This is a genomic window from Phenylobacterium sp. FG114, assembly GCF_057809855.1.
Genome location: NZ_JBMDKU010000006.1, coordinates 222,013 through 276,227, shown reverse-complemented (window position 1 = coordinate 276,227; position 54,215 = coordinate 222,013). Strand labels below are relative to the sequence as shown.

Genomic DNA, 54,215 nt, shown 5'->3' with positions numbered 1-54,215 from the left:
CGCGCTCTTCTCCGATATCGCGTGCCCTGCGGCCGTGCGCAAGGCGGCAGGACGGCGGCATGATCGCCGCCGTCCCTTTGCAGTGACCTAGACGAACAGGAAGTCGCCGCTGTTGAGGCTGGCGAGCGCCGTGTTCTGAAGGGTGATGGTGTTCGACGCGTCCAGGGTGATGACGACGTCGGAGCCCGACTGGGCCGCGTGGCTCTGGACCGCAGCGAAGTTGGCGAAGACAGAGGCGTCGAGCTGAATGACGTCGTTGGGCTGGAAGTCGGTGACCACATCCTTGCCGAACGCGCCGGCGAAGACGAAGCGATCGGCCCCGTCGCCGCCGGTCAGGGTGTCGTTCCCCGCCCCGCCGTTCAGGGTGTCGGCGCCCAGCAGGCCCGAGAGCTTGTCCGCCCCGCCCTGGCCGTTGATCGTGTCCTCCAGCGCCGTGCCGTTCAGGGTGTCGCCACCCGCGGTCCCGTTGCGGACCGGCGCGTCGACCACGCCCTTCACCGTCACAGCCACCGTGCCGGTCGAGACCCCGCCGTGGCTGTCCTGCACCTGGTAGGTGATCGTATCCACCGCGCTGTTCGGCTGCTTCAGCGCGTCGATCGCATCGCTGTTGGCGGCGTAGACCACCTTGCCGTTCACGATGTTGACCTGGCCGCCCAGAACGCCGCCCGTCACCGAGATCAGGGTCTTGGTGTCGCCGAGGTTCTTATCGGTGTCGTTGGCCAGCACGTCGATGTTGACGCTGGCGTTCTCGTTGACCGCGGCGGCGTCGGCGGCCGCCGTCGGGTCGAAGTTGACGAAGAACCGCGCCACCGAGCCGTCGTGATCCGACGTCTGGTTGGCCACGGCCTGGTTCGAGTTGATGTGGACGATGTCGAACTGGGCCCCTGCATAGATCTCGTCCGACGCGAGCATGTGGTCGATCTGCTGGTTGTTGCCGTCGAAATTGTAGGAATAGCGCTCGGTGGGGCTCAGCAGGTTGGTGAGGTTGGTGAGCGCGCCGCCGCTTTCGAGCTGGGTCACCGACGTCTCGAACTGGAAGGCGTTGAAGTCGCCCATCACCACGACGCGGGCGCCGGGGTCCCCGGCGACCAGGTTCTCCACATAGGTCTTGATGTGCAGCGTCTGCTCGATGCGGCGGGCGTCGCCCTCGTTCGTGGCGGGCTGGTGCTGTCCGAACATCGCCTCGCTGCCGAGCCGCGAGGTGTTGTGGACGTCGATCAGGGTGATCTGCTCGCCGTCGAACTCGAAGACACCGACCAGCGGCTTGCGGCTGTTGGCGTAGGTGTCGCCGTTGGCTGGCGTGGCGTCGGTGATCTGGCTGATCGAGACGAAGTCCACGCGGTCGGTGTTGTAGAGGTAGCCCTGCCGGATGTTGCCGTTGCTCTCGCCGCCGCTGACGTTGTTCGCGGTCGGCGCGACCTCGACGTAGGCGTAGTTCGGGCCGCCCGCCGCCTTGATGGCCGCGATCAGCTTGTCGGCGGTGGGATGGCCGGAATAGTTCGTGCCATTGCCAGGGCCGTCGGCGTCCTGCACCTCCTCCAGGCCCACGATGTCCGGCGCGCCCAGGTTGCCGACGATATTGGCGGCCAGGGCGTCGAACTTCGCCTGGGCGTCAAGCGGGTCCAGGTTCTCGACGTTCAGGGCGCCGACGGTCAGATGCTCGGCGTCGCCGCGCAGCGTGGTGCTTTCCTTCGGAAGCACGACCGGGCCGCTGCCGGTCGAGCCCATGGCGGTGGGCAGGACCTCATAGTCGCCGCCGAAGTAGTGCAGGATCCCGGTGACGTCGCCCAGGTGGTCGCCCTGCACCGCGTTGGGGGTGACGCCGCCCACGAGGCCCGAGTCGTAGAAGAGCTGGATGCGCTCCGGGTTGGGGTCGTCCGGGCCGATGGTGATGCCGCCGCCCGCGTTCATGCCGGTGGCGTTGGCGCCCAGGTCGCCCACCACCCAGGTGCTGCCGCTGGCCGTCGCGCCGACCGCCTGGGCGTTCGGGATCGTGACCCGCATGCCTTCCAGGCTCTCGTAGAAGTCGATGGCGTCCTGGTTCGGGTCGAAGACCGCGAAGTTGTCGTTGTCGATGACTTCGGTCGGGACCAGCCGGCCACCCGTGCCGATGATCGTCGCGGCGGGCAGCGCGTGGCCGTCGGAGATCAGGCTGACGGTCGGGCTATCGATCTCGGTGATCGTCAGGTTGTTGGCGTTCGAGCCCTTGAACTCGTTGACGTCGCCCTCCACGCGGACGAGCTGCCCGACGCTGACGGTCGGAACGGCGCCCGTGAAGACGAAGATGGCGTCGGAAGTGGCGTCATTGCCGTCGCCGGTGGGATCCTGGATCCAGAAGCCGCGCGAGCCCGTGGTGTCGATCGCCGTGACGATCCCCTCGGTGACCACGTGCTGACCGTTGAACGGCGAGGTGTGGCTGGCGCCCTGGAGCTGGTAGATCTTCAGGATCGACACGTCGTCGTTGGTGATCGTGCCCGTCGCTACGCCCGAGCCCTGGATCGTGGCCGTCCCGGTGGTGTTCTGGACGTTCGAGAGCGTGACGTCGAACGTCTCGTTCGGCTCGGTTTCGGTGTCCCCCTTGATCGTGACCGAGATGGTCTGGGTATTGGATCCGCCCGGCGTGAAATGGACCGTGCCGCTCGTCGCGACGTAATCGCTGCCGGCAGTGGCCGAGCCGTTGGAGGTGGCGAAGTCGACCGTGAAGTCGCTGGTCGTGTCGCCGCCCCGGGTGACCTCGAAGGTCATGATCTTGTCGCCGGCATCGCCCTCGACGATGGAGACGTCGCCGATCGACACCGCCGAACCCGATTGCGGCTGGCTGGTCACCGAGATGTTGTCGACCCCGATCCACTCGTCGTTGCTGGGCGCGTTCGTGGTCATGAACCGCAGCTGGACCTGAGACTGGCCATTCAGCTCGGCCGGCAGGTCGATCGACAGGTGCGTCGTCAGCGTGTTGGTCGCGTCGGTGGCGTCGGCGATGTAGCCGCCGGGCAGGTTCGTCCAGGCGCCCGAGCCGCCGACCCGGTACTGGATGTTGAACTGCTGGTTGGTGTTGTCGGTGGTCTCGAGGTCGCGGACGTCGAGGTCCAGGTGCAGGTTCTGGCGACCGGTGGCGTCCAGGTAAAGGACGATGTTGGGCGCGTCGGCGGTGCCGGAGCCGGTCAGGGCGATGGTCGGGTTGGCGATGGCGAACTCGGTGACGCCGCCGGTGGTGAAGGTGTTGGGATTGGCCTGGTTCGCGTTGACGTCCAGGGTGATCGTGCCGTCGCCGGTCAGGGTGCGCGGATCCACGCCCGCCGCGCTCGTGATGTCGTCCCCGCGGAAGCCTTGGATGCTGGGCACGCCGGTCCAGACGTCATTCGTGGTGATCAGCCCCGCGTTGGACCAGTCCTGGAAGAAGTCGCCGCTTCCCAGGTTGAAATACGTGTCGCTCATCTAAGCCCCCAAAAACCAACACCAATCGGCCCCTCCCCAGAGGCCGGCCGACCATCCCATCGCCGTTAACCGGACCTTGCAAGCACCGGAGCCGATTCACCCACAGCCTGGATGGTTTTCGAGCGGTGGCGCCTGCACGGGCCGTCGCGATGCCCGGGATATTGGCGATGGCATAGCCGGGACCCGTGACAGGGCTGCGACGGTCTGCTCAATCTGCCGGCGGCGCCGGGCGGCGGCGCGGGTCTAGTTCGGGGATGGCGTGATGCGGCGTACGGCGATGGTCCTGGCGATGGCGGCGGCGGTGGGGACCCCCGCGGCGGCGGCCCCCAAGGCGATGGCGAAGGACGCGAAGGTCTGGGCCGCCGCCGAGAAGGCGCGGCCCGACCAGCTCAAGCTGCTGGAGCAGGTGGTCAACATCGACTCGGGCACGGGCGACGTCGAGGGCGGACGGAAGGTGGCCGACGTCCTGGTCCCGCGGCTCGAAGCGCTGGGCATGACCGTCGAGAAGGTCGCCGCCGAGGCGCCCAACCTGCCCGAGAACCTGGTGGCGACGCTCAAGGGTTCCGGCAAAGCCCGCATCTTGATGATCGGGCATCTCGACACGGTGTTCGGGCCGGGCACGGTGGCCAAGTGGCCGTACGCCGTGAAGGACGACCGGGTGACCGGACCCGGCGTGGGCGACGAGAAGGGCGGCGTGGTCGGCGGCATCTATGCGCTGCAGATCCTGCGCGACCTGGGCTTCAAGGACTTCAAGCAGATCGTCTTCCTGATCGAGACGTCCGAGGAACGCGGCTCGCCGGGAACCCAGAAGCTGATCGCCCGCCTGCTCGCCGATGCGGACGTGGAGTTGAACCTCGAACCCGGCGACGCGCCGGACGTGATCACGGTCTGGCGCAAGGGTTCGACCGTGCTGGAGATCGCCGTGAAGGGCCGCGCCGCGCACGCCGGCGTGGCGCCGCAGGAGGGCCGCAACGCCGCCGAGGAGCTGATCAACCAGCTCAAGACCACGCACCAGTTCCCGAAGTCCGGCGACGGCACGACGCTCAACCTGACGGTCATCGAAGGCGGTACGCGCAACAACATCATTCCCGAGGACGCCAGGGCGACATTGAGCCTGCGGGTGCGGGAGAAGGCCGAGGTCGACCGCGTCATCGGCGCGCTGGAGACCAGCGCCAAGTCGCCCACCATTCCGGACACCAAGGTCACCGTCAGCCGCCAGACCTCGTTCCCGCCGCTGCCGAACAATCCGGCCACCGACGCCCTGGCCGACCGGGCCGAGGCGATCTACGCCGGCCTCGGCCTGAAGCTGGGCCGGGGCGGCAACGGCGGGGCCTCGGAATCGGCGCTGGCGAACGAAGCCGGCGTGCCGGCGCTTGACGGTCTGGGCCCTGTGGGCGGCGACTTCCATTCCGACAAGGAGTGGATCGACCTCAAGAGCGTGACGCCGCGGCTCTACCTGCTGACCAAGCTGATCATGGACCTGGGCAAGAACCCGCCGCCGCGCATCAAGTAGTCAGGCCGCGATCCCGGCGATCCAGTCGCGCAGCACCGTCAGCACCTGTTCGGGCGGGGCGTAGCCGCGGGTGACCACGCCGTAGACGCCCTGGGCGTTCGGGCCGCCTATGAGCGTGGGGAACCCCTTCACGCCGGCGTTCTGGGAGGTGGCGTAGTCGCGCCAAGTCTCCTGCTTGGCGTCCTCCGAGCTCCAGGCGTCGAGGAAGGCCTGCCGGTCCAGGCCGAATTCCTCTGCCAGGTCGGCCAGCACCTCGCCCGATGTGACGTCGCGGTTCTCGGCGTAGAAGGCGCGCTGCGCGGCGGCGAGGTAGCGGGCGGCCAGGTCTTCGCCCTCGCGGCGGACCACGACCACGGCGCGGGCGGCAGGGTCGGTGTCGTAGACGAAACCCTCGCGTTCGAGCACCGCCGGGTCGAACGGCAGGCCCGACGCCTCGTGCACGTGGGTCCAATGACCGGCGATGCTCTTCTTGGCTTCACCGGTCATCGGCTCTTCCGTGCCCGGGCGCAGGCCGCCCATGATGACCCGGATCGGCAGCGCGTCGCCGTAGGCGCGTCGGACCTGCTCGATCACCGGCGAGAAGCCGTAGCACCACGAGCACATGGGATCGGCGAAGTAGATCAGGTGCGGCCCGTCCATGGCGGCCTCCTCTGCACGGAGCATCGCAGCAGAACGGGACCGGGTCACGCGCGCTCTTCACCTGACGCCCCGACGGCGCCAACCTCACCGGCATGGCGCACGACCACCACGACCACGAGCATGACCACGGGCAGGAGCCGCCCCCCGACATCGCCCTCCGGGTGAAGGCCCTGGAGTCGCTGCTGGTCGAGAAGGGGCTCGTCGATCCCGCGGCGCTGGACGCCATCGTCGACCACTACGAGCACAAGGTCGGCCCACGGAACGGCGCGCGGGTGGTGGCCAAGGCCTGGACGGACCCCGCCTACCGCGCCCGCCTCATGCGGGACGCCACCGCGGCCATCGCCGAGCTCGACTTCACCGGCCGACAGGGCGAGCACATGGTCGCCGTGGAGAACGGCCCCGACGTGCACAACGTCGTCGTGTGCACCCTCTGCTCCTGCTACCCGTGGCCGGTCCTGGGCCTGCCGCCGGTCTGGTACAAGTCGCCGCCCTATCGCTCGCGCGTCGTGATCGACCCCCGGGGCGTTCTGGCCGAGTTCGGCACCGAGTTGCCGGCCGACACCGAGGTTCGGGTCTGGGATTCCACCGCCGAGGTCCGCTACCTGGTGATCCCCGAGCGGCCCGCGGGCACGGAAGGGCTGAGCGAGGCCGAACTGGCGGCGCTCGTCACCCGTGACGGCATGATCGGGACGGCGCGGCTGTGAACGGGGTTCACGACATGGGCGGAATGCACGGCATGGGACCGGTCGCGCCCGAGGCGGACGAGCCGGTCTTCCACCACGCCTGGGAGGGCCGCGTGCACGCGATGAACCTCGCCTCGCCGACGCGGGGCAACATCGACGCCGGTCGCCACCGGATCGAGCTGCTGCCGGCGGCCGACTACCTGCGCATGAGCTACTACGAGAAGTGGCTGACGCGGGTGGAGCAGCTGCTGGTGGCCGGCGGCTTCGTCACGCCGGAGGAGCTGGCGACGGGCCGGGCCGATCCCGCGGCGCCGACATCGAAGCCGGTGCGGCCGGTCGATACTGTGCACGCCGCGTTGACCGCGCCCTATTCCTATGTCCGCGACGGGGGTCCTCCCGCCTTCGCGGTCGGAGACCGGGTGCGGGCGCGCAACCTCCATCCCATCGGGCACACCCGCCTGCCCCGCTATGTCCGCAACCACGTGGGCCTGATCGAGCGTGACCACGGCGCGCATGTGTTTCCCGACTCGCACGCCCATGGCCTGGGCGAGGATCCGCGGCGGCTCTACACGGTGAGGTTCGACGCCCAGGAGCTCTGGGGCCCGGACGCTCCCGGCCGCGACAGCGTCCGCCTCGATCTCTGGGAGCCCTACCTTGAACGCGCCTGACGTTCTGGCCCTGCCCCGCCTGCCGCGCGACGCCGAGGGGCCGGTCTTCGCCGAGCCTTGGCAGGCGCAGGCGTTCGCCCTGACCCTGAAGCTGCACGAGGCGGGCGCCTTCACGTGGCCGGAATGGGCCCAGGCGTTGTCAGCCGAGCTCGCGAAGGATCCCGCCGACGACGGTTCGCGCTACTACGAGCATTGGGTGGCGGCCCTGGAGCGGCTGGCGACCGGCCGCAACTTGGCCGCAGCGTCAGAGCTCACCGCACGTAAGGATGCCTGGAAAGACGCCTACCTGCGCACGCCACACGGCCAACCCGTCAGCCTTTGACCGCCCGGGGAACCTTCACCGTGGTTCCGCGCTCACGCTGCGAGGAGACGGCGCATGGTGCAGTATGCGGTGACGCTGAAGGACGGCGACTGGACCGTGTTCAGTGACGGCGCGCCGCTCGCAAGCGACCTCACCCGATCGGCGGCCGTGCAGATGGCCAAGGACCTCGCCTTCGAGGCCGAGGAGCGCGGCGAGACCGTCGAGCTCCTGATCCAGGGCTATTACGGCGAGCTCAGCCGGAAGCTGACCGGCTCGCCGGAGGATTGATCAGCCGGTCCGGCGCATCTGCGCCTTGAGCTCGCGCTTGGCGCGGGCGGCTTCCTTCTCGGCGGCCTTGCGGGCCTTGCGCTCTTCGCGCTTCAGCTGGAGCATCAGCTCCTCGTCGTTCTCGATCGCGATACGGCGCTCTTCCTCGGCCTTCTCCTTGGCGAGGCGGGCGGCTTCCTTCTCGGCGGCGCGCTTGGCTCGAACTTCCTCGAGCTCGCGGGCCTTCTTCTGTTCGCGGGTCTCGAACGTGCCTTCGGCCTGGACGGCGGGCTTCGGCTTAAACTTTGCCAGGAGGGCTTTCCGAGCCTCGGCTTGCGCGGCGAGGCGATCGGAGAAACCAGGCATAACCTTGTTTTCTCTCATGATCACTTTTGGCAGTTGGAAAAAGGGGTGGCCCGCGGGAAAACCCCGCGGGGCCGAACTCGTTGCGTCAGATCAGCCGACGATGTCTTCGTCCTTGAAGAACTGCGCGATCTCGATCTTCGCGTTCTCGAGGCTGTCCGAGCCGTGGACCGAGTTCTCGCCGACGCTCTCGGCGTAGAGTTTGCGGATGGTGCCTTCGGCGGCCTGCGCCGGATTGGTGGCGCCCATGACTTCGCGATAGCGGGCGACGGCGTTCTCGCCTTCCAGCACCTGCACCACGACCGGGGCCGAGGTCATGAACTCAACCAATTCGCCGTAGAACGGGCGCTCGGCGTGGACCTCGTAGAACTTCTTCGCCTGGGCGTCGGTCATCTTGATCCGGCGCTGGGCCACGATGCGCAGGCCGGCATCTTCGATCACCGCGTTGACCTTGCCGGTCAGGTTACGACGCGTGGCGTCCGGCTTGATGATCGAGAAGGTGCGTTCGGTCATGGGCTCCGTTGGGGCTCTACAAAAAAGGGGATTTGCGCGAGAGGGTTCGCGCGGGTGGCGCGGTCTATATCGTCATCCCGCACTGCGAAGCAAGCTGCTGCGACAGCATGACGTCGCGCAATCCGTCTGCTAGACCCCGCCGCCTCTCATGCTCCAGATCAACGACCTTGTCCTCGACGCCTGGGGACGCCGCTTCTTCGACCAGGCCACGGTCACCCTGCCCAAGGACGCCAAGGTCGGCCTCGTGGGCCGCAACGGCGTGGGCAAATCGACGCTCTTCAAGGTCATCCTTGGCCAGCTCCCGCACGGCTCGGGCGAGATCGGCCTGCCCAAGGCCGCCCGCATCGGGTCGGTGGACCAGGAGCACCCGGCGACGCCGGTGACCCTGCTGGACACCGTGCTGGAAGCCGACGTCGAGCGGCACGACCTGCTCCAGCGGCTGGAGACCGCCGAGCCCGAGGACATGGGAGACATCTACGCCCGCCTGATCGAGATCGACGCCGACCGCGCCCCCTCCCGCGCCGCCGAGATCCTGGCGGGCCTCGGTTTCAGCCAGGCGGACCTCAGCCGGCCGATGTCCGAGTTCTCGGGCGGCTGGCGGATGCGCGTGGCGCTGGCGGCCAGCCTGTTCGCTGAGCCCGATCTGCTGCTGTTGGACGAGCCGACCAACTACCTCGACCTGGAAGGCGCGCTCTGGCTCGAAGCGCGGCTGAAGAAGTACCCGAACACCGCCATCGTCATCAGCCACGACCGCGAGCTGCTCAACAACTCGGTGGACCACATCCTCCACCTGAAGGACGGCAAGCTAGAGCTCTATCCCGGCGGCTACGACGACTTCGAACGTCAGCTGACCGAGAAGCTGCGCCTGCAGGAGGCCTCCCGCGCCAAGATCGAGGCGCGCCGCGCGCACTTGCAGTCGTTCGTCGATCGCTTCCGCGCGAAGGCCTCCAAGGCCACCCAGGCCCAATCGCGGCTGAAGATGATCGCCAAGCTGCCGCCGGTCTCTGCGGTGATCGAGGAGCGGGTGACGCCGTTCGTCCTGCCCTCCCCCGACCGGCCGTTGGCCCCGCCCCTGCTCCGCCTGGAGGACGCCTCGGTGGGCTACGGCGGCCCGCCGATCCTGAAGCGTTTGAACCTGCGGCTCGACATAGATGACCGCATCGGGTTGCTGGGCGTCAACGGCGCCGGCAAGTCGACCTTCGCCAAGCTGGTGGCCGGCGCGCTGGAGATCGAGTCGGGGACGTTCCACCGAAGCCCGCGCATGAAGGTGGGCTGGTTCCACCAGCACCAGATCGAGGCGATGGACCCCTCGGATACGCCGCTGGAAATTATCCGCCGGCTCATGCCTGAGGCCAGCGAGGCGTCTCGCCGCTCGCGGCTGGCGCAGTACGGCATCGGTTTTGAGAAGGTCGAAACCACGGTCGCCAACCTGTCGGGCGGCGAGCGCGCGCGCCTGTTGCTCAACATGGTGGCCATGGAGGCGCCGCACCTCCTCATCCTCGACGAACCGACCAACCACCTCGACATCGACAGCCGCCGGGCCCTGCTGGACGCGCTGAACGAATACGAGGGCGCGGTGATCCTGATCACCCACGACCGCTCGCTGATGGAGCTGGTGGCCGACCGGCTGTGGCTAGCCGCCGAGGGCGGCATCGAGCCGTTCGACGGCGACATGGAAGACTACGCCGCCTTCGTGCTGGAGCGGGCCCGCGTCGCCGCGCGTGCGCCGACGCAGATCAAGGCCGAGCCTGTGGCCGCGCCTCCACCACCGCCGCCGCCCGCGAAGACCAAGGTTCCGACCGGGACGGCGCGGCGGCGGGCCGAATCGGCCGAGGCGGCGCTGGCCAAGGCCAACGAGTTGGTGGCGATCATCGACAGGGCGCTGGGGGATCCGGCGACGTTCGCGGACGCGGCCAAGGCCGCCGAACTCGGCCGCAAACGTCAGGCGGCGCAGACCGCGCTGGAAACGGCCGAAAAGGAATGGATCGAAGCCCAGGAGGCTTACGAAGCGCTCCTCCGTTAGCGAAGGCGCGCCTCGTAGCAGGGCTCCCGATCCTTGCTCAGGTGATGTGCTTCGGGCTGATCGGGTCCGAGCTCGGGAAAGTCTCCTCGATCGCCTCGTCAAGGAGGGCCTCCTGCCGGTCCTCGGATTCGGCTTCCCGCTGAGCCATGTGGTCGTGCTTCTCGCCTTCGCCCTCCGGGGTGACCGGATGGGTGGCCGGGGCCTCGATGTGGCGGTGTTCCTCGATGGCCTTTTTGGGGTCCGAGGCCATGTCTGCGGCCGCCTGGCCCGAGCCGTGGGTAAAGGCGCGCTTGGCTTGTTCTTCGGTCTGCTTGTGGGGCATGGGGGCTTCCTCGAGAGTGTCCCTCTAGAAACGCCGTGGGCGCGCCCAGGTTGCCTTGACCGTAGCGGGTCTCAGGCCTTCTTCGGGCCGCCCAGCAGGATCTGACCCTCTTCCTTCAGCTTGCCTTTCACCTTGTTGGCGATCATCGCGAAGATTCCAGGAAGATAGACCTCCAGCCGCGCCTCGCTGTCCTGGACGTCGATGGAGCCGGTGACCGTCTGGCCGATGGCCTGCAGCGAAAAGCGCATGACGTCGCCGTCCCACGCCTGCCTGATCTCGCCGACGGCGCCAATCTGCGACGTTAGCCGCCCGATCCCCTCGTCGATCCTACGGCGCGCCTCCGCACGGCCGAGTTCATGGGGGATGGAGACGACCACGGGCTTGCTCATGGTCCTAAAACGGCAAGAGCCGCGCCCGTGGTTCCCGCGCGACGATTAAAGAAAGGTCCAGCGCCGGCCGTGGTCACGGACGCGCAGGTTGTTCTGGACGTTCCGAACGCCGTCAATGTCGGCCACGTCCTCGATGCGGCGCTTGTCGGCCTTGTGGCGGACTAGACCGGAAAGCGTCACCTCGCCGTCGACCACATCCACCTGAACATCACGCAGATCGAGCCGGCGCTGGTCGTCCAGCCGCTCCATGATTACGGCCCAGAGCACCCGGTCTGACGGGCCGTCGCGCCGCGTCCTGCGGGGCGCCTCGTCCCAGGTCCGGCGGGGGTCGCCGACACGCTCGTCGTCATAGCGGGGACCGTCGCGCCCGTCGTCGTAGGCACGGTAGCCGGTCCGCGTGCGCGGATCGTAGCCGTAGAGGTCCGAATAGTCGGCCTGGCCGTAGTCGTCCCGGTCCCTGTCGCGGTCACGCAGACGCCGGAGCCGCTCGGCCTCAAGGTCGCGGAAATCTTCCCGCCGCATGGCTGTCTCCTTAAATCGGTCGTGAAGGTGCGGAAAAAACCTGCGCCTTGCGCTTCGGTTCCGCGAAGCGACGATGGGCCGTCACAGACTCAGGAAAGCTTCGCGCCCCGTGCCGATCCAGGATCCCGACGCGAGGCCGGTCGCCGAAGACCTCGAGGAAGAGCTGGCCGCCGCCCTGCCCGAGACCCAGGGGTCGCGATTCTTCCCGATGCTGCGGAGCCTTGGCTGGCATCTTGTGGCCTTCATCCTCCTGGGCGCCGCGGCCTACATCCTCTGGCGCGAATTCCACGAGATCAGCCTGGGCGAGTTGGCCGACGCCATTGTCGCCTGGGGGTGGGGCTCGGTCGCGCTGGCGCTCGCGCTCTCGGCGACGAGCTTCCTGCTGATGGGCACGATCGAGTGGCTGGGCCTGCGCTGGGCCGGCGCGAGGATCGCGGTCACGTCCGCCCTCGCCGGCTCGTTCATCGCCAGCGCCATTGCCCACAGCCTGGGCGCGAACCTGATCGTCTCGGGCGCCGTGCGGGCCCGCTACTATGCCAAGCACGGCGTCACCTTGCGCCAGGTCGCCGCGACGACGCTGTTCCACGGCTTTTCCTTCACGGTGGGCCTCTCGACCCTGGCCGGCGTCGCGCTCCTGATGGCCGCCAGCCGCGACATCGCCACGGTCAGCCGCATCGCCAATCCGGTGGCCGACTGGCTGGGCGCCGCCCTCCTCGCCGGCGTCGGGGCTTATGTGGTCCTGTGCGCGACGCTGCGGCGGCCGCTGCGCGGGTTCGGCCACAGCGTGCGCCTGCCCTCGGTGCGGGTCGCCCTGGCCCAGTTGACCATCGGAGCGGTCGACAACGCGGTGGCCGCCGCCATTATCTGGGTCCTGCTCCCCGAAGGTGCCGTCAGCTATTTCACGTTCGTGGGCGCCTATGCGCCGTCGGTGGTGGTGGGGCTGCTCAGTCACGTGCCCGGCGGCGTCGGCGTCTTCGAGGGCTCGCTGTCGACGCTGCTGAAGGGCCTTCAGCCCGCGTCCCTGGCGGCCGCCTTCCTGGGCTATCGCCTGTTCTTCTTCCTGCTGCCCCTGCTGATCGCCGGCCTCGCCCTGGCGGCCGACACCGTGCGCGAGCGCGCCCGCACATCGTCGTAAAAAAATTTCTACCAGCAGGTGCAACCGCTGCATCCGGGCCGCTGAAGCTTACGTACCTCCCTCGTCTGCGCATCTCCCACCATTTGCCGGACACCGAGACGCGGCGGCGGACCTGTTCCCCGACAACCGTCGCCGTACGCCCCGGCCCCCGCCTCCCGTCGCGGGGCCGGGGCGACCCTCGCGGGTCGTTCCCAGCCAGACCGTTGCGGTTTAGGAAGGCGTGATGACCCGCCCCCTCGCCGTCTTCGCCTACGACTTCGACGGCACCCTCGCCCCCGGCAACATGCAGGAACACGCCTTCATCCCCGACGAACTGGGCATGCCGCATGCTCAGTTCTGGGCCGAGACCTATGAGCTCGCCAAGGCGCAGCGGGGCGACGGGATCCTGGCCTACATGCACCTGATGCTGGAGAAGGCGCGGGAGAAGGGCATCGAGCTCAGCCGCGAAAGCTGGCGGCGTCGCGGCGCGAGCCTGCGGCTGTTTCCCGGCGTCGAGGACTGGTTCGCCCGCCAGAACCGTCGCGCCGAGACCCTGGGCTTGGACCTGCGCCATTTCATCATTTCGTCCGGCAACCGCGAGTTGATCGAAGGCTCGCCCATCGCCGACGAGTTCGACCGGATCTACGCGTCGGCCTTCATGTTCGACGCCCGCGGCGACGCCGTCGGCGCGGCGCTGGCCATCAACTACACCGGCAAGACCCAGTACCTGTTCCGGATCAACAAGTGGACGCTGGACGAGTGGGACAACGACGGCATCAACGCCGTCCAGGCCGACCGCGACCGCGCCGTGCCCTTCGAACGCATCGCCTTCTTCGGCGACGGCCTGACCGATATCCCGGTGATGCGCGTGATGACGGACCACGGCGGCCACCCCGTGGCGGTCTACGATCCCGAGAAGCCGATCACCGAGGCCGCCGCGGACAAGCTCCTGAAGGACGGCCGCGCCCGCCTCGCCGCCGGCGGCGATTACCGCGAAGGCTCGGAGTTGGACGGCCTGGCGGCCGATATCCTGGCGGAGATGGCCCGCGGCGTGACCAGCGACATGTTCGACTGACTCAGCGGTCCTCGTAGAGACGCCGCAGCACGCCCGGCGTCAGCCCGGGAAGATCCTCGGAGATCAGGCCTGGGCCGTGCAGTTCGGCCGCCTCGGCGTGGATCCAGGCCGCGGCGCAGGCGGCTTCGAAACTGTCCATGCCCTGCGCCACCAGGCCGCCGATGAAGCCGGCCAGCACGTCGCCTGAGCCGGCCGTGGCCAGCCAGGGCGACCCGTTGACGTTCACGGCCGCCCGGCCGTCGGGCGAAGCGATCACCGTGTCGGCGCCCTTCAGCAGGATCACGGCCCCCGCCTTGCCGGCGGCGCGACGGGCCGCGGTGATCCGTTCGGGCGCGGCCTTCATCAGGCCGGGAAACAGGCGCTCGAACTCGCCGGGGTGGGGCGTGAGAACGTCGTCGCGATCCAGCACCGAGAACAGCTCTTCGGGATCGTCGCGGAACACGGTGATGGCGTCTGCGTCGATGACCAAGGCCGCACCGGTGCGCGCCAGGGCCAGGACGTTGAGCAGGGTCGTTTCCGTGACGCCGGCCGCGGGGCCGATGATTGCCGCGTCCGCCGCGTCGGCGGCCTGCTCCAGCTCGAGGTCGGTGTCGAACGGCTTCAGCATCACCGCCTCGAGGTGCGCCGCGTTGACCGCCAGCGCCTCCTGGCCGGCATAGAGGGTCACCACGCCGGCGCCGATGCGAAGGCCCGCGCGGGAGGCCAGCCGCGCGGCCCCGGTGCTCCAGGCGTCGCCGCTGATCACGATCAGCCGGCCGCGCGCATGCTTGTGCGAGGCGGCAGTCGGCCACGGGAAGTTCGGCAACCAGAGCTCGGGGCCGTTCTCGGTGAGGGTCGAGGGCGTCTCCCCCAGCCCGATGTCGGCGACCAGCACCTCGCCGCAGAGCCGGCGGCCGGGTTCCAGCACATGGCCCGCTTTACGCGCGTGGAACGTCACCGTCAGGGCCGCGCACACCGCGGGTCCGAGGGGATGGCCGGTGTCGCCCGGCACGCCGCTGGGCATGTCGACGGCCACCACGGTCTCGGGGCGGGCGGCGAGTAGCGTGGCCGCGTGCGCCGCCACGCCGTCGAGCGGCCGCGACAGGCCGGCGCCGAACAGGGCGTCGATCACCAGTGGGGCGTCCAGCGCGCCGTTCAGGGCCTGGGTCGGACCGTCCCAGCGGCCGCGCATCACCTGGGCGTCCGCGGTCGCGGGCTCGCCGAGCGCCCGCGCCTCCACCGGCCAGCCGCGCTGCTTCAGCAGGCGGGCGACCACATAGCCGTCACCGCCGTTGTTGCCGGGCCCGCACAGGACGAGCGTCGGCTGGGGGCGGAAGCGCTGGGTGACCGCATCGGCCACCGCCCGCCCGGCGTTCTCCATCAGCTCGACGCCCGGCGTGCCAGCCGCGATGGCGGCGCGGTCGGCCGCCGCCATCTCGGCGACGGTGAGGATCGGACGCCCGCTCAAAGGACCCCCGTCGTGGCCTCGGCGCCCTTCTCGACCAGGGTGACCGCCTGGCCGTCCGTCTCCAGGACGGTGATCGAGCAGTGGTCGGGCCGGAAGGCCAGCACCTGGTCGACGCCCAGCAGGCGCGAGACCGCGGCGTTGATGGCGACGTAGTGCGAGAAGACGGCTGTATTCCCCCGCTTCGCCAGCGAGTCGATGATCTCGCCGCGCCAGGCGTCGTAGTCCATGTCGCCCTGGATCGCCTGCCACGTGCCCTGGAAGGCGTTGCGCAGCCAGGCGGGCCGCTCGGCCCCGCTGAGCGCCTTGGGGGTAGGAATCTCGCCCACCACCGGGTCGACCTCGACGCTCACGCCCAGCGCCTCGGCCGTCGGGATCGCGGTCTCGCGGCAGCGGCGCAGCGGCGAGCTGACCACCAGCTTCGGGCGCTCCGCGCCGGCGCGCGAGAGCAGCCAGTCGCGCGCCGCCCTCGCCTGCTCCAGGCCCGCCTCGTCCAGACCCGGATCGTCGTCGTGGCCGCCCCAGGTGGAGGACGGCCGGCCGTGCCGGATGAGGTAGAGACGCGCCATCTGGGATCAGTCCGGTGTGAAGATGTTGAGGTCCCCCTGCTGGGTGACCGTGCCTGAGCGTCCGATCTGCTCGCTCGCTTCGAGGCTGGCAAGTAGCGCCGGATCGTTGGGCGTGTTGGCGGCGAATCTGCGGCCGTTCTCGTCGCGCCCGACGACGATGCCCAGGAACGGTCCTTCCCGCTTGTGGACCACGGTATAGGTCTCGATCGTCCCACGGCCGCTGGGGGTCTCGACGATCTCCGGATGCGGCAAGGCGTCGATCTCGCGCTGCAGGACGGCGGGGTCTTCGCGCTCGAAGGGCTTGTCCGGCGGCGCCGACGAATAGATGCCGGTCGATTGCTTGGTGAGATACCAGCCGTTGCCGGTGACCAGCCCGTAGGCGCCCTTCTTCGTCCGCAGACGGTCCATCATGACGGCGATGGAGTGCATGACGTAATTGTTCCCCGGCCCGCCAGCGTAGGGCAGCCCACCGGTGACGGTCAGGCCCCGCGGGTCGTCCAGCGACAGCCCCAGTTCCTCGGCCCCGATCTCCACGGCCACCGGGAAGCAGGAATAGAGGTCGATGACGTCGATATCGTCGAGGCCGATGCCGGCCATCTCGAACGCGCGCTTGCCGGTCAGGCGCATGGCCGGGCTGGAGTGGAAGTCCTGGCGGTCCATCGGATGCCAGAGATCCGAGGCGTCGGCGCAGCCGTGCAAATAGACCCACCGGTCCTCGGGCACGCCGAGCTCGCGCGCCTTCTTCGCGCTGGCGATCAGGACGCCGGCGGACTGGTCCACCTCCATGATGGCGTTCAACAGCTTCGGATAGGGGAAGCCGATCATTCGGTTCTTCTCGGAGACGTCGACCAGTTCCTCCGGCGTGCGCTTCGTCGGGAACCAGGCCTCGGGGTTCTCCGCCGCCACCGCGCTGAAGGCCGAGAACAGCTTGCCCATGCGCTTCTGGTGATCCGGGATCGAGCGGCCGTCGCGGGCGCGCAGGGCGTTCTCGAACAGCGGGTAGATATTGATCGGCCGGCTGATGCCATGACGGATCTCGTAGGCCGTGCTGCCGTTGCGCGAGTCGCCCACCCGCTTCGGCGGCTCCAGCGTCTCATCCTCCACCGCGGTCCAGTCGTCGAAGCTGAGGCCCTTCGTCGCCCGCTTCATCGCCGAGCCCAGGAACTCGCAGCCGACCGCCAGCGCCAGGTCGGTCTCGCCCTTGGCGATCCGCTCGGCCAGCATGTTCACTAGGTACTGGGGCGTGTTGCCGCCCATCTCGGAATAGACCGCCCAGGCCGGCGCGGCCCCGATCATCTTCGACAGCGTGGCCGGCGGATTGATCGCGTGCGGGATCATCCCGCGCTTGGAGCCCGGCGCGTCGATGGTGAAGCCGACCACCGCCAGACTGTCGATCGACGCCAGGCCCGAGGCGCCGATCCCCGCATCAACCGCCGCGCGTTCCGCCGCAATCTTCAGCAGAGACGATGGCGAGGGCGAGGAGGCCGGATCGCCCCGGTATGTGAATTGGCCCGCTCCGATGAGCACCGGGGTCCGTTCGTCCATGTTTCGCTGGCCTCCCAAACGCGTTTCGCCGCGATCGCAGGCACGGAATTCGCCGTCTTGGCGCGAATCCGGCCGTGATCGTTTTCTGATCTTCAGGCGCCCAATTTCCAGGCGCCGGCTTAGTTTCCCACCCCGCCGCAGCGGCAAGCAACCGAACCGCGCTTGTCCCGTCCATCCGGGGCGTGCTGGTTCGCCCGCGACCGTTGGGGCGTCAGCCGTCGCGAGTGCAAGTCGAGCGAATGAAAAAGATCGAAGCCATCATCAAGCCCTTCAAGCTCGACGAGGTGAAGGAGGCCCTGCAGGAGTTGGGCGTCCAGGGCATGACCGTCATCGAGGCCAAGGGCTACGGGCGTCAGAAGGGCCAGACAGAGCTCTATCGCGGCGCCGAGTACGTCGTGGACTTCCTCCCCAAGATCAAGATCGAGGTCGTCATCGCCGACGACCAGCTCGAACGCGCGCTGGAGGCCATCTCGGCCGCCGCCCGCACCGGCCGCATCGGGGACGGCAAGATCTTCGTCTCGGAGATCCTCGACGTCGTGCGCATCCGCACCGGCGAGACCGGCCCAATCGCGATCTAAGAAACAGCCGCCATCTGACCACCGCATCTACGACTTCAAGAAGGGGATAACCGTCATGGCCACCGCCAAAGAGATTCAGGCGCTCATCAAGGAAAAGGACGTCAAATACGTCGACGTCCGCTTCACCGACGTGCGCGGCAAGATGCAGCACGTGACCTTCGACATCGACCTGGTCGACGAGGAATTCCTCACCGACGGCACGATGTTCGATGGCTCGTCGATCGCCGGCTGGAAGGCGATCAACGAGTCCGACATGAAGCTGCGCCCCGACTTGGACACGGCGATCATCGACCCGTTCTACCAGCAGACCACGCTGGCGCTGTTCTGCGACATCGTGAACCCCGACACCAACACGCCCTACAACCGTGACCCGCGTTCGATCGCCAAGGCGGCGCTCAACTACGTGAAGTCGGCCGGGATCGGCGACACCGTCTACTTCGGCCCCGAGGCCGAGTTCTTCATCTTCGACGACGTGCAGTGGAACACCGCCCCGCACGACACCCGCTACTCGTACGACTCGGTCGAGCTGCCGGTGAACACGGGCAAGACCTACGCCGAGGGCAACATGGGCCACCGCCCGGGCCCGAAGGGCGGCTATTTCCCCGTGAACCCGGTCGACTCCGGCCAGGACCTGCGCGGCGAGATGCTGGCCGTCATGGGCGAACTCGGCATGAAGCCCGAGAAGCACCACCACGAGGTGGCGCCGGCCCAGCACGAACTCGGCCTGAAGTTCGACACCATGATCACCATGGCCGACCGCCTGCAGCTCTATAAGTACGTGATCCACAACGTGGCTCACGCCTACGGCAAGACGGCCACCTTCATGGCCAAGCCGATGTTCGGCGACAACGGGTCGGGCATGCACGTGCACCAGTCGATCTGGGCCAACGGCAAGCCGCTGTTCGCGGGCGACAAGTACGCCGGCCTGTCCGACCTGTGCCTCTGGTACATCGGCGGCATCATCAAGCACGCCAAGGCGATCAACGCGTTCTCGAACTCGACGACGAACTCATACAAGCGCCTGGTGCCCGGCTACGAAGCCCCGGTGAAGCTGGCCTACTCGGCCCGCAACCGCTCGGCCTCGATCCGCATCCCGCACGTGGACAGCCCCAAGGCCAAGCGCCTCGAGGCCCGTTTCCCCGACCCGATGGGCAACCCGTACCTCACCTTCGTGGCCCTGCTGATGGCCGGCCTCGACGGGATCGAGAACAAGATCGATCCCGGCGCGCCCGCCGACAAGAACCTCTACGACCTGCCCCCGCGCGAGCAGAAGAAGATCCCGGAAGTCTGCGGCTCGCTGCGCGAAGCCCTGGAGAACCTCGACAAGGACCGGGCCTTCCTCAAGAAGGGCGGCGTCATGGATGACGACTTCATCGACAGCTACATCGAGTTGAAGATGGAAGAGGTCATGCGCCTCCAGCTCCACCCGCACCCGGTGGAATTCGACATGTACTTCAAGTGCTAGTCGGCGAGAGCTGAGACGAACGAGGGCCCGCGGAGCGATCCGCGGGCCTTTTTCGTGCGCCCCGCGCGACGGCCGGCCATTGAGCGTCGGCCCGCACCGGTTCTAGAAACGTCGCAAGAGTTTCGTCTTTGGGGCATCCCTTTGAAATCAGCGTTCTTCGCCGCCACCGCGGCGCTTGCCTTCGCCACCCCGCTCGCCGCCGAGCCGTCCGACGGGCCCCAGCCGCTTCCGATGCCCGCGCCGATCGTCGCGCCGCGTGACGTGGCCTATCCCGCCGGAACGCTGAAGCTGGAAGTGGACGCCACCGACACCGAGCGCCGCATCTTCCGCGTCCGCCAGTCGATCCCGATCACCGCAGGCGCCGGTCAGGTCACCCTGCTCTATCCGCAGTGGGTGCCGGGCGGCCACTCGCCGCGCAACGCGCTGTTCAACATGGCCGGCCTGGTCATCAAGGCGAACGGCAAGGTCGTGCCCTGGACCCGTGATCCCGTGCAGGTGTTCGCCTTCCACCTGACGCCGCCCGCCGACGCCAAGACGCTGGACGTCGAATTCCAGTACCTGTCGCCCACCGCCGGCGATCAGGGCCGGGTGGTGATGACACCCGAGATGCTGAACGCCCAGTGGCTGAACCTGGCCTTCTACCCGGCCGGCTACTTCACCCGGCGGATCAACATCGACGCCTCGATCAAGCTGCCCGAGGGCTGGGGCTACGGCACGGCGCTGGAAACCGAGAAGACCGACGGCGGCTGGACGCGGTTCAAGACCGTCGACTTCGACACCCTGATGGACTCGCCGATGTTCGCGGGGCGCTACTTCAAGCGCTACGAGCTGGACACCAGCGGCAAGTCGCCCGTGCGCCTCAATATCGTGGCCGACCGACCCGAGCTGCTGGCCGCCACCCCTGAGCAGATCGAGGCCCACCGTGAGCTCGTCCGCCAGGCCGACAAGCTGTACGGCGCGCGCCACTACAACCACTACGACTTCCTGCTGGCGCTGACCGAGCGGATGGGCGGCATCGGGCTCGAGCACCACCGGTCCTCCGAGAACGGGACCGATCCCGAGTACTTCACCGAGTGGTCGAAGAACGCGCCCGCCCGAAACCTCCTGCCGCATGAGTACAATCACTCGTGGGACGGCAAGTACCGCCGCCCGGCGGACCTCTGGACGCCCAACTACAACGTCCCGATGCGCGACAGCCTGCTCTGGGTCTACGAGGGCCAGGACCAGTACTGGGGCTATGTCCTGGGCGCCCGCGCCGGCCTGGTCACCAAGCAGCAGACGCTGGACGCCCTTGCGATGACCGCCGCCACCTATACCGAGGGCCGCCCAGGTCGAGAGTGGCGCGCGGTCGAGGACACCACCAATGACCCGATCATCGCCGGCCGCCGTCCGATCCCGTGGACGAGCTGGCAGCGCAGCGAGGACTATTATTCCGAGGGCCAGCTGATCTGGCTCGACGCCGATACACTCATCCGGGAAAAGACCGGCGGCAAGAAGTCGCTCGACGACTTCGGCCGCGCCTTTTTCGGGGTCAACGACGGCGACTGGAAGCAGCCCCTGACCTACACCTTCGAGGACGTGGTCAGGACGCTGAACACGGTGCTGCCCTGTGACTGGGCGACATTCCTCGACACCCGGGCCCGCAAGGTGGCGCCCGCCTACCCGCTCGATGGCCTGGCGCGCGGCGGCTACAAGCTCGTCTACGTTGAGAAGCCCACCGACTACTGGAACGACAACGAGGCCAGCCGCAAGATCGTCGACCTGACCTATTCCCTGGGCCTGACGCTGAATCGGGAAGCCACGATCACCGGCGTCCTGTGGGAAGGCCCGGCGTTCAAGGCCGGCCTGACCAGCGGCGACAAGATCCTGGCCGTCAACGGCATCGCCTACGACACCGGTCGCCTCAAGGAGGCGATCACCGCGGCCAAGGGCGGCAAGGATCCCATCACCCTGATCGTCAAGGACGGCGACCACTTCAAAGTGGTCGAGCTCAAGTACAACGGCGGCCTTCGGTATCCGCGCCTGGAACGGATCGAGGGCAAGCCCGACCTGCTGTCGAAGATCTACGAGCCGCTGAAGTAGCGGCTCACAGCTTCTGGGCGATCCACCAGTAGGCGGCGAAGGCCAGGGCGGCGGGGGCCAGATAGGCTCCCGCGAACTGCCAGACCGACGGGTCGGGCATGGCGGCCGTGATGGTGGAGCCGATGAACACCACGGCCAGCACGGCGCCTGCCGTGCCGACGATGTTCAGGATCTCCGGCGGAATGCGCAGGCCCCCGCGCACCTTGTCTGATTGCTGCATGTCGTTCCTCCCGTCCGCCGCCTTCCCGGCGGTCTTGACGAGCGACAGCCTCGCGCGCCGGAACGCCCGTGGCAAGCGCGGATGAGTTGAGCGTCAGTCGTAGTAGTACGGCGAACGCTTGGCCCAGGTGCTCGTCGGATAGGCCTTGTGCAGCAGTTCGAAGGCCCGCTTGCCGGAGTGGTTGTGGCTGCCGCCCCAGCGGCCGGCTCGGACGAGCCAGTAGAGCGCTTCCGGGACCAGGGGGTGTCTCGGATTGGCCTGGGCGAAGGCCAGCATCTCGTCCCAGGCGGCCACGGCGCCTGGCGGAGGCGGTTCTGGCTCCTCGCCATATTGCGGCTTGATCCGGACGAAGTAGCCGCGCTCGCCCTCGGCTTGCCTCGCGCCGGCGGCGGCAAACTCGGGCAGCCGCAGCGGCGAGGCGCCGGCCCCGCATTCGCCGAGGCAGGCCAGATCGGTCGCCGGGTCCGGGGTCTCGCCCGACGCGCCGGTCCCGAGCTGCTGGTACAGCGCCAGCGGCGGCGGCTCGGGCGTCACCGGCTTGCCCTTGGGCATGAACAGCCAGTCGGTCCACGGCGTCTGGAACTGCGCCACCGCGCCTTCCGGCCTCACGTAGTCCACTAGGTCGGCGCGCATGCCCGGGACCTTGGCCAGCACGAAGAGTTCGCGGAACCGCTTGTCCGGCCCGATGGGCGCGGCCCGAATGCCGCGCCACTCCGCGGCGAGCTGTGGCAGCAGGGTCTCGAGGTCGGCCGCGAGGCTGTCGATCGTCGCGTGGTCGCCCAAGGCCACGGCGCGGCCGTAGTTGGTGAGGGCGATGTCCATCCGCAGTTTGGCCGGAATTTGCCGATCGCGGCCCAGCGCCACGCGCGTGGCCAACGGAAGGCGGTCGATCACCGCGCGCGCATCCTCGCCGAAGCCCTGGGTCCCCTCATCGCCTTCGGCGTCGTACAGGCCCGCCGGCTGGACCGTGTCGGCGCGCCAGAAGCCGCCGACGCAGCCGCTCGCCTCGCCCGCGCACAGCCGCTGGCGCAGGGCCAGTCGGGCGAAGTCCGCCGCGTCGGACGCCACCTGCGCCCGTTGCGCGGTGAAGAGGTTGCGGTCGCTGACCGCCAGGTTCGGCCGCCGCAGGACGGCGTCCAGCCGCGCTCGTGTCACCGCCGGCTCGGCCGTCGCCAGCGTGAGGCGGCCCAGGTGGTACTGGGCGCTGAGCCAGGCCGGGCTGGTCGGCGCGACCTTCGCCGCCGCCGTGGCGAGATCGGCGGCTTCGCGGGCGCCGGGTTGCACGAGCGCCAGGGCGGCGACCAGCCAGGCCTCGTCGCGGGTCGCGGCCCAGCGCTCGCGGGCGTGGGCCAGGGCCTCGCGCAACGTCCGGGCTTCCAGGGCGGCGTAGGCGCCGGCCTCGCCGCCCGGCGCGATGGCCGTCTCGACGGCGGCCCGGCTGGGTTGGCCACGGATCGTGGCGATCCAGTCCATCGCCTCGGGTCGGCCGACATCCTTGTCGTAGAGGCTGGCGTAGTCGCGGAAGCCGACGGCGATATCCGGCGCGGCGTCGCGGGCGCCGAGTTCCTTCTCCAGCTCGGCCAGCAGCTGCTTGGGGCGGTCGCGATAGTCGAGGAAGCGGCGCATCTTGCGGACCTCGCCCTGGCCGAATGCGCCGGGCGGCGCCTTGGCCAGGTCGTTGATCGCCGAGCGGGCGCCGATGAAGGCCTCCCCGATCTTCTCCGCCTGAGCCGCTCGCACCATCGACCGCGCACGGAGGTAGGGCGCCAGGGGGCGCCAGGGCGAGGCCTTGTCCTTCCCGATGGCTTGGAAGGCGAGCGCCGCATCAAAGTTCCGGCCCTGGTAGAGCGCGAACGCCGCCTCCTGGTAGGCGCGGTCGGCGCGCAGCCAGGCGGGCGCGTCCGGCATCGGCGCGGGCAGCACGGCGCCCTCGGCGTGACAGGCGTCGAAGACCGCGTCCTGGGTCGCCAGCCACGCCTTCACCGCGGGCGAGTCCGCTCCATATTTCGCCGCGCGGTCCTTCAGCGTCGCGGAGGCCGTGTCGAAAGCCTCGTCGAAGCAGTTGGCGATGCTGACGTACTCCGGGCCGTCCCGTTCCGTGGTGATGTAGGTGATCTCGGCCGCGCCAGGGATCGCCTTGCGCGCCTTCAGCCAGCCGTCGACCCCGACGTTCTCTCGAGACACGTCGTAGCGCCAGCGCCACGGCGGATCGCAGCAGGGCGTCGAGAGCGCTTCCCCCGCGGCCTGCCCCACCTTCTGTCCGTGCAGCAGCCGCCAGGCGATGTAGAGCTGCGGCCGCGGCGAGCGGGCCATGACCACGCCGAGCTGGCCATCATAGAGCCGCCTGAGGTCGGCCGCCTCGCCGCCGAACGGGTCGACGTACCAGGGCCCCACCGCTCCAGGCCCCGAAGCGCGCGCCGCATCGGCGCCCAGCAACGCCAGCGCCGCCGCGGCCGCCACGATCGCCCTCACCCGCCCGGCCATGCCTTCACCTCGCGCTTGACGCGTTCGAAGTCGGCGGCCGTCCAACTCCTGGGACTGAACAGATAGACCCGCCGGCCGGCGGGGGCGCGGGCGATGGGCGTGTCCGCCGAGATCGCCAGGGCTGTTCGACAGGCAGCATTGGCGAAGTCGTCGCCCGCCGCCAGTCCCGCCTTCAGCCGCTCTCCTGACGGCCCCATTCGAAACAGCATGGGCACGATCTCGTCCACGGGAGCGTCGGCCAGCCAGTCCTCGGTCTGGCACCACGAGGCCAGCGCCGTCATGGAGAGCTCGACGCCGGCCGGGAGCCCGGCCCGCACCTCGCGCAGCACCGAGAGCAGGACCGGCCGCTCGGAAGCGCGCACCTCGAAGTCCAGCTGCAGCCGCCGCACGCCGGTGCGCCGCCCAAGCCGCAGGACGGCGTGGGCGACTTGCGCAGCGCGCTCGGGCTTCCATGCCAGGGGCCGGCGCGGGTCGATCTGCACGTGAACGACGGTGGTTGTGACCTGCTTCGGCGCGGCCTGCAGCGGATGGCGCCGCCCGCGGACGATGAGCCGGTCGCCCGACAGCTCGATGAAGCCGGTCTGCACCGCCACCTCCGCGTCCCGGCCCAGGAACCGCAGATCCTCGGGCCGCTCCCACGCCCACACGGTCAGGGGCTGGGCCGCGGCCGGGGCGGCGAGAAGGGCGAGCGCGAAGCCGGCCTGGGCGCCTATCCGGCCCACTTCTCCTCCATCCACGCGCCGGCCAGCCGGATCGCACGCCGGGCCGCCTGAAGCCCGCCGCCCCAAGCGTGGAAGACGTGGATCATCTCGGGCCAAACCTCCAGGCGCACCTCGACGCGCGCGTGGGCGAGCACGTCGGCCATGGTGATGCTGTCGCTCAGCAGCGTCTCTTCCGAACCGGTCTGGATCAGCACGGGCGCCACGCCCGCGAAGTCGCCGAACACCGGAGAGGCCAGCGGGTCGCGGGGATCCAGCCCGCCGACATACATCACGGCGTTCTGGTCGAGGCCCGCCTTGCTGATCATCGGGTCGGTGTCGGCCTTGGTGGCGTAGCTGGCGCCTGACTGGGTCAGGTCGGCCCAGGGGCTGATCACGAAGACGCCGGCCGGCTGCGGCAGGCCCTCGGCCTTCAGGGCCAGGGCGAGCGCCAGCGCCAGCCCGCCACCGGCGGAGTCGCCCGCCACGATCAGCTGGCTGGGTTCGGTCCCCTCCGCCAGGAGGGCGCGGTAGACGGCCGTGGCGTCCTCCACCGCCGCGGGGAAGCGGTGTTCGGGCCCCAGCCGATAGTCGGCGGCGACGGCGATGCTGCGGGCCGCCTCGGCGATGCGGGCCACCATCGGGCGATGGCTGCGCGGGCTGCCGGCCGTGTAGGCGCCGCCGTGCAGGTAGAGGATCACGCGCCCGGCAACGGCGCCCTGCGGCACGACCCGCTCGCACTTCACCCCGCCCAGGGTCGCCGGCTCGTGGTAACAGCCGGTGGGCAGCGCCCCCATCTCGCCGACCGCGTCCATGGCGGCGCGGCGTTCGGCGACGGTGGGCGGCGGGGCGCCCGGCCCCGGCTGACGCGCCGCCAGCAGGGCGCGAACCCCCGCGATCTCCGGATCGTTCCAGCTCGTCATGCCACCCACCCGCGCTCGCCCATCGGCGTTCGGTCCATGCAAGCCCACCTCGCCGGCTTCGGCAATGCCGTCCCGCCGCATTGCCCTTAGGGACGGGGCGAGCCATACGGGGCGTAGAATCGGATCACGCTACGTTCTCCATGTCCCAGCCTGCCCCCAAGCCTCTTCCCGACCTCTTCGACGACGCGCTGAACCCCGCGCCCGCCGCGCCCTTGGCCGAAAGCCATGAGCCGCGCGCCGACGCGCCCGTGAGCAAGGGCTCGGGCTATTCCGCCGCCGACATCGAGGTGCTCGAGGGCCTGGAGCCGGTCCGCAAGCGGCCGGGCATGTACATCGGCGGCACCGACGAGCGGGCCCTGCACCACCTGTTCGCCGAAGTGCTCGACAACGCCATGGACGAGGCCGTGGCCGGCCACGCCAAGCTGATCACCGTCACCCTCGACGCCGACGGCGCCCTGACCGTGTTCGACGATGGTCGCGGCATCCCGGTCGACCCGCACCCGAAGCACCCCGGCAAGTCGGCGCTAGAAGTGATCATGACCGTCCTGCACTCGGGCGGGAAATTCTCGGGCAAGGCCTACGAGACCTCGGGCGGCCTGCACGGCGTCGGCGTCTCTGTGGTGAACGCGCTGTCCGAGCGCGTCGAGGTCACCGTCTTCAAGGACGGCTTCGAATGGCGCCAGGCGTTCAGCCGCGGCAAGCCGCTGGGGCCCATCGAGAAGCTCGGCCCGACGCGCAAGAAGGGCACGGCGATCAGCTTCACGCCCGACCCGGTGATCTTCGGCGAGGGCGCGGCATTCAAGCCGGCGCGGCTCTACCGGATGGCCCGGTCCAAGGCCTATCTGTTCGGCGGCGTCGAGATCCGCTGGAAATGCGATCCGGCCCGTATCCACGACCAGACCCCGCCCGAGGCGGTGTTCCGCTTCCCGAATGGCCTGGCCGACTTCCTGGCCGAGCGGATCAAGGGCCTGGAGACCGTCACGCCCGAGCCCTTCGCCGGCCGTTACGAGCGCCCGGGCGAGGCCGGCAAGGTGGAATGGGCCGTGGCCTGGACCCCCGCCGGCTTCGGCGAGGCCGACAGCTTCATGCAGTCGTACTGCAACACCGTGCCGACCCCCGAGGGCGGGACGCACGAGGCCGGCTTGCGCGCCGTCCTGACCAAGGGCCTGAAGGCCTACGCCGAACTGACGGGCGAAAAGCGCGGCGGCCTGATCACCGCCGACGACGTGATCAGCCAGGCCGGCGCCCTGGTCAGCGTCTTCATCCGCGACCCCGAGTTCCAGGGCCAGACCAAGGAGAAGCTCTCCTCGTCCGAGGCCCAGCGCCTGGTGGAAAAGGCCCTGGCCGACCCCTTCGACCACTGGTTGACCGCCCAGCCCAAGGCCGCCAGCACCCTGCTCCAGTTCGTCGTCGAGCGCGCCGAGGAGCGCCTGAAGCGCCGCAAGGACAAGGAAGTCGCCCGCGCGTCGGCCACCCGCAAGCTGCGGCTGCCCGGCAAGCTGGCCGACTGCGCCGGCTCGTCGACCGACGGCACCGAGCTGTTCCTGGTCGAGGGCGACTCGGCCGGCGGCTCGGCCAAGCAGGCGCGCGACCGCAAGACCCAGGCCATCCTGCCCCTGCGCGGCAAGATCCTGAACGTCGCCTCAGCCTCGACCGACAAGTTCGGCGGCAACAAGGAACTCTCCGACCTGCTGCTCGCCCTGGGCGCCCAGGCGGGGTCGAAGTTCAAGGAGGAAGACCTCCGCTACGATCGTATAGTGATCATGACCGACGCCGACGTCGACGGCGCCCACATCGCGAGCCTGCTGATCACCTTCTTCTGGCGCACCATGCCCGACCTGATCCGCACGGGCCGCCTCTACCTGGCGCTGCCGCCGCTTTATCGCCTGAGCCACGGCGGCAAGGCGGTCTATGCGCGCGACAACGAGCACCGCGACGAACTGCTGGCCACCGAGTTCAAGGGCAAGAAACCCGAGATCAGCCGGTTCAAGGGCCTGGGCGAGATGATGCCCGCCCAGCTCAAGGAAACCACCATGGATCCCAAGACCCGCACCTTGGCGCGGGTCACCCTGCCGCGGGCCGAGGAGACGGTGGAGAACCTGGTCGAACAGCTCATGGGCCGCAAACCTGAGCTGCGCTTCCAGTTCATCCAGGAGAACGCCGAGTTCGCCGTGGCGGACCTGGATATCTGAGGAAATCGGCATTTCCGGCCGCCGCCGCGCGGCCGGATTGAACCTTGCCGTAGCGGCGTGCGTTGACAGCGGAACCGTCCGCCGTATGTTCCGCGCGCGCGGCGATGTCCGTCCGCGCCGCCGCGTCGCGCCATACCCGTCTTGCGGGAGCGCCCCGCACACTCGTTAGCGAATGACCGAATTTTCCGAACTGGGCCTCTCGGCCGCGACCCTCAAGGCCGTCGCCGAAACCGGCTACACCACCGCCACGCCGATTCAATCGGAGGCCATCCCCGTCGCCCTGCAGGGGCTGGACGTGCTGGGCATCGCCCAGACCGGCACGGGTAAGACCGCCGCCTTCACCCTGCCGATGATCGATCGGCTGGCCGCCGGTCGCTCGAAGGCGCGGATGCCCCGCGCCCTGGTGATCGCCCCGACGCGCGAGCTCGCCGACCAGGTGGCCGCTTCGTTCGAGAAGTACGCCAAGGGGCAGAAACTCAGCTGGGCCCTGCTGATCGGCGGCGTGTCGTTCAGCGACCAGGAACAAAAGCTGGATCGCGGCGTCGACGTGCTGATCGCCACGCCCGGCCGCCTGCTCGACCATTTCGAGCGCGGCAAGCTCCTGATGACCGGCGTGCAGATCATGGTGGTCGACGAAGCCGACCGCATGCTGGACATGGGGTTCATTCCCGACCTCGAACGCATCTTCAAGCTCACGCCGGCCAAGAAGCAGACCCTGTTCTTCTCGGCCACCATGCCGCCCGAGATCACGCGCCTGACCAAGCAGTTCCTGCGCGACCCGGTCCGCATCGAGGCGTCGCGGCCTGCGACCACCGCCGACACCATCACCCAGAACCTCGTCCGCATCCCTACGGCCGACCCCAAGGCCAAGCGCACCGCGCTGCGGATGCTGATCGACCGGGCCGACGTGAAGAACGGCATCGTCTTCTGCAACCGGAAGTCGGAGGTCGATATCGTCGCCAAGTCGCTGCAGAAGCACGGCCTGGACGCGGCGCCGATCCACGGCGACCTGGACCAGTCCACCCGCATGCGGACGCTGGAACGCTTCCGGAGCGGCGAGCTGCGTCTGCTCTGCGCCTCGGACGTGGCCGCCCGCGGCCTCGACATCCCGGCCGTCAGCCACGTGTTCAACTATGACGTGCCGCACCACGCCGACGACTATGTGCACCGGATCGGCCGGACGGGCCGCGCCGGACGCCTGGGCCAGGCGTTCATGATCGTCACGCCCGCCGACAGCAAGAACCTGGACAAGGTGCTGAAACTGATCGGCAAGGTCCCGGAAGAGATCGTCCTGGAAGGCGTCGACTGGGGTTCGATCAAGGACGAGCCGCGTGCGGGCCGTGGCGGCCGCGGCGAGCGTGACCGCGGTGGCCGAGGCGGCCGCGAGCGCGGCGGCCGAGACCGCGACCGCGCGCCGCGCGAGGAGCGTCCGCGCCGCGCCGAGGTCCCCGAGGCCGAGGCCGTGGAGCCGGCGGCCCAGACCGAGGAGGTCCCTGCCCGTCCCCGCCGCGAGCGCGCGCCCCGCGAGGATCGTCCGCGCCGCGCCGAGCGCAGCGAGCGTCCCGAAGCCGCCGAACGCCCGGAGCGCGCCGAACGTCCGGAGCGCGCCGAGCGTCCCGAGCGCCCCGAGCGGTCCGACCGCACCACCCGCGCCGAGCGCAGCGAGCGTCCCGAACGCCAGGAGCGTCCCGAACGCGCGGAACGCGGCGATCGTCGTCCCGAACGTGGCGACCGCCGCCGCGACCGCGACGACGGCGAGCGGGTCGTGGGCTTCGGCGGCGACACGCCGGCCTTCCTCATGCGCGCGCCGCCGCGATCAACGGAAGATTAGTCGCGGGCTTTAACGCGTCGTTTGGGGTCCTTCCCATAGGTTGCGGCCCATGGCGTCGGACATCGATTCAATCCTCCGCAGTCCCAAGGCCTATCTCTGGGCCCGCAAGGCTATCGAGGCCATGGAGGCCCATAGGGTCTGGCCGACCGCGCTCAACTTCGAGCTGTGGCTGCACTATGTCGCCGCCAAGGACAGCGAAGTCGCCGCGGAGATCAACACGGTCCTGCAGTCGGGCACGCCGTTCACCGACCAGGTAGGCGAGAAGATCGCCGCCCAGCATCTGCCCGCGGTGAAGCTGTCGGGCGAGATCCTCGACGCCGGCAAGAGCCTGTCCCAGGAACTGGACAGCGTGCACCGCGCCATCGAGAGCGCGCGCGAGACCAGCGAGGCCTATGGCCAGCAGCTGGCCACCGCCAGCGAGTCGCTGGAGCAGCAGGACACCGACGCGGTTCGCTCGATGGTCGAGAACCTGAGCGTCGCGACCCGCAAGGTGCGCGAGGAGAATCAGGCGCTCGAAAGCCAACTCGCCGACACCAACCACGAACTGGGACGGCTGCGCGAACACCTGGAGCAGGTGCGCCGCGACGCCATGACCGACGCCCTGACCAACCTGGCCAACCGCAAGGCGTTCGACGAGACGCTGCAGGAAACCTGCACCCAGGCCGAGAGCAGCGGCGGCGCCGCGACCCTGGCGGTTGTCGACATCGACCACTTCAAGGTCTTCAACGACACCTGGGGCCACCAGACCGGCGACCAGGTGATCCGCTACGTCGCCAGCGTGATCGGCCGCCTCGCCGAGGGCGCCCGTTTCGCCGCCCGCTACGGCGGCGAGGAATTCGCGGTGATCTTCCCCGGCGAGAAGAGCCACAACGCCTATGCCGTGCTGGAGACTGCCCGCGAGGAGATCTCGTCGCGGATCCTCAAGCGGCGCTCGACCAACGAGGACCTGGGCGCGATCACCATCTCGACGGGGATCGCCGAGCACCAGCCGGGCGATACGCCCGCCGCCCTGCTCGAACGCGCCGACGGGGCCCTCTACGCCTCCAAGCGCGGCGGCCGCAATCGCACCACCCTGGCCGACAAGGGCTCCTCGGCGTCCCGCGCCGCCTGACCTCCTCCAAGCTTTCCCTTGGCTGACGCCGGGGTATCTTGCCTTGAGTTGAACCCAAGAGTTCATCCAGGGAGGACGCCATGGACGGCGCGCAGGGCAGCCCCAAGGTCAAGACATCGGTCGACAACGGCGTCGGCGTCATCACGCTTTCCGATCCCGGCACCCTCAACGCCGCCGGCCTCGACCTGATGGCCGAGCTCACCGCGGCGTTCGAGGACCTGGCCTATGGCGACAAGGCCCGCGCCATCGTCATCACCGGCGAAGGCCGCGGCTTCTGCTCGGGGGCCAACCTTTCGGGCGGCGGCGGCGCGGCCCGCCCACAGACGGGCAATGCGCCCAACCACGCCCTGCTGCAGACTTTCAACCCCTTCGTCTCGGCCGTCCGCAAGTCGCCGAAGCCGCTGGTCTCGGCGGTCAACGGCGTGGCCGCCGGCGTCGGCGTCTCGCTGGCCCTGGCCGCCGACCTCTGCGTCGCCGCCGAGAGCGCCTACTTCCTGCTGGCCTTCCGCCGCATCGGCCTGGTGCCGGACGGCGGCGCCACCTGGATCCTGCCCCGCCTGATCGGCAAGGCCCGCGCCATGGAGCTGATGCTGCTCGGCGAGAAGCTGCCCGCCAAGACCGCGGTGGAGTGGGGCCTCATCAACAAGGTCGTCCCCGACGCCGAGCTGATGGCCGCCGCAATGCAGTACGCCCAGGCCCTGGCCGACGGTCCCGCCTCGCTCGGCCTCACCCGCAACCTGATCTGGGACGCCCTCGACTCGGCGTGGCACGAGCAGCTCGAGGCCGAGGCTTACGCCCAGGGCGCGGCCCAGCGCACGACCGACGCCCGCGAAGGCGTCATGGCCTTCGTGGAAAAGCGCCAGGCGAAGTTCACCGGCCGCTAGCCCTGTCCGGCGCTTAAGCTGTAAGGACCCTCGCAAGTCTGCTTGCGGGGGTCCTTTCGTGCTCACGGTCCACCACCTGAACAACTCGCGCTCGCAACGGGTGCTGTGGCTGCTGGAAGAGCTCGACGTACCCTACGAAATCGTCCGCTACGAGCGCGACGCCAAGACCATGCTGGCCCCGCCCGAGCTGAAGGCCATCCACCCGCTGGGCAAGTCGCCGGTGATCACGGAGGACGGCGAGGCGATCGCCGAGACCGGCGCGATCATCGAATACATCCTCGAGCGCTACGGCCAGGGCCGCCTGGCGCCGCCGCCGGGCACGCCCGCGTCGCGGCGGCTGAAGTACTGGTTGCACTATGCCGAGGGTTCGGCCATGCCGCCCCTCCTGCTCAAGCTGGTGTTCAGCCGTCTGTCGGTGAACGCCCCGGCCCTGGTTCGCCCGATCGTGCGCGGGATCGCCAACCGGGCGCAGGACAGCTTCATCGACCCGCAGCTCGTCGCCCATTTCGACTATTGGGAAGACGAGCTGGAAAAGAGCGAGTGGTTCGCGGGCGACGCCTTCACCGCCGCCGACATCATGATGAGCTTCCCGCTGGAGGCGGCGGCCGATCGCGCCGGCGCGCGCGTGGCGCGGCCGAAGGTGGCGGCGTTCCTGAAGAAGATCCACGTACGCCCGGCCTATCGGAAGGCCCTGGCGCGCGGCGGACCCTACGCCTACGCCGAGGACTAGCTTCGGGTCTTGCGCAGCTTCTCGAGCTCTTCCTCGATGAGCCGGTCGCGGATGCCTTCGCCGTTCATGTAGACGGAAGCGCCGTGCGCGCCGAGGCCGATGCCCCAGCCCAGCATGGGCCAGATGGGCCAGAAATAGTCGCCGAAGGACGTCATCACATAGATCGCCACCAGGCCGGCGTTGACCACCACGTAGGCCATCAGGTGGCTACGGAACGCCAACTTCATGTCGGCGCGGCGGATGGCCAGGCGGCGCAGTTCGACGTCGTCGGTCATATCGGTCCCTGAGTTGCTGGTCACAGAATAAGCCCGGTCCCCCGCCTCAGTCGAGTTTCACCGGTGTAATGCTGCGTGCTGGCCGTCGCGGTCGCAGGCGGGCGGCCACGCTTCGGAGCCGGCCTGCGCCAGCATCAGCTCCCCAGAGCGCTCGCCGAGGTCGCGCGCGAACAGCAGGCTCTTGCCGCTGGGCGAGATGGCGGCGCCGATCTCGCTACCGTTCCGGTTGATCGCCGGTCCCAGCTTGACCCGCGGCCCCCACGCGCCGCCGGTTCGGTGCGAAGCGAAATAGTCGCTGCCGGCCTGCACGATCAGGTCCTCGCCATCCGGCGTCGGCAGGGGCTCGTACTCGTCGCCCTCTGTGTTCACGCCGGGCCCCAGGTTCTCGACCGTCCAGCGCCCCTTGGCTTCCCTCGCACGCCAGATGTCGGTCTTGCCCTGCCCGCCCGGCCGCGACGAGCCGAAGTAGAGCCAGCCATCGGGGCCGATCCTTGGAAACCACTCGGCCGCGGCCGAATTCACCGGCTCGGGCAGGCGCTCCGGCTTGCCCCAACCGCCCTTGCGGCTGCGCGACACCTTCCAGATATCGAGATCGGCGCTCTTCGCGCTGCCCGTGGCGCGGGTGGAGATGAAATAGAGCGTGGCGCCGCCCGGCGCGAACCACGGATCGGCCTCGACGCCCGGTCCGGCGAACGGCGCCTCGACCGGCGCCGTCCAGTCGCCCTTCACGCATGGGCTGGAAAGGATCCGCCAGCCGCTGAACGTCCGGTCGCTGCGCACGAACAGCAGGTCGCCGGTCCACGGATCAAACGCCGGGTGGGATTCGAACATCGGGCTGGAGATCGCCGGCGGCGTCCACGGCGTGGCTTGGCCGTCCGGCGCGGCCAGCAGGCCCAGGACCGCGGCGGCCAGGGCCGGCAGCATCAGTCGAACTTCGCCGGCTCGATCGTCACGCTCTCGCCGCAACCACATGCGTCGGTCTCGTTCGGGTTGCGGAACACGAACTTGGCCGAGAGCTTCGTGACCTCGTAGTCGATCTCGGTGCCGATCAGGAACAGGACCGCCTTGGGCTCGACCAGGATGGTCACGCCCTTGTCCTCGACCACCTCGTCCAGCGGACCGGCCTCGGCGGCGTATTCGAGAACGTACTCCTGCCCGGCGCAGCCGCCGTTCTTCACGCCGACGCGCAGACCCGCATAGGGCTTCTCGGCCTTGGCCATGATCTCGCGCACGCGCTCGGCGGCGGCGTCGCTCAGCGTGACCACCTTCGGTCGGGGCCGGCGGGCGCGGGGTTGGGGCGTGATGTCGAGGTTCGTCATCAGAACATGTTCAAGGCCAGCTTGGCCTCGTCGCTCATGCGCGAGGGGTCCCACGGCGGGTCGAACACCAGGTCGACCTTCACCGAGCGCACCTCGGGGATTTCCTTCACCGCGTCCTCGACCCAGCCCGGCATCTCGCCGGCCACCGGACAACCCGGCGCGGTCAGGGTCATGTCGATGGCCACGTCCTTGTCGTCGGAGACGTCGACCTTGTAGACGAGGCCCAGCTCGTAGATGTCGACCGGGATCTCCGGGTCGAAGACGGTCTTCAGCTTCTCGATGAGCTGATCGGTCAGCACGTCCAGTTCCGCCTGGCTGAGCGGCGGCGACTTGCTCTCGATGGGTGCGGCGTCGTCCATGGGGCTCATCTTAGGCAAAGAACGCTTGGGTCTTGGTCAGGGCGTCGACGAACGCGTCCGCCTCGTCCCGGGTGTTATATAGGGCGAAGGAGGCCCGCGCGCTCGACGTGACGCCGAAACGCCGCATCAGGGGCTCGGCGCAGTGCGTCCCGGCGCGGACGGCCACGCCGTAGCGGTCGAGGATCTGGGCCACGTCGTGGGCGTGGGCCCCGTCGACGGTGAAGCTGAGGATGGCGCCCTTCCCCGGCGCTTCGCCGATCACCTTCAGCCAGTTGAAGCCGGCCAGGCGCTCGCGAACATGGGCGTAGAGGCCGTGTTCGTGCTCGGCGATCGCCCGGCGGTCCTGGCCGGCCAGCCAGTCGATGGCGGCGCCCAGGCCGATGGCCTCGAGGATCGGCGGGGTGCCCGCCTCGAAACGGTGCGGCGGGTCGGCGTAGGTGATGGTCTCCAGGCTCACGGTCCCGATCATCTCGCCGCCGCCCTGGTAGGGCGGAAGCTGCGCCAGCTTCTCGGCCTTGCCGTAGAGGATGCCGATGCCGGTGGGGCCGTACAGTTTGTGAGCCGAGAAGACGTAGAAGTCGGCGTCGATGTCCTTCACGTCGACCGGCTTGTGGACGATGGCCTGGCAGCCATCGAACAGCACCAGGGCCCCGGCGTCATGCGCCATCCGGGCCAGTGACTTGGCGTCGTTGATGGTGCCCAGCACGTTCGACATGTGGCTGAGCGCCACGACCTTGGTCCTTGGCCCCAGCAGGTTCTGGAAGGCCTCAAGGTCGAGCTGGCCGTCATCCGTCACCGGCACGAACTTCAGCACGACGCCCTTGCGCTCGCGCAGGAAGTGCCAGGGCACGATGTTGGCGTGGTGCTCCATCTCGGATAGCACGATCTCGTCGCCGGACTGCAGGAAGCTGCCGACGCCCGCGGCGACGAGATTCACCGCCTCGGTGCCGCCCTTGGTGAAGACGATCTCGTTGACGTCGGCGTTGATGAACGCGGCGGCCTTCTTCCGCGCCGCCTCGTAGGCGTCGGTGGTCTCGTTCGCCAGGGTGTGCAGGCCGCGATGAACGTTCGCGTAGGAATATTCCATAGCGTGCGTCATCGCCTCGATCACCGCGCGCGGCTTCTGGGCCGAGGCGGCGCTGTCCAGGTAGACCAGCGGCTTGCCGTGCACCTGGCGGCTGAGGATCGGGAAGTCGGCGCGGACCTGTTCGGCGTCAAAGGCCATGCTCAGCCCCTCAGCCTTTCCGCCACCCAGCCGCGCGCGATCTCGCGGGCGGCCTCGTGGTCAATGCGGTCGACGACCTCGCCGATGAAGGCCTCGGTCAGCAGGGCGCGGGCCTCGTCCTCGGGCATGCCGCGCTGGCGGGCGTAGAACAGCGCGTCCTCGTCCAGCGCGCCCACGGTGTTGCCGTGCGCGCAGGAGACGTCGTCGGCGTAGATCTCCAGCTCCGGCTTGGCGTCCACCTCGGCGCGGTCCGATAGGATCAGGGCGTGGTGGCCCATGCGCGCGTCGGTGCGGTCGGCGCCCTCGGCCACCACGATGCGGCCCTGGAAGACGGCGCGGGCCTGGTCGCGGACCACGCCCTTGGTGAGCTGCTGGGTCGTGCCGTCGACGGCTTCGTGGGTCACGGCCGTGGTCAGGTCGGCGTGACGCTTGCCGGACAGCAGATAGACGCCGTCCAGGCGCAGCTCGGCGTGACCGCCGGGATGGCGCACCACGGTCTCCAACCGCTGGCGGCGCGCGCCGCCTGTGAGCACCGACTGCGCGAACGACGCGCCGTGCGCCAGCGCGACCTCGGACTGGCTGACCGTAACGCCCTCGGCGTCGTCGGCGGCCAGCACGATGCGCTCCACGGCCGCGCCCTTGCCCAGGCTCAGCATCAGGCCGGTGTGGCCGAGATAGGCGCCCTCGCCTTCGTAGCTTTCGAGGAGGGTCAGGCGGCCATCCCTCTCCACGTCGACCGAGATGCGCGCGGCATGGGCGCCGTCGCCGCGGGAGACGATGCGCAGGGCCACGACCTTGCTCTCGCCCGGTTCGACGCCGATGTGCGCCGCGCCCTGGCCGTTGGCCACCACGATAACCTCGTCGGCCAGCGCGTCGAACGGTCCGGGCGGCAGCGAGGCTGCGTCCAGCGCCCAGGACGCCTCCGGGACCTGGCGGATCAGGCCGCGCAGGTCGGTCCAGCGCCAGTCCTCGTCGCGCTTGCCGGGAAGCTCGGCCGCGTCGCGGGTGCGTATGGCGGAGGCGACGCTCAAGCGGCCCTCGCGTACTTCTCGTAGCCTTCGCGCTCGAGCTGCAGCGCCAGCTCGGGCCCGCCGGAGGCGACGATCCTGCCGCCCGCCAGCACATGCACGCGGTCCGGTTTGATATAGTCCAGCAGGCGCTGGTAGTGCGTGATCACCAGCATGCCGCGCTCGGGGCTGCGCAGCGCGTTCACGCCGTCGGCGACGATGCGCAGGGCGTCGACGTCGAGGCCGCTGTCCGTCTCGTCCAGGATCAGGAAGCGGGGCGACAGCATCGCCATCTGGAAAATCTCCATCCGCTTCTTCTCGCCGCCCGAGAAGCCGACGTTCAGCGCGCGCTTCAGCATGTCGAAGTCGATCTTCAGCTCGGCCGCCTTGGCGCGGGCCAGCTTCAGGAACTCGGGCGCCGTCACCTCAGGCTCGCCACGCGCCTTCTTCTGGGCGTTCAGGGCCGTGCGGATGAACGTCAGCGCCGGCACGCCGGGGATCTCCAGGGGGTACTGGAACGACAGGAAGACACCCTTGGCCGCCCGCTCGTTGGGTTCCAGCGCCAGCAGGTCCTCGCCGTTCAGCGTCGCCGAACCCTCCGTCACCTCATAGCCCTGGCGGCCGGTCAGGACATAGCTCAGCGTCGACTTGCCCGCGCCGTTCGGCCCCATGATGGCATGCACTTCACCGGCCGGGACCTCCAGCGAGAGCCCTTTCAGGATCTCCTTGTCCTCGACGGCGGCGTGCAGGTTGGAAACGGACAGCATCTTAACGGGTCTCATCGGCGAGGAACTTGGCCATCGTCTGGAGCGCGTCCTCGACGCTCTCGACGGTCTCTTGCTTGCGTGGGGCGCCCGAACCGGCCGGTCCCCGCTTGTCGGACAGCGTGACGCTGGCCTTGCCGCCCTCGAAATAGGCGGCGATCCGGAAGCGCTCATGGTCCAGCGAGACCGTGTAGCGGCGCACGTCGGCGCTCAGCTTGCGGCTCGCCAGGAAATCGCCGTCGGCGCTCGCCGCGGCGTACAGCGCCTGGGCGTTGCCGAGGTCGGCCTCGTGCTGCTTCCGCTCGGCCTCCTCGCGGGCGCGGCGTTCCATCTCGCGGCGCGCGAACTCGGTCTCGAACGCGTCTTTCAGCGTGAGGACCCTCGGCTTGCGCGCCTTGGCGGTCACAGCTCCACCTGCTTCTTGTCCTCGATCTTCTCGACCACGCGGACGTCGGCGCCGACCCCGTGCGCGAAGGCATAGGTTTCGCCGCTCTCGTCGAGGTAGCACTCCAGGTCGAACAGGCCCGCCGCCGGATCCAGCAACGTGATCGCCGTGGCCCGGGTGCCTGCGGGGATCTCGCTCGGCGCGGGGTCGCAGTTGCCCGCCGCCGTCGACGCCAGCGCCTTGAGCAGGACGACGCCGTCCCACTCGCGCAGCATGTTCCCATCCGCGTCGAGCGATGTCTGCTCGCCCTCGTAAGTCGGCCGCCCCGTCGTCATCCAACACTCCCCTCGAGCGATATGGCGACCAGCTTCTGGGCCTCTACCGCGAATTCCATCGGCAACTCTTGCAGCACATCCTTGACGAAGCCGTTCACGAGCAGCTGCACCGCCTCTTCTTGGCTGAGTCCGCGTTGCATGGCGTAGAAGAGTTGATCTTCGGACAGGCGGGTGGTCGTCGCCTCGTGTTCGAACTTGGACTGGCCGTTACGCGCCTCGATGTAAGGCACCGTATGCGCCGCGCAGTGCTTGCCGATGAGCAGACTGTCGCACTGGGTGAAGTTGCGCGCGCCCTTGGCCTTGGGGTGCGCCGAGACCAGGCCGCGGTAGGTGTTGGACGACTTCCCCGCGCTGATGCCCTTCGAGATGATCCGCGAGCGGGTGTTGGCGCCCAGGTGGATCATCTTGGTGCCGGTGTCGGCCTGCTGGCGGCCGTTGGTGATCGCGATGGAGTAGAACTCGCCCGAGCTCTCGTTCCCGCGCAGCACGCACGACGGATACTTCCAGGTGATGGACGAGCCGGTCTCCACCTGCGTCCACGAGACCTTCGAGCGGTCGCCGCGGCAGTCGGCGCGCTTGGTGACGAAGTTGTAGATGCCGCCCTTCCCGGTCTCGGGATCGCCCGGGTACCAGTTCTGGACGGTGGAATATTTGATCTCGGCGTCGTCCAACGCCACCAGCTCGACCACGGCGGCGTGCAGCTGGTTCTCGTCGCGCATCGGGGCGGTGCAGCCCTCCAGGTACGAGACGTACGAGCCGGCGTCGGCGATGATCAGGGTGCGCTCGAACTGGCCGGAATTCTCCGCATTGATCCGGAAATAGGTGCTGAGCTCCATCGGGCAGCGCACGCCCGGCGGCACATAGACGAAGCTGCCGTCCGAGAAGACCGCGGCGTTCAGGCAGGCGAAGTAGTTGTCGCTGACCGGCACCACCGAGCCCAGGTACTTCCGGACCAGCTCCGGGTGTTCCCGGATCGCCTCGCTCATCGAGCAGAAGATCACGCCAGCCTGGGCCAGCTCCTTCTTGAAGGTGGTGACCACGCTGACGCTGTCGAAGACGGCGTCCACGGCGTAGCGCGGCGCGCCCTCGACGCCCGCCAGCACCTCCTGCTCGCGAAGCGGGATGCCCAGCTTCTTGTAGGTCTCCAGCAGGTCGGGATCGACCTCGTCCAGGCTCTTGGGTCCCTCCTTCTTGCGAGGGGCGGCGTAGTAGTAGCTGTCCTGGTAGTCGATGCGCGGGAAGCTGACCTTGGCCCAGTCCGGCTCTTCCATCGCCAGCCACCGCTCGAAGGCGTCGAGGCGCCACGCCAGCATCCACTCCGGCTCGTCCTTCTTGGCCGAGATGAAGCGGACGATGTCGGCGTTCAGGCCCTTGGGCGCGAAATCCTGTTCGATGTCGGTGACGAAGCCGTGCTTGTACTTTTCCAGCGAGGCGACGTGTTCGACGGTCTGTTTGACGGCGGCCATCAGGCGACTTCCTTACGGCGCGCGGCGTGACGCGCATGGGCTTCGACCCATGCGTCGGCGAACCGGTTCCAATCTTCTTCCGTGGTGTCCCAGCCGCCGCTGACGCGGATGGCCGAGGGCGCGATGTCGGCCTGGCCCATGGCGGTCAGGACGTGGCTGGCCTTGACCTTGCCCGACGAGCAGGCCGAGCCGGCGCTGACCATCACGCCTGCGAGATCGAGGGCCATCAGCTGGCGATCGGCGTCCCAGCCGGCGGTGGCGACGCAAAGCGTGTTCGGCAGGCGCGGCTCGCACTCGCCCAGCACCACGGCGCCCGCGGCCTTCAGGCGGTCCGCCGCGGCGTCGCGCCAGCCGGGATCCCCGACGGAGGAAGCTGCCTTAGCCGCCGCACCAAAGCCACTGATTCCAGGAATATTCTCGGTTCCGGCGCGCCGCCCGCGCTCCTGGCCGCCGCCGTGCTGGATTCGCACCATCGTCGCGCGCGGTCCGAACGTCAGGGCGCCCACGCCCATCGGCCCACCCAGCTTGTGCGCGGACAGCGAGAGCGTATCGGTGCCGATCGCGCGGCTGTCGACCGGGATCTTGCCCGCGGCCTGGATGGCGTCCACGTGCAGCCAGCCGTTCGCGGCGCGCACCAGTTCGGCAGCCTCGGCGACCGGCTGGATCACGCCGGTCTCGTTGTTCGCCAGCATCAGGGCCACGAAGGGGCGGCCATCGCCCTCATCCCAGGCCGCCAATCGGTCGCGCAGCCACGCGAGGTCGGCGACGCCGGCGGCGTTTACGGGGAGGTATTCCACCGCGGCGTCCGAGGCCTTGGCGGTCTCGATGACGCTGTCATGCTCGATCGCCGAGACGATCAGGCGACGCGAACCTGTGGCCACAGCGCTCTGAATCGCCAGGGCATTCGCTTCGGTTCCGCCACTGGTGAAGATCACGGTCTGCGGCGGGGCGGCGATCAGGGCGGCCACGTCCGCGCGCGCCTGCTCCATCAGCGCGCGCGCCGCCCGGCCGGCGGCATGGATCGACGAGGGATTGCCCACCGTTTCCAGCGCGCGCGTCGTCGCGGCCACCGCCTCGGGGCGGACACGCGTGGTGGCGTTATGGTCCAGGTAGATGCTCATGCGGCGCGGCGCAGCCTCCCGCCAATGACGTCGGCCAGGCTCACCGACGCCAGGTAGTCCTCGATTTTGTCGCCCAGGTCGGCCCAGAGATCATGGGTCAGGCAGCGTTCGCCGCGGATCATGCAGCCCTGCCCCGCCTTCTCGCAGCGGGTGGCGCGCAGCGGCTCGTCCACCGCGTGGACGATCTCGGCGATGGTGGTGGCCTCGGCCGTGCGGGCCAGGCGATATCCGCCGCCGGGGCCCCGGGCGCTCTTCACCAGGCCCTTGCGGCGCAGCCGGGCGAACAGCTGCTCCAGGTAGCTCAGCGAGATCTCCTGGCGCGCGGCGATGTCGGCCAGGGCCACCGCGCGGCAGGCGTCGCTCTCGCGGCGCGCGAGATCGGCCATGGCCATCACGGCGTAGCGGCCTTTCGTGGAGAGTCGCATGGTCAGGAGCCCAATGCAGTTTTCGCGCGCATCCGGAGCGGCCTATGTTATTAGCCCCCGCCTCGCTCGAAGCGGGACGTCGCGCCGGATGGCTGCGACTTAGGAAGACCGAGTACAGCAGTCAAGTATTCTGGGCTGAGAAGAGGGTTCGTATGCCAGAGGTGGTTCTGACCGGCGCGGCCGGGCGGATCGAGGGGCGCTATTCCCAGGGCAAGAGCGAGACGGCGCCGGTCGCGCTGATCCTGCACCCGCACCCCAAGGCCGGCGGCCAGATGAACAACCCGGTGGCGGTCCAGCTCTTTCACCTGTTCATGAAGCGCGGCTTCTCGGTCCTGCGGTTCAACTTCCGCGGCGTGGGCCGGAGCCAGGGCGAGTTCGACGGCGGCATCGGCGAGCTGGCCGATGCGGCGACCGCGCTGGACTGGCTCCAATCCACCAACCCCGCGGCTTCCCAGTGCTGGGTGGCCGGCTATTCGTTCGGCGCCTGGGTAGGCATGCAGCTCCTGATGCGCCGCCCCGAGACCGACGGCTTCATCTCGGTGTCGCCACCGACCAACGCCTACGACTTCTCCTTCCTGGCCCCCTGCCCCGCCTCGGGGCTGATCCTGCACGGCCAGAACGACACCGTGGTGCCGCCGATCGACGTGGAACGCGTGGTGTCCAAGCTGCGCACCCAGAAGGGTATCGTGATCGACTACGACGTGGTCGAGGGCGCCAGCCACTTCTGGATGGAGAATCTGCCGGACGTGGAAAAGCGCGTCGGCGACTATCTGGACAAGCGCCTGGCGGCCAACCCGGCCTGATCCACGGCCCTCCGGGGGCCGAAGCGTGAGTGTTGTGCATGGCCTCGGCGGTTTTGCAAAAGCTGTTCGGCTGGGCGAAAGCGGCGGGCGGCGACCTGCGCGCCGCGCCGCTGCAGCATTTCTTCCAGGCCCCGCTGCGCCCGATCACCTTCCCGCGACAGGGCCGCAAGCCCATGTGGGCCGCCACGGGCTATGATCCGGAGAACCTCATCGGCATCTCCGAGCGGTTCCTCGGAAACGCCGACATCTACACGGCCGTCTACACCCATTCGGACAACATCCTCGACCTGCTGCGGCGCGCGATCGCGCTGAACAAGATCCCGGTGGACGAGATCCGCACCGTGCTCGACTTCGGCTCCGGGCCCGGCACGAACACGGTCTATCCGCTGCACATCATCGATCCGTCGCTCCGCATCGTGGCCACCGACATCTCCCTGAACCTGCTGGCCACGCTGTCGCACCTGCTGGACCAGCATCCCCAGCGCGACCTGGTCGACATCGTGGCCTGGGACTGCATGAGCGGCGGCATCCGGCCTGGAACGTTCGACCTGGTGACCGGTGCGTCGCTGCTGCACCACCTGATGGACCCGCGCGACGCGCTGCGCACGGCGGCCGAGGCGCTGCGGCCGGGCGGCCATGCGATCTTCGTCGACCCCTTCGACGGCGCGGGCGTGATCCGCGGCATGTTCCAGTCGATCCTGAACGCCGACATGGGCCGCAACGACCGGCTCAGCGACGCCTCGCGCACCACGATGGAGGCGCTGTCGCTCGACTACGAAGCCCGCCTCGCCGGCAGCGAGCCCGAGCACTTCACCTACCTCGAGGACAAGTGGATCTTCGCGCCGGAGCAGATCGTGGCCTGGGGCCAGGACGCCGGATTCAGCTCGGTGGTCGTGCGCGGCAACCAGGACCACGCCGGCATGTACCGCGACTACGCCCTGATGCAGCTGCGCATGGCCCTGCCCGAGGCAGCCACCCTGCCCGACTGGGCCCTGCAGATCCTGGAGTCGGTCGACGCCTCGCTGACCCCGGCCGTGCGCCGCCGCATGCTGCTCGAAGGCACGATCGTGATGCGCAAGTGACCACGCCGGACGACGCGATCCAGGCGCGGCGCAAGCTGACCAACAAGCTGATCGCGAGCCACGACGCCACGCGGCTGCGGCCGTTCTTCCTGCCCGACGTGAAGCTGATCGTCGGCGACGGCGCGCTGATCCTGGGCGTGGACGCGGTGATCGAGGCGTTCGCGGGCCAATTCGCGGATCCCGCGTTCGTCACCTATGTCCGCGGAACCGAGCGCGTCGCGCTTGACGCCGACGGCCTGCGCGCCGCCGAGCACGGCCAGTGGGTCGGCCGCTGGCGCGACCACGAGATGAGCGGGACCTACCTGGCGGTCTGGCGCAAGGTCACCGGCCAGTGGGCGATCGAAAGCGAGCTCTACGTGACGCTGGCCTAGAACCGACGCCGCTGCGTGCGCTGCAGTGCGCTGGCGACACAGGCGACGAAGGCGGCCGACCGCCGCTCGGCGCTGAGATCCGGAACCAGGACCGAATTCTGCGCGCCGCCGGGCATGGCCAGCCGCCAGGAAGAAGCCGCTGCGACGGTCTCGGGGGAGCGTGAGAAGCCGCCGGACGTGGGGGATGTGGGCTCGTCCATTGCGCGAGGATCGTCGATCGCCTTGCAGGCGCAGCGTCGCCCGCCGTGGAGATTCCGTGCAAGGCTCAATCGGCGCGCGGGAGCAGCACCCGGAAGGTCGCCCCCGGACGGGCGTCGGCGAGCTCGATCCGGCCATGGCTGGCCGCCAGCAGCGAGCGGGCGATCGAGAGGCCCAGGCCCGTTCCCCCCTCCGCCCGGCGGCTGGTGAAGAAGGGCTCGAACAGGCGATCGCGGTCGGTCGGCGGCACGCCGGGCCCGTCGTCGGCCACCGTCAGGACCACCTCGCCCCCCGCGAGCGCCGCGGCGATCCCCGCCCGCGTGGCCCCGGCCTGGCGGGCGTTCTGCAGCAGGATGGTCAGCACGCTCTCCAGGGTAGTGGCGGGTGCGGCCACGGCCGGGATCTCGCGCGGCACGTCGACCGTCACCGGGAAGCCCGCCGCGTCGGCCGCGCGGCGAACCGGCTCGCGCAGTTGCGTGGCCGCGCCGGCCTCGAACGTGGCCATGTCGGCCCGCGCCAGGTCCAGCAGGCGCGTCACCAGCTGAGACAGCCGTTCGGAGTCGCCGGCGATATTGTCGAGGAACCGCCGCCGCTCGTCCGGCGACATGGTCTCGAAGTGATCCTGCAGCAGTTCCACCGCGCCCGTGATCCCGGCCAGCGGCGTCTTGAACTCGTGACTGACGGCGGCGGCGAAGTCGCGCAAGTAACCGCTGCGCCGCTCGATCGCCTCGGCCATGACACGGAAGTCCTCATAGAGGTCGCGGATCTCCACCGCGGCCGTGCGTGGCGTGCGCGGGATCTCCCCGCCCCCGCCGGCCACCTGGCGCGAGGCGGCGCTGAGCTTCTCGATGGGCAGGGTGACCCCGCGGGCGATCAGCCCCGACATCAGCACCAGCAGGCCCAGGATCACCGCGGCCGCCAGCCCGAATTTCCCGCGGTCCTCGTAGAGCCCACGGAACAGCGCGCGCGGCGAGCGCGACAGCAGCACGACGCCCTCCACCTTCGGGCCCACCACGATGGGACGGGCGTGATGCAGGCGGATGCCCGAGGCCTTGCTCAGCCACTCGAACCGATAGATCGGGCGGTAGTCGCCGTTCTCGCGCAGCACCGTGCGCGGCCGGCCGGAGAGCGCGTCGCGCACCTCGGGGAGCGCTGAGTAGTCCTCGCCGTCGGGCGAGACGCCGCGCCGGTCCAGGATCACCGCCGAGGCCAGGGTCGTGCGCGTGGTGCGCTCCACCACAGGCTCCAGCGCCCGGGCCACGGCGGCGGCCTGTGCGTCCATGGCCGCCGTCGCGCGCGGCGGGACCGGCCGTTCGGGCAGCACCCGGTCGCGGCTGAGGTCGATGGTGGTGAACTCGGGGCGGAAATAGCCGTCCGGCGGCTTGTCGGGCCGTGCGACGGGAGCCGGCGCGCCCGGCCAGCCGATGCCGGCCATGGCCGCGATGGCCGCGCCCTGGGCGACCAGCTCAGCCTCCGTCTGGCGCACGAGGGTGTTCTCGTACACCCGCAGCGAGATCGCCCCGATCGCCGGCATGGCCGCGGCGAACACCAGCACCCCGAACAGGATCGTGCGGAGATGCAGCGCCGGCCACCACCGCGCGATCAGGTCCTTGAGGCGCTCGATCAAGCCGGTTGGCCGAGGCACGGGCCCAGGCGGTAGCCGACGCCGGCGCGCGTCTCGACCACGTCGTGGCCACCCAGCGCCGCGAACTTGCCCCGCAGGTTGCGCACGTGGCTGTCGATGGTGCGGTCGGTGATGGCGAAGCCCGGTCCGTGCAGCCGGTCGATGATCGCGTCGCGGCTGAACACCCGCGCCGGCGCCCCCATCAGGATGCGCAGGATGCCGAACTCGGTGACGGTCAGCGCCGCCTCGGTCTCGCCCCAGCGGGCGACCCAGCTCTCCGGATCGAGGGTGAGCCGCCCCTGGCTCATCACCGCCTGGGCGGAGGTCGGGGGCGCCGCGCGGGCCCGCCGCAGGATGGCTTGAACGCGGGCGGTCACTTCACGCGGGCTGAAGGGCTTCACGACATAGTCGTCCGCGCCCAGCTCGATGCCCAGGATGCGGTCGATCTCGTCATCGCGCGACGACAGGAACAGGATTGGGATGTCGCCCTGGGCGCGCAGCCGGCGGCAGACCTCCAGCCCGTCCAGCTTGGGCATGTTGATGTCTAGCACCACGAGATCGGGGCGCTGCTGGTCGACCGAGGCGAGCGCGGCCTCGCCGTCCTCGGCCTCGCGGGCCGACAGGCCGGCCTTCTCCAGGGCGAAGACCAGGAGCTGGCGGATGTGCGGATCGTCGTCGACGACGAGGACCTGGGGCATGGGCGTCATGTTCCGGGGTTCGGGGTGGGCGTCAATGGCGTGGCGGGCTTCACGACCGCCGGCGGGGGCTTGCGGCCGTCGCATCCGCGACCGTCGGGGACAGGCCTGGCCGGCGCCTCGCGGGTGAGCGCCGCCACCCGGTCCAGCCGCCGCGCGTCGCGCAGCCGCCAGCCTCGCCAGGCGGCCTGCCGCCCGGCCATGTCCGCCGTGAGCATGCGACGCTTCCAGGTCACCCGCTCGCGCAGCTCGCCAGCGGGGAGCGACCGCTCCAGCTCCGCCAGCGAAACGAGCCCAGCGCCGCCCAGCTGGTCGAAATAGCAGAGGTCCAGTTCGACCCCCTTCGCGGTGGGCGACGGCAGGTGGCGCACGTTCCAGGCGGCCGCCAGCGCGCCAAGGTCCACGGCGCTGCACAGCGTCACCACCAATCCGACCGCCGCCAGGTTGGCGTTGATCAGCCAGCCCGAACTCTTGGCCCGCAGCAGCCGCCAGCAGATCAGCACCAACCCCGTCGCGACCAGAGCCATCCACAGCAGCGCCGCGATCCGCATCCGGGTCAGCGAATAGACGTCCACGTAGTCGAGGGTGCGGAGCGCGGTCGAGGCGACTAGGAACAGGTTCTGCCCGACCCACAGCACCACCAGCACGCGCACGCGGCGGTCGGCGGCAGTGGCGGTGCCGGGCCGGAGGAACAGCAGCACGAAGAGCCCGGCCAGCAGCGCCGTGGCGATCAACGGGTAGGCGCCGCGATGGGCGTAGTCGGCGAAGGTGACGCCCGGCGGAAGCCCCGCGCCGCTCCAGAGAAACGCGACGTCCAGGCCGTTCTGCAGCAGGAAGACCAGGTTGAAGACCGCCAGCGAGGCCGCGATGGAGCCCGTGGTCACGCCCGGCAGGTCGAGATCGCCGTCGAGCCCGGGCGTCTTCAGCGTGCGACGCAGGCCGCGGGGGCGCAGGACGCACCAGGTCGGGATCGCGGCGACGACCCAGAACATCGCCCGTCCGGGATCGGCCTGCGGCAACCGCCAGCGGGACAAGGTCTCGCTGATGACCGGGTTGGCCGCGACGAACAGCGACAGAAAAATAGCTCCGCCCACCACCGGCAGCATCGCGCCGGCCAGCATGACGGCCAGTCGCTTCGGCCCCTTCCGCGTCCGCGCCTTCAGCAGGCGTCGCAGGTCGATGAGAGGTCCGATCAGTCCCCGCAGCGCCGCCACGATCAGGCGCTGGGCCCAGCGCCAGCCGTCCTCGCCCGGCGGGGCTCGCGGAGCCAGGACCGCGACGCCCAGGGCCAGGGCGAAGACCAGCCAGCCGACCGCGGTCGCCCGCTCCGCCTGCAATGCCGCGAAGACGCCGGCGACGGTCAGCGCCGCCATGCCCAGGCGCGAGCGGAGGATGGCCGGCGAGGCGAACCCGGCGGCCAGCACCAGGGCCAGGCTCCAGGCGCCGAGGTTGAGGCCCAGCCCCTTGGCCTCGAACAGCAGCAGGTCGGCGGCGGCGATCAGCGCCAGCGCCAGGGCGGCCTTGATCCCGAAGCTCGGAAGCCGTGCGCGCATGTGGCGGTCCCCTCGTGTGGAGACCTTCCTAGAGCGCGCCCGTCGCGCCCTGCCCGAGCCGCCGTCCGCAGGCGGCCCGGTTCATGTGCAGGTTTCGTGCAGGCCTAGCCGTTCAGCTCCAGGCCCTTGAGCGAGCCCTCGGCGCGCCAGTCTTCGAGCACCTTGGTGAAGGCCACCGGGCCCGCGCCGTACGAGCCGTTCTTCACGGTCATCGCCTCGGGCTTGCCCTCGTTGTTGTAGTAGCCGGGCGTGCATTCCTTCAGGAACGCCTCGCGCATGATCGCCAGCTTGACGATGGTGTCGACCCAGGCGTCCTCCGCCTCCTGCGACGGCTCCACCGTCCGCGCCTGCCGCTCCATGGCGTTCTGGATCAGATAGGCGATGTGCTTCGACTGCTCGTTGATCATGTGCGGGAAGTTCGCGCTGAACCCCGACTGCACGTTCGAGACGATGAAGCAGTTGGGGAAGCCGCGGGTCAGCACCCCGTGCAGCGTCTCCGCGCCGTTGGCCCACTTCTGCGTCAGGGTCTGGCCGCCCTTGCCATAGAGTTCGTAGCCCGAGCGGCGGGTGTAGTCCGTGCCAACCTCGAAGCCCGTGGCGTAGATCAGGCAGTCGACCTCGTATGCCTTGCCGTCCACGACGATGGCGTTCTCGGTGATCCGCTCCACGCCCTTCCCGGCCGTGTCGATCAGGTGGACGTTCGGCCGGTTGAAGGTGGCCAGGTACTCGTCGTGGAAGCACGGGCGCTTGCAGAACTGGTTGTACCAGGGCTTCAGCGCCTCGGCCTTGGCCGGGTCCTGGACGACGCTGTCCACCCGCGCGCGCACCTGCTCCATCTTCTTGAAGTCGGCCAGTTGCATCAGCTCGGCGGGGTTGCCCACGTGCTCGCCGGCCTCGGCCTTCTTGCGCGCCAGCAGCAGGATGTTGCCGATGATGTCGGTCCAGCCGTCGTTGACCAGGTCCTTGTCCGCGAAGCCGCCGGAAACCAGGATGTTGAAGTTGTCCATCCGCTCCTGCTGCCACCCAGGCTGCAGGCTGGCGGCCCACTCGGGGTCGGTCGGGCGGTTGTTGCGCACGTCAATCGACGAGGGCGTACGCTGGAAGACGTAGAGCTCCTTGGCCCATTCGCCCAGATGCGGCACGCACTGCACGGCGGTCGCGCCGGTGCCGATGATCCCGACCCGCTTGTCCTTCAGCCCCGTCAGGCCTCCGTTGGAGTCGCCGCCGGTGTACTCGTAGTCCCAGCGGCTGGTGTGGAAGCTGTGGCCCTTGAAGCTCTCGACGCCCGGAATGCCGGGCAGCTTCGGCCGGTGCAGCGGCCCGTTGGCCATGACCACGAAACGGGCCTTCAGGGCGTCGTCGCGGTTCGTCTTCACGATCCATCGCGAGGCGGCCTCGTCCCAGCGCAGCTCGGTCACCTCGGTCTGGAACAGCGCGCCCTTGTAGAGGTCGAACTTCTCGCCGATGGCGCGGCTGTGGCGCAGGATCTCGGGCGCCCGGGAGTACTTCTCGACCGGCAGGTAGCCCACCTCTTCCAGCAGCGGCAGGTAGATGTAGCTCTCGATGTCGCAGGCCGCGCCGGGATAGCGGTTCCAGTACCAGGTGCCGCCGAAGTCGCCGCCCTTCTCGATGATGCGGATGTCCTGCACCCCGGCCTCGCGCAGCCGGGCGGCGGCCAGCTGGCCGCCGAAGCCGCCGCCGATCACCACCACCTCGACCTCGTCGGTCACCGGCGCGCGCTCGACGCGCTCGACGTAGGGGTCCTCCAGGTAGTGGGCGAACTGGCCCGCGATCTCGACGTACTGCTCGGAGCCGTCGGCGCGCACCCGGCGGTCCCGCTCGGCACGGTATTTCTCACGCAGCGCGTTGGGGTCGAACCCCAGGTCGTCCGCCGCCATGATCTCCGGCTTGTCGTCCGCCATCGTGATCCCTCCGCCTGTGTTATCAGCGTTCAGCGTGCCGAACGGCTGTTTGACTGGCAAGAGGGACGTTGCGGAAGGCGTCTAGCGCTTCGTGCTGGCCAGGTAGTCCAGCGCGGTCAGCGCCTGGGCCCGGACGCCGACTTCCATGGCCCCCTCGTCCACCACGTTGAACAGCGGCGAGTGGTTCACGCCCTTCGGGAAGCCGATGCCCAGGTCGTAGAACACGCCCGGGACCTTCTGCTGGTAGTACGAGAAGTCCTCGGCCCCGGTGATGAAGTCGATGTCGTCCTTGATCTTGCCCTTGGCGGCGCGGTCCAGGGTCGGCTTCATCTTCGCGGTCAGGGCGGGATTGTTGGTCGTGACCGGGTTCGGCGTGCCCCACTCGATGGCGCCCGAGCCGCCGTAGCGCGCCGAGATGCTCTCCACCGCCTTTTCGGCGCGGGCCATCACGTCCTTGCGCAGTTCCGGATCGAAGGTCCGCAGGGTGCCGGCGAGCGTGAAGTCGTCGGGGATGATGTTGTAGCGGACGCCGCCGTGCACCGTGGCGACGGTCAGGATCGTCGGCGTGCGGGTCACGTTGATCTGGCGCGCGGCGATCTGGTTGAACGCCAGGATGATCTCGGCCTGCATGGAGGCGATGTCGATGCCCGACCATGGGCTCGCGCCGTGGGTCTGCTTGCCCTTCAGCTTGATCTCATAGCGGTCGGAGGCTGCCATCATCGGCCCAGGCCGCCACATGAGCTGCCCCGGCTCGCCCGGCACCACGTGCAGGCCGAAGACGGCGCTGGGCGCCGGGTTGGAGAGCGCGCCCTCCTTGATCATCAGCGGCGCGCCGCCCTCCTCGCCCACCGGCGGGCCTTCCTCGGCAGGCTGGAACAGGAACACCACGGTGCCGGGGATCTGCGCGCGCATCCCGGCCAGCACCTCCGCGGCGCCCATCAGGATCGCCACGTGGGCGTCGTGGCCGCAGGCGTGCATCACGCTGACCTCGACGCCGTTGTAGGTGGTCTTCACCTTCGAGGCGAAGGGCACGCCTGTCTGTTCGGCCACCGGCAGGCCGTCCATGTCCGCGCGGAGCGCCACCACGCCCCCCGGCTTGCCCCCCTTCAGGACGCCGACCACGCCGGTCTTGGCCACCGTGCGGACCTCGATGCCCAGCTTGCGCAGGTGGTCGGCCACCAGTTTCGAGGTGCGCACCTCGTTGTTGCCGAGTTCGGGATGCTCGTGGATGTCGCGCCGCCATTCCACCACCTGCGGCTGGACCTTCTTCGCCGCCGAGAACACCGCCGCGTCGAAGCTCTGCGCCGCCGCCGGATTGGCGAGCGCCATCAGCGCCGCGCCCGCGATCCAAGCCATCTTGCCCATGGTCTTCCCCCTCAAGGCCTGACGATGCGGCCGCCGGTCATCGGCTGGGGCGCGCCCGTCGTCGTCGGAAACGAAATCGGCAGGCCGCGGAAGGTCCGCGCCGCCAGGTAGGCGAAGGCCTCGGCCTCGATGGCGTCGCCGCGCCAGCCGTATTCCTCGGCCGCCTTCACCGGCATCGGCAGCCGCTCGGCCAGCGCCTTCATGATCTCGGGATTGTGCCGCCCGCCGCCGCAGACCACCACTTCGGTGGGCGAAGCGCCCATCATGTCGAAGCCCGCCTTCACGGCGTCTGCGGTGAAGGCCACCAGCGTCGCGGCCGCGTCTTCGAGCTGCAGCGGCTCCAGCGGTTCCAGGGAGAAGTCGAAGCGGTCCAGCGACTTGGGCGGCGGGGCCTGGAAATAGGGGTGGGCCAGCAGGGCGCGAACCACCGCCTCGTCGGCGCGGCCCACGCTCGCGTACTTGCCGCCGGCGTCATAGCGCCCCGCGCCACGGGCCTGCACCAAGAGGTCGATCATCCCGTTGCCGGGCCCGGTGTCGAAGGCTGCGATCTCGTCGCCGCCGGTCCAGAACGTCACATTGGCCACGCCGCCGACGTTCAGCACCGCCAGCGGCGGCTGCAGGCCCGAGGCCTTGGCCCGCGCCAGGTGGTAGATCGGCGCCAGGGGGGCCCCCTCACCGCCGGCCGCCACGTCGGCGGTGCGGAAGTCGTAGGCCACCGGCCGGCCGCTCAGCCGGGCCAGCATGGCCGCGTCGCCCAGTTGCACCGTGCGGCCTGGAGTTCCGTCCTTCGGCCGCTCGTGCAGCACCGTCTGGCCGTGCATGCCGATCAGGTCGATGTCGGGCCACGACAGGCCGTTCGCCTGCAGGAACGCCTCCGCCGCGGCGTGATGCTCCTCGGCCACCATTTCGGCGGCGTGGCGGAATAGCGCCGGCTCGGGCGCGCCACGTTCCCACTTCAGCGCCTGCTGCGTGGCCTCCAGCAGCACGTTGCGCGTGGCGTCGCCCAGCTTGCGTTCGCCGGCCGGGCCGAACGACTGGATCGCCTCGCCATCGGTCTCCAGGATCGCCATGTCGACGGCGTCCAGCGAGGTCCCGGTCATGAATCCCAGCACGAGCATGAGCGTTGACTGCCATGTCCGTCGTCCGCTAGCTAGCCCGCCATGATCGGACCCGCCGCCAACCCCGGCCGCTATTACCGCCTGCCCCTCTAGCAGGCGACCGATCCCTCGCGCCTGCCCTTCCCGGCCGGCGCATCCCGAACATCACGACGAGACGCCGGCCGGCTTCATCCCAAGGAGCCTGCCATGTCCCTCGAAATCCTCTCCGCCGACGTGCTAGAGCGCGCCGGTCGCAGTCACGAGATCCCGCCGCCGATGACCGAAACCGCGTTCAAGTCCGACTTCCTGAAGGTGCTGCAGGAGCGCGGCTACATCCATCAGGTCACCCACCCGGCCGAGCTGGACGAGGCGGCGGCCAAGGGCGTGGTCACCGCCTACATCGGCTTCGACGCCACGGCGCCGTCGCTGCACGTGGGCTCGCTGATCCAGATCATGATGCTGCGCCGGCTGCAGCAGACCGGCCACAAGCCCATCGTCCTCATGGGGGGCGGCACGACCAAGATCGGCGACCCGACCGACAAGGACCAGTCGCGCCCCTTGCTCACCGAGGAGCAGATCCAGGGCAACATCGCCTCGATCAAGACGGTGTTCGCCAAGTTCCTGACCTTCGGCGACGGGCCCACCGACGCGATCATGGTCGACAACGACGTCTGGCTGTCGAAGTACGGCTACGTCCAGTTCCTGCGCGACTTCGGAGTCCACTTCACGGTCAACCGCATGCTGGCGTTCGACAGCGTCAAGGCGCGGCTCGAGCGTGAACAGCCGATGACCTTCCTCGAGTTCAACTACATGCTGATGCAGTCGGTGGACTTCCTCGAACTGGAGCGCAGCCACGGCTGCCTGCTGCAGATGGGCGGCTCGGACCAGTGGGGCAACATCGTCAACGGCGTGGAGCTGATCCGCCGCGTGGATCAGAAACCCGCCTTCGGCCTGACCACGCCGCTGCTCTCCACCGCGTCGGGCCAGAAGATGGGCAAGACGGTGGGCGGGGCCGTGTGGCTGAACGCCGACATGCGCAGCCCCTACGACTATTGGCAGTTCTGGCGGAACACCGAGGACGCCGACGTGGGCCGCTTCATGCGCCTGTTCACCGACCTGCCCCTGGACGAGATCGCCCGCCTGGAGGCCCTGCCTGGCGCCGAGATCAACGAGGCCAAGAAGGTGCTCGCCAACGCCGCCACGACCATGCTGCACGGCGAGGCCGAGGCCCGGAAGGCCGCGGCGGCCGCGCAGACCGCCTTCGAGCAGGGCGGCGTCTCCGGCGACATGCCCACCCACGAGCTGCCCAAGGCCGAGCTAGAGGCGGGCGTCCAACTCGCCGACCTCGCCGTGGCGGCGGGCCTCGCCGGCTCGAAGGGCGAGGCGCGCCGCCTGGCCCAGGGTGGCGGCCTGAGGGTCAACGACAAGGCCGAGCCCGACGCCAATCGCATGGTGACGGCGGACGAACTGGTAGACGGCGTCGTGAAGCTGTCCGCCGGCAAGAAGAAGATCGTCCTCGTGAAGCCGGTCTGAGGAGAGACAATGACGAACGTTGTGGAAGGCGCCGCGGCGCCGGACTTCGACCTGGAAACGCCCGACGGCCGGGTGAAGCTGGCCGACTTCACCGGCCAGGCGCTGGTGCTCTACTTCTATCCGAAGGACGACACCTCGGGCTGCACGCGCGAGGCCCAGGACTTCACGGCGCTCGCCCCCGAGTTCGCCAAGGCCGGCGTGGCCGTGGTCGGCGTGTCCAAGGACTCCCTCGCCGCGCACGCCAAGTTCGCCAAGAAGTACGACCTCGCCGTGAAGCTGGGCTCCGACCCCGAGGGAGCCGTCGTCGAACGCTACGGGTCCTGGGTCGAGAAGAGCCTCTACGGCCGCAAGTACATGGGCATCGACCGGTCCACCTTCCTGATCAAGGACGGCAAGATCCGGAAGATCTGGCGCAAGGTCCGGGTGCCCAACCACGCCCAGCAGGTCCTGGACGCCGCCAAGGCGCTCTGAAGCGCGACGATTTCGCAGACCGCGTTCGGTGAAACGCCGCCGACTCGCCGATTAACGATGTCCACTTTGCGGCAGACCGTCGCTTAGGGGCCGAACCGGCTCCGAACGGCTTGCCTGTCGCAAAAAAGTCGTCGCATATCGCGACCACCGTAAGGTTGGGGACTTCCGGGAACGCATGCAACGTCTGGCGAAGCTCGGTCGCTCGCTCGTGGAGCTGTTCCCCGAACGGCACCTCTA

At 69.3% G+C, this 54,215-nt stretch carries 55 protein-coding genes (1 of these 55 running past the window's edge); 22 read left to right on the top strand and 33 right to left on the bottom strand.

What is annotated here, in order from left to right:
• Positions 1-87 precede the first annotated feature (87 nt).
• The gene (locus ACODSY_RS12725) at positions 88-3,435 is read right to left on the bottom strand and encodes a DUF8508 domain-containing protein (protein WP_488952117.1); all 3,348 of its coding nucleotides are present in this window, start codon (positions 3,433-3,435) and stop codon (positions 88-90) included.
• 262 nt (positions 3,436-3,697) lie between these two features.
• On the opposite strand from ACODSY_RS12725, the gene ACODSY_RS12720 reads away from it, so the two are divergent.
• Positions 3,698-4,948 carry a glutamate carboxypeptidase gene (locus ACODSY_RS12720; protein ID WP_488952116.1) on the top strand — a complete coding sequence of 417 codons (1,251 nt, stop codon included), beginning with the start codon at positions 3,698-3,700 and terminating at the stop codon, positions 4,946-4,948.
• Here ACODSY_RS12720 and ACODSY_RS12715 read toward each other — a convergent pair whose 3' ends face one another.
• Entirely contained in the window at positions 4,949-5,587 is a 639-nt protein-coding gene (locus tag ACODSY_RS12715; RefSeq protein ID WP_488952115.1) for a DsbA family protein, read from the bottom strand. It abuts the gene before it with no gap.
• A 92-nt stretch (positions 5,588-5,679) separates the two neighbouring features.
• Here ACODSY_RS12715 and nthA point away from each other — a divergent pair, with 92 nt between their 5' ends.
• From nthA to ACODSY_RS12695, 4 genes are read left to right on the top strand one after another with little or no spacing between them, the layout of a single operon-like run.
• Positions 5,680-6,291, top strand: coding sequence for a nitrile hydratase subunit alpha (gene nthA, locus ACODSY_RS12710; protein WP_488952114.1), 612 nt, complete (start codon positions 5,680-5,682; stop codon positions 6,289-6,291).
• Positions 6,288-6,938 (top strand): nitrile hydratase subunit beta, encoded by a 651-nt coding sequence (nthB, locus tag ACODSY_RS12705; RefSeq protein WP_488952113.1) that lies wholly within the window; start codon positions 6,288-6,290, stop codon positions 6,936-6,938. The genes nthA and nthB overlap by 4 nt, the downstream gene beginning before the upstream one ends.
• Complete coding sequence (locus tag ACODSY_RS12700; RefSeq protein WP_488952112.1) at positions 6,925-7,260, top strand: nitrile hydratase accessory protein; 336 nt, start codon at positions 6,925-6,927, stop codon at positions 7,258-7,260. Before nthB ends, ACODSY_RS12700 begins: the two co-directional genes overlap by 14 nt.
• Positions 7,261-7,314: 54 nt before the next feature.
• Positions 7,315-7,527 carry a hypothetical protein gene (locus tag ACODSY_RS12695; protein WP_488952111.1) on the top strand — a complete coding sequence of 71 codons (213 nt, stop codon included), beginning with the start codon at positions 7,315-7,317 and terminating at the stop codon, positions 7,525-7,527.
• Here ACODSY_RS12695 and ACODSY_RS12690 read toward each other — a convergent pair whose 3' ends face one another.
• Together ACODSY_RS12690 and ndk are read right to left on the bottom strand one after the other, a co-directional pair.
• A complete protein-coding gene (locus ACODSY_RS12690; RefSeq protein ID WP_488952110.1) occupies positions 7,528-7,890 on the bottom strand; it encodes a DUF6481 family protein in 363 nt (120 codons plus the stop codon). It lies immediately after the preceding gene.
• Between the two features lie 72 nt (positions 7,891-7,962).
• Positions 7,963-8,382: a nucleoside-diphosphate kinase gene (ndk, locus tag ACODSY_RS12685; protein ID WP_488952109.1), complete on the bottom strand. Its 420-nt coding sequence runs from the start codon at positions 8,380-8,382 to the stop codon at positions 7,963-7,965.
• Between the two features lie 148 nt (positions 8,383-8,530).
• On the opposite strand from ndk, the gene ACODSY_RS12680 reads away from it, so the two are divergent.
• The gene (locus tag ACODSY_RS12680; RefSeq protein WP_488952108.1) at positions 8,531-10,405 is read left to right on the top strand and encodes an ABC-F family ATP-binding cassette domain-containing protein; all 1,875 of its coding nucleotides are present in this window, start codon (positions 8,531-8,533) and stop codon (positions 10,403-10,405) included.
• A 37-nt stretch (positions 10,406-10,442) separates the two neighbouring features.
• On the opposite strand, the gene ACODSY_RS12675 is transcribed toward ACODSY_RS12680, so the two are convergent.
• The 3 genes from ACODSY_RS12675 to ACODSY_RS12665 form a co-directional block, all read right to left on the bottom strand.
• The gene (locus tag ACODSY_RS12675; RefSeq protein WP_488952107.1) at positions 10,443-10,727 is read right to left on the bottom strand and encodes a hypothetical protein; all 285 of its coding nucleotides are present in this window, start codon (positions 10,725-10,727) and stop codon (positions 10,443-10,445) included.
• A 71-nt stretch (positions 10,728-10,798) separates the two neighbouring features.
• On the bottom strand, positions 10,799-11,116 hold the full coding sequence (locus tag ACODSY_RS12670) for a polyhydroxyalkanoic acid system family protein (protein ID WP_488952106.1): 318 nt from the start codon (positions 11,114-11,116) through the stop codon (positions 10,799-10,801).
• 45 nt (positions 11,117-11,161) lie between these two features.
• Positions 11,162-11,638, bottom strand: coding sequence for a BON domain-containing protein (locus tag ACODSY_RS12665; protein WP_488952105.1), 477 nt, complete (start codon positions 11,636-11,638; stop codon positions 11,162-11,164).
• 109 nt (positions 11,639-11,747) lie between these two features.
• Between ACODSY_RS12665 and ACODSY_RS12660 the strand changes: the two genes are divergently transcribed.
• Positions 11,748-12,773: a lysylphosphatidylglycerol synthase domain-containing protein gene (locus ACODSY_RS12660; RefSeq protein ID WP_488952104.1), complete on the top strand. Its 1,026-nt coding sequence runs from the start codon at positions 11,748-11,750 to the stop codon at positions 12,771-12,773.
• A 223-nt stretch (positions 12,774-12,996) separates the two neighbouring features.
• Positions 12,997-13,827: a haloacid dehalogenase-like hydrolase gene (locus ACODSY_RS12655; RefSeq protein ID WP_488952103.1), complete on the top strand. Its 831-nt coding sequence runs from the start codon at positions 12,997-12,999 to the stop codon at positions 13,825-13,827.
• Between the two features lies 1 nt (position 13,828).
• Here the strand turns inward: ACODSY_RS12655 and ACODSY_RS12650 are convergent, their stop codons facing one another.
• Genes ACODSY_RS12650 through ACODSY_RS12640 form a run of 3 tightly spaced genes read right to left on the bottom strand, consistent with a single transcriptional unit; the run spans position 13,829 to position 17,385 of the window.
• The gene (locus ACODSY_RS12650) at positions 13,829-15,274 is read right to left on the bottom strand and encodes an NAD(P)H-hydrate dehydratase (protein ID WP_488952102.1); all 1,446 of its coding nucleotides are present in this window, start codon (positions 15,272-15,274) and stop codon (positions 13,829-13,831) included.
• Positions 15,271-15,840 (bottom strand): histidine phosphatase family protein, encoded by a 570-nt coding sequence (locus tag ACODSY_RS12645; RefSeq protein ID WP_488952101.1) that lies wholly within the window; start codon positions 15,838-15,840, stop codon positions 15,271-15,273. The genes ACODSY_RS12650 and ACODSY_RS12645 overlap by 4 nt, the downstream gene beginning before the upstream one ends.
• Positions 15,841-15,846: 6 nt before the next feature.
• Entirely contained in the window at positions 15,847-17,385 is a 1,539-nt protein-coding gene (locus ACODSY_RS12640) for an acetyl-CoA acetyltransferase (RefSeq protein WP_488952100.1), read from the bottom strand.
• A gap of 239 nt (positions 17,386-17,624) precedes the next feature.
• On the opposite strand from ACODSY_RS12640, the gene ACODSY_RS12635 reads away from it, so the two are divergent.
• From ACODSY_RS12635 to ACODSY_RS12625, 3 genes are all read left to right on the top strand, one after another.
• On the top strand, positions 17,625-17,963 hold the full coding sequence (locus tag ACODSY_RS12635) for a P-II family nitrogen regulator (protein ID WP_488952099.1): 339 nt from the start codon (positions 17,625-17,627) through the stop codon (positions 17,961-17,963).
• Positions 17,964-18,018: 55 nt separating this feature from the next.
• The gene (glnA, locus tag ACODSY_RS12630) at positions 18,019-19,428 is read left to right on the top strand and encodes a type I glutamate--ammonia ligase (protein ID WP_488952098.1); all 1,410 of its coding nucleotides are present in this window, start codon (positions 18,019-18,021) and stop codon (positions 19,426-19,428) included.
• A gap of 141 nt (positions 19,429-19,569) precedes the next feature.
• The gene (locus ACODSY_RS12625; RefSeq protein ID WP_488952097.1) at positions 19,570-21,510 is read left to right on the top strand and encodes a M61 family metallopeptidase; all 1,941 of its coding nucleotides are present in this window, start codon (positions 19,570-19,572) and stop codon (positions 21,508-21,510) included.
• Between the two features lie 4 nt (positions 21,511-21,514).
• On the opposite strand, the gene ACODSY_RS12620 is transcribed toward ACODSY_RS12625, so the two are convergent.
• From ACODSY_RS12620 to ACODSY_RS12605, 4 genes are all read right to left on the bottom strand, one after another.
• Positions 21,515-21,730, bottom strand: a complete 216-nt coding sequence (locus ACODSY_RS12620) for a hypothetical protein (RefSeq protein ID WP_488952096.1) — start codon at positions 21,728-21,730, stop codon at positions 21,515-21,517.
• Between the two features lie 93 nt (positions 21,731-21,823).
• Positions 21,824-24,214 carry a hypothetical protein gene (locus tag ACODSY_RS12615; RefSeq protein ID WP_488952095.1) on the bottom strand — a complete coding sequence of 797 codons (2,391 nt, stop codon included), beginning with the start codon at positions 24,212-24,214 and terminating at the stop codon, positions 21,824-21,826.
• Positions 24,199-24,936: a hypothetical protein gene (locus ACODSY_RS12610; RefSeq protein WP_488952094.1), complete on the bottom strand. Its 738-nt coding sequence runs from the start codon at positions 24,934-24,936 to the stop codon at positions 24,199-24,201. Before ACODSY_RS12610 ends, ACODSY_RS12615 begins: the two co-directional genes overlap by 16 nt.
• Positions 24,924-25,835, bottom strand: coding sequence for an alpha/beta hydrolase (locus ACODSY_RS12605; RefSeq protein WP_488952093.1), 912 nt, complete (start codon positions 25,833-25,835; stop codon positions 24,924-24,926). Before ACODSY_RS12605 ends, ACODSY_RS12610 begins: the two co-directional genes overlap by 13 nt.
• A 140-nt stretch (positions 25,836-25,975) precedes the next feature.
• Here ACODSY_RS12605 and parE point away from each other — a divergent pair, with 140 nt between their 5' ends.
• The 5 genes from parE (at position 25,976) to ACODSY_RS12580 (ending at position 32,583) form a co-directional block, all read left to right on the top strand.
• Positions 25,976-28,027, top strand: coding sequence for a DNA topoisomerase IV subunit B (gene parE, locus ACODSY_RS12600; RefSeq protein WP_488952092.1), 2,052 nt, complete (start codon positions 25,976-25,978; stop codon positions 28,025-28,027).
• Positions 28,028-28,199: 172 nt separating this feature from the next.
• A complete protein-coding gene (locus ACODSY_RS12595) occupies positions 28,200-29,858 on the top strand; it encodes a DEAD/DEAH box helicase (protein WP_488952091.1) in 1,659 nt (552 codons plus the stop codon).
• A gap of 49 nt (positions 29,859-29,907) precedes the next feature.
• Entirely contained in the window at positions 29,908-30,969 is a 1,062-nt protein-coding gene (locus ACODSY_RS12590) for a GGDEF domain-containing protein (RefSeq protein ID WP_488952090.1), read from the top strand.
• Between the two features lie 80 nt (positions 30,970-31,049).
• Positions 31,050-31,853 carry an enoyl-CoA hydratase/isomerase gene (locus tag ACODSY_RS12585; protein WP_488952089.1) on the top strand — a complete coding sequence of 268 codons (804 nt, stop codon included), beginning with the start codon at positions 31,050-31,052 and terminating at the stop codon, positions 31,851-31,853.
• A 58-nt stretch (positions 31,854-31,911) separates the two neighbouring features.
• The gene (locus ACODSY_RS12580) at positions 31,912-32,583 is read left to right on the top strand and encodes a glutathione S-transferase (RefSeq protein ID WP_488952088.1); all 672 of its coding nucleotides are present in this window, start codon (positions 31,912-31,914) and stop codon (positions 32,581-32,583) included.
• Here ACODSY_RS12580 and ACODSY_RS12575 read toward each other — a convergent pair.
• The 12 genes from ACODSY_RS12575 to ACODSY_RS12520 are packed head-to-tail and all read right to left on the bottom strand — an operon-like array spanning position 32,580 to position 41,264.
• Positions 32,580-32,858 carry a 2TM domain-containing protein gene (locus ACODSY_RS12575; RefSeq protein ID WP_488952087.1) on the bottom strand — a complete coding sequence of 93 codons (279 nt, stop codon included), beginning with the start codon at positions 32,856-32,858 and terminating at the stop codon, positions 32,580-32,582. The two genes, ACODSY_RS12580 and ACODSY_RS12575, sit on opposite strands and share 4 nt — an antisense overlap.
• A gap of 57 nt (positions 32,859-32,915) precedes the next feature.
• Positions 32,916-33,782 (bottom strand): TolB family protein, encoded by an 867-nt coding sequence (locus ACODSY_RS12570; protein ID WP_488952086.1) that lies wholly within the window; start codon positions 33,780-33,782, stop codon positions 32,916-32,918.
• Entirely contained in the window at positions 33,782-34,177 is a 396-nt protein-coding gene (locus ACODSY_RS12565) for a HesB/IscA family protein (protein WP_488952085.1), read from the bottom strand. The genes ACODSY_RS12570 and ACODSY_RS12565 overlap by 1 nt, the downstream gene beginning before the upstream one ends.
• A complete protein-coding gene (locus ACODSY_RS12560) occupies positions 34,177-34,536 on the bottom strand; it encodes an SUF system Fe-S cluster assembly protein (RefSeq protein WP_488952084.1) in 360 nt (119 codons plus the stop codon). The genes ACODSY_RS12565 and ACODSY_RS12560 overlap by 1 nt, the downstream gene beginning before the upstream one ends.
• A gap of 10 nt (positions 34,537-34,546) precedes the next feature.
• On the bottom strand, positions 34,547-35,761 hold the full coding sequence (locus ACODSY_RS12555) for an aminotransferase class V-fold PLP-dependent enzyme (protein WP_488952083.1): 1,215 nt from the start codon (positions 35,759-35,761) through the stop codon (positions 34,547-34,549).
• A 2-nt stretch (positions 35,762-35,763) separates the two neighbouring features.
• Positions 35,764-36,792, bottom strand: a complete 1,029-nt coding sequence (sufD, locus tag ACODSY_RS12550) for a Fe-S cluster assembly protein SufD (RefSeq protein WP_488952082.1) — start codon at positions 36,790-36,792, stop codon at positions 35,764-35,766.
• Positions 36,789-37,535: a Fe-S cluster assembly ATPase SufC gene (gene sufC / locus ACODSY_RS12545; protein WP_488952081.1), complete on the bottom strand. Its 747-nt coding sequence runs from the start codon at positions 37,533-37,535 to the stop codon at positions 36,789-36,791. Before sufC ends, sufD begins: the two co-directional genes overlap by 4 nt.
• A gap of 1 nt (position 37,536) precedes the next feature.
• Entirely contained in the window at positions 37,537-37,938 is a 402-nt protein-coding gene (locus ACODSY_RS12540) for a hypothetical protein (RefSeq protein ID WP_488952080.1), read from the bottom strand.
• Complete coding sequence (locus tag ACODSY_RS12535) at positions 37,935-38,252, bottom strand: hypothetical protein (RefSeq protein ID WP_488952079.1); 318 nt, start codon at positions 38,250-38,252, stop codon at positions 37,935-37,937. Before ACODSY_RS12535 ends, ACODSY_RS12540 begins: the two co-directional genes overlap by 4 nt.
• Positions 38,249-39,718 (bottom strand): Fe-S cluster assembly protein SufB, encoded by a 1,470-nt coding sequence (gene sufB / locus ACODSY_RS12530; protein ID WP_488952078.1) that lies wholly within the window; start codon positions 39,716-39,718, stop codon positions 38,249-38,251. The genes ACODSY_RS12535 and sufB overlap by 4 nt, the downstream gene beginning before the upstream one ends.
• On the bottom strand, positions 39,718-40,839 hold the full coding sequence (locus ACODSY_RS12525) for a cysteine desulfurase family protein (protein WP_488952077.1): 1,122 nt from the start codon (positions 40,837-40,839) through the stop codon (positions 39,718-39,720). Before ACODSY_RS12525 ends, sufB begins: the two co-directional genes overlap by 1 nt.
• Positions 40,836-41,264, bottom strand: a complete 429-nt coding sequence (locus tag ACODSY_RS12520) for an Rrf2 family transcriptional regulator (RefSeq protein ID WP_488952076.1) — start codon at positions 41,262-41,264, stop codon at positions 40,836-40,838. The genes ACODSY_RS12525 and ACODSY_RS12520 overlap by 4 nt, the downstream gene beginning before the upstream one ends.
• Before the next feature lie 152 nt (positions 41,265-41,416).
• Here ACODSY_RS12520 and ACODSY_RS12515 point away from each other — a divergent pair, with 152 nt between their 5' ends.
• Genes ACODSY_RS12515 through ACODSY_RS12505 form a run of 3 tightly spaced genes read left to right on the top strand, consistent with a single transcriptional unit; the run spans position 41,417 to position 43,520 of the window.
• Complete coding sequence (locus ACODSY_RS12515) at positions 41,417-42,067, top strand: alpha/beta hydrolase (RefSeq protein ID WP_488952075.1); 651 nt, start codon at positions 41,417-41,419, stop codon at positions 42,065-42,067.
• 38 nt (positions 42,068-42,105) lie between these two features.
• The gene (locus ACODSY_RS12510) at positions 42,106-43,149 is read left to right on the top strand and encodes a class I SAM-dependent methyltransferase (RefSeq protein WP_488952074.1); all 1,044 of its coding nucleotides are present in this window, start codon (positions 42,106-42,108) and stop codon (positions 43,147-43,149) included.
• A complete protein-coding gene (locus ACODSY_RS12505) occupies positions 43,146-43,520 on the top strand; it encodes a YybH family protein (RefSeq protein ID WP_488952073.1) in 375 nt (124 codons plus the stop codon). The genes ACODSY_RS12510 and ACODSY_RS12505 overlap by 4 nt, the downstream gene beginning before the upstream one ends.
• Here ACODSY_RS12505 and ACODSY_RS12500 read toward each other — a convergent pair.
• From ACODSY_RS12500 to ACODSY_RS12470, 7 genes are all read right to left on the bottom strand, one after another.
• The gene (locus ACODSY_RS12500; RefSeq protein WP_488952072.1) at positions 43,517-43,720 is read right to left on the bottom strand and encodes a hypothetical protein; all 204 of its coding nucleotides are present in this window, start codon (positions 43,718-43,720) and stop codon (positions 43,517-43,519) included. The genes ACODSY_RS12505 and ACODSY_RS12500 overlap by 4 nt on opposite strands.
• A 65-nt stretch (positions 43,721-43,785) precedes the next feature.
• Complete coding sequence (locus ACODSY_RS12495; RefSeq protein WP_488952071.1) at positions 43,786-45,345, bottom strand: sensor histidine kinase; 1,560 nt, start codon at positions 45,343-45,345, stop codon at positions 43,786-43,788.
• Positions 45,342-46,040: a response regulator gene (locus ACODSY_RS12490; RefSeq protein ID WP_488952070.1), complete on the bottom strand. Its 699-nt coding sequence runs from the start codon at positions 46,038-46,040 to the stop codon at positions 45,342-45,344. The genes ACODSY_RS12495 and ACODSY_RS12490 overlap by 4 nt, the downstream gene beginning before the upstream one ends.
• A gap of 5 nt (positions 46,041-46,045) precedes the next feature.
• Positions 46,046-47,590 (bottom strand): DUF4153 domain-containing protein, encoded by a 1,545-nt coding sequence (locus ACODSY_RS12485; RefSeq protein ID WP_488952069.1) that lies wholly within the window; start codon positions 47,588-47,590, stop codon positions 46,046-46,048.
• A gap of 104 nt (positions 47,591-47,694) precedes the next feature.
• Positions 47,695-49,512 carry a flavin-containing monooxygenase gene (locus ACODSY_RS12480; protein WP_488952068.1) on the bottom strand — a complete coding sequence of 606 codons (1,818 nt, stop codon included), beginning with the start codon at positions 49,510-49,512 and terminating at the stop codon, positions 47,695-47,697.
• 81 nt (positions 49,513-49,593) lie between these two features.
• Positions 49,594-50,877, bottom strand: coding sequence for an amidohydrolase (locus ACODSY_RS12475; protein WP_488952067.1), 1,284 nt, complete (start codon positions 50,875-50,877; stop codon positions 49,594-49,596).
• Positions 50,878-50,888: 11 nt separating this feature from the next.
• Positions 50,889-51,995, bottom strand: coding sequence for an anhydro-N-acetylmuramic acid kinase (locus tag ACODSY_RS12470; RefSeq protein WP_488952066.1), 1,107 nt, complete (start codon positions 51,993-51,995; stop codon positions 50,889-50,891).
• A gap of 255 nt (positions 51,996-52,250) precedes the next feature.
• On the opposite strand from ACODSY_RS12470, the gene tyrS reads away from it, so the two are divergent.
• The 3 genes from tyrS to ACODSY_RS12455 all read left to right on the top strand — a co-directional run.
• Complete coding sequence (gene tyrS / locus ACODSY_RS12465; protein WP_488952198.1) at positions 52,251-53,507, top strand: tyrosine--tRNA ligase; 1,257 nt, start codon at positions 52,251-52,253, stop codon at positions 53,505-53,507.
• Between the two features lie 9 nt (positions 53,508-53,516).
• Positions 53,517-53,978 (top strand): peroxiredoxin, encoded by a 462-nt coding sequence (locus ACODSY_RS12460; protein ID WP_488952065.1) that lies wholly within the window; start codon positions 53,517-53,519, stop codon positions 53,976-53,978.
• A 175-nt stretch (positions 53,979-54,153) separates the two neighbouring features.
• Positions 54,154-54,215: the start of a M23 family metallopeptidase gene (locus tag ACODSY_RS12455; protein WP_488952064.1), read on the top strand. Its footprint extends 1,096 nt past the window's final position; only the first 62 of its 1,158 coding nucleotides appear in the window; its start codon is at positions 54,154-54,156; its stop codon lies off the right edge, out of view.

Excerpts from the sequence above, each read along its gene's own strand:
- ACODSY_RS12725 (WP_488952117.1), bottom strand. The coding sequence starts at position 3,435 with ATGAGCGACACGTATTTCAACCTGGGAAGCGGCGACTTCTTCCAGGAC.
- ACODSY_RS12720 (WP_488952116.1), top strand. The coding sequence starts at position 3,698 with ATGCGGCGTACGGCGATGGTCCTGGCGATGGCGGCGGCGGTGGGGACC.
- ACODSY_RS12715 (WP_488952115.1), bottom strand. The coding sequence starts at position 5,587 with ATGGACGGGCCGCACCTGATCTACTTCGCCGATCCCATGTGCTCGTGG.
- nthA (WP_488952114.1), top strand. The coding sequence starts at position 5,680 with ATGGCGCACGACCACCACGACCACGAGCATGACCACGGGCAGGAGCCG.
- ACODSY_RS12695 (WP_488952111.1), top strand. The coding sequence starts at position 7,315 with ATGGTGCAGTATGCGGTGACGCTGAAGGACGGCGACTGGACCGTGTTC.
- ACODSY_RS12690 (WP_488952110.1), bottom strand. The coding sequence starts at position 7,890 with ATGAGAGAAAACAAGGTTATGCCTGGTTTCTCCGATCGCCTCGCCGCG.
- ndk (WP_488952109.1), bottom strand. The coding sequence starts at position 8,382 with ATGACCGAACGCACCTTCTCGATCATCAAGCCGGACGCCACGCGTCGT.
- ACODSY_RS12680 (WP_488952108.1), top strand. The coding sequence starts at position 8,531 with ATGCTCCAGATCAACGACCTTGTCCTCGACGCCTGGGGACGCCGCTTC.
- ACODSY_RS12675 (WP_488952107.1), bottom strand. The coding sequence starts at position 10,727 with ATGCCCCACAAGCAGACCGAAGAACAAGCCAAGCGCGCCTTTACCCAC.
- ACODSY_RS12670 (WP_488952106.1), bottom strand. The coding sequence starts at position 11,116 with ATGAGCAAGCCCGTGGTCGTCTCCATCCCCCATGAACTCGGCCGTGCG.
- ACODSY_RS12665 (WP_488952105.1), bottom strand. The coding sequence starts at position 11,638 with ATGCGGCGGGAAGATTTCCGCGACCTTGAGGCCGAGCGGCTCCGGCGT.
- ACODSY_RS12655 (WP_488952103.1), top strand. The coding sequence starts at position 12,997 with ATGACCCGCCCCCTCGCCGTCTTCGCCTACGACTTCGACGGCACCCTC.
- ACODSY_RS12645 (WP_488952101.1), bottom strand. The coding sequence starts at position 15,840 with ATGGCGCGTCTCTACCTCATCCGGCACGGCCGGCCGTCCTCCACCTGG.
- ACODSY_RS12640 (WP_488952100.1), bottom strand. The coding sequence starts at position 17,385 with ATGGACGAACGGACCCCGGTGCTCATCGGAGCGGGCCAATTCACATAC.
- ACODSY_RS12635 (WP_488952099.1), top strand. The coding sequence starts at position 17,625 with ATGAAAAAGATCGAAGCCATCATCAAGCCCTTCAAGCTCGACGAGGTG.
- glnA (WP_488952098.1), top strand. The coding sequence starts at position 18,019 with ATGGCCACCGCCAAAGAGATTCAGGCGCTCATCAAGGAAAAGGACGTC.
- ACODSY_RS12620 (WP_488952096.1), bottom strand. The coding sequence starts at position 21,730 with ATGCAGCAATCAGACAAGGTGCGCGGGGGCCTGCGCATTCCGCCGGAG.
- ACODSY_RS12615 (WP_488952095.1), bottom strand. The coding sequence starts at position 24,214 with ATGGCCGGGCGGGTGAGGGCGATCGTGGCGGCCGCGGCGGCGCTGGCG.
- ACODSY_RS12605 (WP_488952093.1), bottom strand. The coding sequence starts at position 25,835 with ATGACGAGCTGGAACGATCCGGAGATCGCGGGGGTTCGCGCCCTGCTG.
- parE (WP_488952092.1), top strand. The coding sequence starts at position 25,976 with ATGTCCCAGCCTGCCCCCAAGCCTCTTCCCGACCTCTTCGACGACGCG.
- ACODSY_RS12595 (WP_488952091.1), top strand. The coding sequence starts at position 28,200 with ATGACCGAATTTTCCGAACTGGGCCTCTCGGCCGCGACCCTCAAGGCC.
- ACODSY_RS12590 (WP_488952090.1), top strand. The coding sequence starts at position 29,908 with ATGGCGTCGGACATCGATTCAATCCTCCGCAGTCCCAAGGCCTATCTC.
- ACODSY_RS12585 (WP_488952089.1), top strand. The coding sequence starts at position 31,050 with ATGGACGGCGCGCAGGGCAGCCCCAAGGTCAAGACATCGGTCGACAAC.
- ACODSY_RS12575 (WP_488952087.1), bottom strand. The coding sequence starts at position 32,858 with ATGACCGACGACGTCGAACTGCGCCGCCTGGCCATCCGCCGCGCCGAC.
- ACODSY_RS12570 (WP_488952086.1), bottom strand. The coding sequence starts at position 33,782 with ATGCTGCCGGCCCTGGCCGCCGCGGTCCTGGGCCTGCTGGCCGCGCCG.
- ACODSY_RS12565 (WP_488952085.1), bottom strand. The coding sequence starts at position 34,177 with ATGACGAACCTCGACATCACGCCCCAACCCCGCGCCCGCCGGCCCCGA.
- ACODSY_RS12560 (WP_488952084.1), bottom strand. The coding sequence starts at position 34,536 with ATGGACGACGCCGCACCCATCGAGAGCAAGTCGCCGCCGCTCAGCCAG.
- ACODSY_RS12555 (WP_488952083.1), bottom strand. The coding sequence starts at position 35,761 with ATGGCCTTTGACGCCGAACAGGTCCGCGCCGACTTCCCGATCCTCAGC.
- sufC (WP_488952081.1), bottom strand. The coding sequence starts at position 37,535 with ATGCTGTCCGTTTCCAACCTGCACGCCGCCGTCGAGGACAAGGAGATC.
- ACODSY_RS12535 (WP_488952079.1), bottom strand. The coding sequence starts at position 38,252 with ATGACGACGGGGCGGCCGACTTACGAGGGCGAGCAGACATCGCTCGAC.
- sufB (WP_488952078.1), bottom strand. The coding sequence starts at position 39,718 with ATGGCCGCCGTCAAACAGACCGTCGAACACGTCGCCTCGCTGGAAAAG.
- ACODSY_RS12525 (WP_488952077.1), bottom strand. The coding sequence starts at position 40,839 with ATGAGCATCTACCTGGACCATAACGCCACCACGCGTGTCCGCCCCGAG.
- ACODSY_RS12520 (WP_488952076.1), bottom strand. The coding sequence starts at position 41,264 with ATGCGACTCTCCACGAAAGGCCGCTACGCCGTGATGGCCATGGCCGAT.
- ACODSY_RS12515 (WP_488952075.1), top strand. The coding sequence starts at position 41,417 with ATGCCAGAGGTGGTTCTGACCGGCGCGGCCGGGCGGATCGAGGGGCGC.
- ACODSY_RS12510 (WP_488952074.1), top strand. The coding sequence starts at position 42,106 with ATGGCCTCGGCGGTTTTGCAAAAGCTGTTCGGCTGGGCGAAAGCGGCG.
- ACODSY_RS12500 (WP_488952072.1), bottom strand. The coding sequence starts at position 43,720 with ATGGACGAGCCCACATCCCCCACGTCCGGCGGCTTCTCACGCTCCCCC.
- ACODSY_RS12490 (WP_488952070.1), bottom strand. The coding sequence starts at position 46,040 with ATGCCCCAGGTCCTCGTCGTCGACGACGATCCGCACATCCGCCAGCTC.
- ACODSY_RS12485 (WP_488952069.1), bottom strand. The coding sequence starts at position 47,590 with ATGCGCGCACGGCTTCCGAGCTTCGGGATCAAGGCCGCCCTGGCGCTG.
- ACODSY_RS12480 (WP_488952068.1), bottom strand. The coding sequence starts at position 49,512 with ATGGCGGACGACAAGCCGGAGATCATGGCGGCGGACGACCTGGGGTTC.
- ACODSY_RS12475 (WP_488952067.1), bottom strand. The coding sequence starts at position 50,877 with ATGGGCAAGATGGCTTGGATCGCGGGCGCGGCGCTGATGGCGCTCGCC.
- ACODSY_RS12470 (WP_488952066.1), bottom strand. The coding sequence starts at position 51,995 with ATGCTCGTGCTGGGATTCATGACCGGGACCTCGCTGGACGCCGTCGAC.
- tyrS (WP_488952198.1), top strand. The coding sequence starts at position 52,251 with ATGACCGAAACCGCGTTCAAGTCCGACTTCCTGAAGGTGCTGCAGGAG.
- ACODSY_RS12460 (WP_488952065.1), top strand. The coding sequence starts at position 53,517 with ATGACGAACGTTGTGGAAGGCGCCGCGGCGCCGGACTTCGACCTGGAA.